The 57,671-nt window shown below is 34.7% G+C and carries 56 protein-coding genes and 2 tRNA genes (2 of these 58 cut by a window edge); 15 read left to right on the top strand and 43 right to left on the bottom strand.

Annotation, left to right across the window (positions count from 1 at the left end; translation table 11 throughout):
• Positions 1–136 carry the 3' end of a ribosome recycling factor gene (gene frr, locus DNC80_RS04710; RefSeq protein WP_144894208.1) on the top strand. 428 nt of this gene lie to the left of the window's left edge, so only the last 136 of its 564 coding nucleotides appear in the window; its start codon lies off the left edge, out of view; it ends in the stop codon at positions 134–136.
• A gap of 122 nt (positions 137–258) precedes the next feature.
• Here the strand turns inward: frr and DNC80_RS04715 are convergent, their stop codons facing one another.
• From DNC80_RS04715 to DNC80_RS04750, 8 genes are all read right to left on the bottom strand, one after another.
• Entirely contained in the window at positions 259–564 is a 306-nt protein-coding gene (locus DNC80_RS04715; RefSeq protein ID WP_182649642.1) for a YbjQ family protein, read from the bottom strand.
• A gap of 213 nt (positions 565–777) precedes the next feature.
• Positions 778–1,134 (bottom strand): hypothetical protein, encoded by a 357-nt coding sequence (locus DNC80_RS04720; RefSeq protein ID WP_182649644.1) that lies wholly within the window; start codon positions 1,132–1,134, stop codon positions 778–780.
• Between the two features lie 141 nt (positions 1,135–1,275).
• Positions 1,276–2,547 carry an MFS transporter gene (locus DNC80_RS04725; protein WP_182649646.1) on the bottom strand — a complete coding sequence of 424 codons (1,272 nt, stop codon included), beginning with the start codon at positions 2,545–2,547 and terminating at the stop codon, positions 1,276–1,278.
• A 5-nt stretch (positions 2,548–2,552) separates the two neighbouring features.
• Positions 2,553–4,259, bottom strand: coding sequence for a single-stranded-DNA-specific exonuclease RecJ (recJ, locus tag DNC80_RS04730; RefSeq protein ID WP_182649648.1), 1,707 nt, complete (start codon positions 4,257–4,259; stop codon positions 2,553–2,555).
• A gap of 66 nt (positions 4,260–4,325) precedes the next feature.
• Entirely contained in the window at positions 4,326–4,670 is a 345-nt protein-coding gene (locus tag DNC80_RS04735) for a HopJ type III effector protein (RefSeq protein WP_182649650.1), read from the bottom strand.
• A gap of 11 nt (positions 4,671–4,681) precedes the next feature.
• Complete coding sequence (locus DNC80_RS04740) at positions 4,682–5,734, bottom strand: NAD(P)/FAD-dependent oxidoreductase (RefSeq protein WP_182649652.1); 1,053 nt, start codon at positions 5,732–5,734, stop codon at positions 4,682–4,684.
• Entirely contained in the window at positions 5,727–6,449 is a 723-nt protein-coding gene (rsmI, locus tag DNC80_RS04745; protein WP_182649654.1) for a 16S rRNA (cytidine(1402)-2'-O)-methyltransferase, read from the bottom strand. The genes DNC80_RS04740 and rsmI overlap by 8 nt, the downstream gene beginning before the upstream one ends.
• 69 nt (positions 6,450–6,518) lie before the next feature.
• Positions 6,519–7,556 carry a hypothetical protein gene (locus DNC80_RS04750; protein ID WP_182649656.1) on the bottom strand — a complete coding sequence of 346 codons (1,038 nt, stop codon included), beginning with the start codon at positions 7,554–7,556 and terminating at the stop codon, positions 6,519–6,521.
• A 252-nt stretch (positions 7,557–7,808) separates the two neighbouring features.
• Between DNC80_RS04750 and DNC80_RS04755 the strand changes: the two genes are divergently transcribed.
• Positions 7,809–8,402: a thymidine kinase gene (locus DNC80_RS04755; protein WP_182649658.1), complete on the top strand. Its 594-nt coding sequence runs from the start codon at positions 7,809–7,811 to the stop codon at positions 8,400–8,402.
• 102 nt (positions 8,403–8,504) lie between these two features.
• On the opposite strand, the gene DNC80_RS04760 is transcribed toward DNC80_RS04755, so the two are convergent.
• The 3 genes from DNC80_RS04760 to asnS form a co-directional block, all read right to left on the bottom strand.
• Entirely contained in the window at positions 8,505–9,092 is a 588-nt protein-coding gene (locus DNC80_RS04760; protein WP_182649660.1) for a Uma2 family endonuclease, read from the bottom strand.
• Positions 9,093–9,211: 119 nt separating this feature from the next.
• Entirely contained in the window at positions 9,212–10,678 is a 1,467-nt protein-coding gene (rpoN, locus tag DNC80_RS04765; protein WP_182649662.1) for an RNA polymerase factor sigma-54, read from the bottom strand.
• A 120-nt stretch (positions 10,679–10,798) separates the two neighbouring features.
• Entirely contained in the window at positions 10,799–12,244 is a 1,446-nt protein-coding gene (gene asnS / locus DNC80_RS04770) for an asparagine--tRNA ligase (RefSeq protein WP_182649663.1), read from the bottom strand.
• Positions 12,245–12,526: 282 nt separating this feature from the next.
• Between asnS and DNC80_RS04775 the strand changes: the two genes are divergently transcribed.
• Complete coding sequence (locus tag DNC80_RS04775; protein WP_182649665.1) at positions 12,527–12,985, top strand: RNA methyltransferase; 459 nt, start codon at positions 12,527–12,529, stop codon at positions 12,983–12,985.
• A gap of 32 nt (positions 12,986–13,017) precedes the next feature.
• On the opposite strand, the gene DNC80_RS04780 is transcribed toward DNC80_RS04775, so the two are convergent.
• Complete coding sequence (locus tag DNC80_RS04780) at positions 13,018–15,435, bottom strand: RND family transporter (protein ID WP_182649667.1); 2,418 nt, start codon at positions 15,433–15,435, stop codon at positions 13,018–13,020.
• Between the two features lie 196 nt (positions 15,436–15,631).
• Between DNC80_RS04780 and DNC80_RS04785 the strand changes: the two genes are divergently transcribed.
• Together DNC80_RS04785 and DNC80_RS04790 are read left to right on the top strand one after the other, a co-directional pair.
• Positions 15,632–17,899 (top strand): cation:proton antiporter, encoded by a 2,268-nt coding sequence (locus DNC80_RS04785; protein ID WP_182649669.1) that lies wholly within the window; start codon positions 15,632–15,634, stop codon positions 17,897–17,899.
• Between the two features lie 2 nt (positions 17,900–17,901).
• Positions 17,902–18,231, top strand: a complete 330-nt coding sequence (locus tag DNC80_RS04790) for a multidrug efflux SMR transporter (protein WP_182649671.1) — start codon at positions 17,902–17,904, stop codon at positions 18,229–18,231.
• Between the two features lie 39 nt (positions 18,232–18,270).
• On the opposite strand, the gene DNC80_RS04795 is transcribed toward DNC80_RS04790, so the two are convergent.
• Positions 18,271–19,029 (bottom strand): UDP-2,3-diacylglucosamine diphosphatase, encoded by a 759-nt coding sequence (locus tag DNC80_RS04795; RefSeq protein ID WP_182649673.1) that lies wholly within the window; start codon positions 19,027–19,029, stop codon positions 18,271–18,273.
• A gap of 4 nt (positions 19,030–19,033) precedes the next feature.
• Positions 19,034–19,498, bottom strand: coding sequence for a 6-carboxytetrahydropterin synthase (locus DNC80_RS04800; protein WP_182649675.1), 465 nt, complete (start codon positions 19,496–19,498; stop codon positions 19,034–19,036).
• 310 nt (positions 19,499–19,808) lie between these two features.
• On the opposite strand from DNC80_RS04800, the gene DNC80_RS04805 reads away from it, so the two are divergent.
• The gene (locus tag DNC80_RS04805; protein ID WP_182649677.1) at positions 19,809–23,675 is read left to right on the top strand and encodes a YDG domain-containing protein; all 3,867 of its coding nucleotides are present in this window, start codon (positions 19,809–19,811) and stop codon (positions 23,673–23,675) included.
• A 51-nt stretch (positions 23,676–23,726) separates the two neighbouring features.
• Positions 23,727–23,915, top strand: coding sequence for a hypothetical protein (locus DNC80_RS04810; RefSeq protein WP_182649679.1), 189 nt, complete (start codon positions 23,727–23,729; stop codon positions 23,913–23,915).
• 151 nt (positions 23,916–24,066) lie between these two features.
• Here DNC80_RS04810 and DNC80_RS04815 read toward each other — a convergent pair whose 3' ends face one another.
• Entirely contained in the window at positions 24,067–24,834 is a 768-nt protein-coding gene (locus DNC80_RS04815) for an enoyl-CoA hydratase/isomerase family protein (protein ID WP_182649756.1), read from the bottom strand.
• 118 nt (positions 24,835–24,952) lie between these two features.
• On the opposite strand from DNC80_RS04815, the gene DNC80_RS04820 reads away from it, so the two are divergent.
• A tRNA-Ala gene (locus DNC80_RS04820) sits at positions 24,953–25,029 on the top strand.
• A 151-nt stretch (positions 25,030–25,180) separates the two neighbouring features.
• Here the strand turns inward: DNC80_RS04820 and mtgA are convergent.
• Together mtgA and DNC80_RS04830 are read right to left on the bottom strand one after the other, a co-directional pair.
• Entirely contained in the window at positions 25,181–25,927 is a 747-nt protein-coding gene (gene mtgA / locus DNC80_RS04825; protein WP_182649681.1) for a monofunctional biosynthetic peptidoglycan transglycosylase, read from the bottom strand.
• Positions 25,927–27,039: an FAD-binding oxidoreductase gene (locus DNC80_RS04830; protein ID WP_182649682.1), complete on the bottom strand. Its 1,113-nt coding sequence runs from the start codon at positions 27,037–27,039 to the stop codon at positions 25,927–25,929. The genes mtgA and DNC80_RS04830 overlap by 1 nt, the downstream gene beginning before the upstream one ends.
• 210 nt (positions 27,040–27,249) lie before the next feature.
• Between DNC80_RS04830 and DNC80_RS04835 the strand changes: the two genes are divergently transcribed.
• Both DNC80_RS04835 and DNC80_RS04840 read left to right on the top strand, forming a co-directional pair.
• Entirely contained in the window at positions 27,250–29,151 is a 1,902-nt protein-coding gene (locus tag DNC80_RS04835; protein WP_182649684.1) for a S9 family peptidase, read from the top strand.
• A gap of 111 nt (positions 29,152–29,262) precedes the next feature.
• Positions 29,263–31,698, top strand: a complete 2,436-nt coding sequence (locus DNC80_RS04840; RefSeq protein WP_182649686.1) for an ATP-binding protein — start codon at positions 29,263–29,265, stop codon at positions 31,696–31,698.
• On the opposite strand, the gene DNC80_RS04845 is transcribed toward DNC80_RS04840, so the two are convergent.
• The 9 genes from DNC80_RS04845 to pdxA all read right to left on the bottom strand — a co-directional run bounded on the left by DNC80_RS04845 (position 31,695) and on the right by pdxA (position 39,295).
• Positions 31,695–33,041, bottom strand: a complete 1,347-nt coding sequence (locus tag DNC80_RS04845; protein ID WP_182649688.1) for a sigma-54 dependent transcriptional regulator — start codon at positions 33,039–33,041, stop codon at positions 31,695–31,697. The two genes, DNC80_RS04840 and DNC80_RS04845, sit on opposite strands and share 4 nt — an antisense overlap.
• A gap of 204 nt (positions 33,042–33,245) precedes the next feature.
• Positions 33,246–33,542, bottom strand: a complete 297-nt coding sequence (locus DNC80_RS04850) for a hypothetical protein (RefSeq protein ID WP_182649690.1) — start codon at positions 33,540–33,542, stop codon at positions 33,246–33,248.
• A gap of 40 nt (positions 33,543–33,582) precedes the next feature.
• On the bottom strand, positions 33,583–33,879 hold the full coding sequence (locus DNC80_RS04855; protein ID WP_182649692.1) for a hypothetical protein: 297 nt from the start codon (positions 33,877–33,879) through the stop codon (positions 33,583–33,585).
• Positions 33,880–34,296: 417 nt separating this feature from the next.
• Positions 34,297–35,643, bottom strand: coding sequence for an acetyl-CoA carboxylase biotin carboxylase subunit (gene accC / locus DNC80_RS04860; RefSeq protein WP_182649694.1), 1,347 nt, complete (start codon positions 35,641–35,643; stop codon positions 34,297–34,299).
• Between the two features lie 94 nt (positions 35,644–35,737).
• Positions 35,738–36,217 carry an acetyl-CoA carboxylase biotin carboxyl carrier protein gene (accB, locus tag DNC80_RS04865; RefSeq protein WP_182649696.1) on the bottom strand — a complete coding sequence of 160 codons (480 nt, stop codon included), beginning with the start codon at positions 36,215–36,217 and terminating at the stop codon, positions 35,738–35,740.
• 23 nt (positions 36,218–36,240) lie between these two features.
• Entirely contained in the window at positions 36,241–37,239 is a 999-nt protein-coding gene (locus DNC80_RS04870) for a beta-ketoacyl-ACP synthase III (protein ID WP_182649698.1), read from the bottom strand.
• 174 nt (positions 37,240–37,413) lie between these two features.
• Entirely contained in the window at positions 37,414–37,608 is a 195-nt protein-coding gene (gene rpmF / locus DNC80_RS04875) for a 50S ribosomal protein L32 (RefSeq protein ID WP_007137315.1), read from the bottom strand.
• A 9-nt stretch (positions 37,609–37,617) separates the two neighbouring features.
• Positions 37,618–38,160, bottom strand: a complete 543-nt coding sequence (locus DNC80_RS04880; RefSeq protein WP_182649700.1) for a DUF177 domain-containing protein — start codon at positions 38,158–38,160, stop codon at positions 37,618–37,620.
• 85 nt (positions 38,161–38,245) lie between these two features.
• Positions 38,246–39,295 carry a 4-hydroxythreonine-4-phosphate dehydrogenase PdxA gene (gene pdxA, locus DNC80_RS04885; protein ID WP_182649702.1) on the bottom strand — a complete coding sequence of 350 codons (1,050 nt, stop codon included), beginning with the start codon at positions 39,293–39,295 and terminating at the stop codon, positions 38,246–38,248.
• A 57-nt stretch (positions 39,296–39,352) separates the two neighbouring features.
• On the opposite strand from pdxA, the gene DNC80_RS04890 reads away from it, so the two are divergent.
• Positions 39,353–39,940, top strand: a complete 588-nt coding sequence (locus tag DNC80_RS04890) for a riboflavin synthase (protein WP_182649704.1) — start codon at positions 39,353–39,355, stop codon at positions 39,938–39,940.
• Between the two features lie 18 nt (positions 39,941–39,958).
• Here the strand turns inward: DNC80_RS04890 and DNC80_RS04895 are convergent, their stop codons facing one another.
• The 3 genes from DNC80_RS04895 to mce all read right to left on the bottom strand — a co-directional run bounded on the left by DNC80_RS04895 (position 39,959) and on the right by mce (position 41,118).
• Positions 39,959–40,171, bottom strand: coding sequence for a hypothetical protein (locus DNC80_RS04895; RefSeq protein ID WP_182649706.1), 213 nt, complete (start codon positions 40,169–40,171; stop codon positions 39,959–39,961).
• 330 nt (positions 40,172–40,501) lie between these two features.
• Positions 40,502–40,575 (bottom strand) — tRNA-Ile (locus tag DNC80_RS04900).
• 141 nt (positions 40,576–40,716) lie between these two features.
• A complete protein-coding gene (gene mce, locus DNC80_RS04905; RefSeq protein WP_182649708.1) occupies positions 40,717–41,118 on the bottom strand; it encodes a methylmalonyl-CoA epimerase in 402 nt (133 codons plus the stop codon).
• 190 nt (positions 41,119–41,308) lie between these two features.
• Between mce and DNC80_RS04910 the strand changes: the two genes are divergently transcribed.
• On the top strand, positions 41,309–42,961 hold the full coding sequence (locus DNC80_RS04910; RefSeq protein ID WP_182649710.1) for an Ig-like domain-containing protein: 1,653 nt from the start codon (positions 41,309–41,311) through the stop codon (positions 42,959–42,961).
• Positions 42,962–42,963: 2 nt separating this feature from the next.
• On the opposite strand, the gene DNC80_RS04915 is transcribed toward DNC80_RS04910, so the two are convergent.
• Positions 42,964–43,734, bottom strand: coding sequence for a nitrilase family protein (locus tag DNC80_RS04915; protein WP_182649712.1), 771 nt, complete (start codon positions 43,732–43,734; stop codon positions 42,964–42,966).
• A 76-nt stretch (positions 43,735–43,810) separates the two neighbouring features.
• Between DNC80_RS04915 and DNC80_RS04920 the strand changes: the two genes are divergently transcribed.
• The gene (locus tag DNC80_RS04920; RefSeq protein ID WP_182649714.1) at positions 43,811–44,374 is read left to right on the top strand and encodes a hypothetical protein; all 564 of its coding nucleotides are present in this window, start codon (positions 43,811–43,813) and stop codon (positions 44,372–44,374) included.
• Between the two features lie 117 nt (positions 44,375–44,491).
• Here DNC80_RS04920 and DNC80_RS04925 read toward each other — a convergent pair whose 3' ends face one another.
• From DNC80_RS04925 to DNC80_RS04935, 3 genes are all read right to left on the bottom strand, one after another.
• A complete protein-coding gene (locus DNC80_RS04925; RefSeq protein ID WP_182649716.1) occupies positions 44,492–45,238 on the bottom strand; it encodes a succinate dehydrogenase/fumarate reductase iron-sulfur subunit in 747 nt (248 codons plus the stop codon).
• Positions 45,239–45,307: 69 nt separating this feature from the next.
• Positions 45,308–47,308, bottom strand: a complete 2,001-nt coding sequence (locus DNC80_RS04930; RefSeq protein WP_144890490.1) for a fumarate reductase/succinate dehydrogenase flavoprotein subunit — start codon at positions 47,306–47,308, stop codon at positions 45,308–45,310.
• Between the two features lie 13 nt (positions 47,309–47,321).
• Positions 47,322–47,987 carry a succinate dehydrogenase cytochrome b subunit gene (locus DNC80_RS04935; RefSeq protein ID WP_182649719.1) on the bottom strand — a complete coding sequence of 222 codons (666 nt, stop codon included), beginning with the start codon at positions 47,985–47,987 and terminating at the stop codon, positions 47,322–47,324.
• Between the two features lie 369 nt (positions 47,988–48,356).
• Between DNC80_RS04935 and DNC80_RS04940 the strand changes: the two genes are divergently transcribed.
• Positions 48,357–49,718, top strand: a complete 1,362-nt coding sequence (locus tag DNC80_RS04940) for a hydroxymethylglutaryl-CoA synthase family protein (RefSeq protein WP_182649720.1) — start codon at positions 48,357–48,359, stop codon at positions 49,716–49,718.
• A 111-nt stretch (positions 49,719–49,829) separates the two neighbouring features.
• On the opposite strand, the gene DNC80_RS04945 is transcribed toward DNC80_RS04940, so the two are convergent.
• The 10 genes from DNC80_RS04945 to DNC80_RS04990 all read right to left on the bottom strand — a co-directional run bounded on the left by DNC80_RS04945 (position 49,830) and on the right by DNC80_RS04990 (position 57,446).
• Positions 49,830–50,267, bottom strand: coding sequence for a hypothetical protein (locus DNC80_RS04945; protein WP_182649723.1), 438 nt, complete (start codon positions 50,265–50,267; stop codon positions 49,830–49,832).
• A 183-nt stretch (positions 50,268–50,450) separates the two neighbouring features.
• Positions 50,451–50,927 carry a hypothetical protein gene (locus tag DNC80_RS04950; protein ID WP_182649724.1) on the bottom strand — a complete coding sequence of 159 codons (477 nt, stop codon included), beginning with the start codon at positions 50,925–50,927 and terminating at the stop codon, positions 50,451–50,453.
• A 183-nt stretch (positions 50,928–51,110) separates the two neighbouring features.
• Entirely contained in the window at positions 51,111–51,578 is a 468-nt protein-coding gene (locus DNC80_RS04955) for a hypothetical protein (RefSeq protein WP_182649727.1), read from the bottom strand.
• A gap of 196 nt (positions 51,579–51,774) precedes the next feature.
• The gene (locus tag DNC80_RS04960) at positions 51,775–52,239 is read right to left on the bottom strand and encodes a hypothetical protein (RefSeq protein WP_182649729.1); all 465 of its coding nucleotides are present in this window, start codon (positions 52,237–52,239) and stop codon (positions 51,775–51,777) included.
• 183 nt (positions 52,240–52,422) lie between these two features.
• On the bottom strand, positions 52,423–52,878 hold the full coding sequence (locus DNC80_RS04965) for a hypothetical protein (RefSeq protein WP_182649730.1): 456 nt from the start codon (positions 52,876–52,878) through the stop codon (positions 52,423–52,425).
• A gap of 183 nt (positions 52,879–53,061) precedes the next feature.
• Positions 53,062–53,517 (bottom strand): hypothetical protein, encoded by a 456-nt coding sequence (locus tag DNC80_RS04970; protein WP_182649733.1) that lies wholly within the window; start codon positions 53,515–53,517, stop codon positions 53,062–53,064.
• Positions 53,518–53,698: 181 nt separating this feature from the next.
• Positions 53,699–54,148, bottom strand: a complete 450-nt coding sequence (locus DNC80_RS04975; protein WP_182649735.1) for a hypothetical protein — start codon at positions 54,146–54,148, stop codon at positions 53,699–53,701.
• 4 nt (positions 54,149–54,152) lie between these two features.
• Entirely contained in the window at positions 54,153–55,268 is a 1,116-nt protein-coding gene (locus tag DNC80_RS04980; protein WP_182649737.1) for a hypothetical protein, read from the bottom strand.
• A 3-nt stretch (positions 55,269–55,271) separates the two neighbouring features.
• Positions 55,272–55,805: a hypothetical protein gene (locus DNC80_RS04985; protein ID WP_182649739.1), complete on the bottom strand. Its 534-nt coding sequence runs from the start codon at positions 55,803–55,805 to the stop codon at positions 55,272–55,274.
• 159 nt (positions 55,806–55,964) lie between these two features.
• On the bottom strand, positions 55,965–57,446 hold the full coding sequence (locus tag DNC80_RS04990; RefSeq protein ID WP_182649740.1) for a helix-turn-helix domain-containing protein: 1,482 nt from the start codon (positions 57,444–57,446) through the stop codon (positions 55,965–55,967).
• A gap of 141 nt (positions 57,447–57,587) precedes the next feature.
• Between DNC80_RS04990 and aceB the strand changes: the two genes are divergently transcribed.
• A protein-coding gene (aceB, locus tag DNC80_RS04995; protein WP_370628693.1) for a malate synthase A crosses the window boundary here: on the top strand, positions 57,588–57,671 show its beginning. The gene runs 1,536 nt beyond the window's last position; the window shows 84 of its 1,620 coding nt (coding positions 1–84); its start codon is at positions 57,588–57,590; its stop codon lies beyond the right edge, outside the window.

Consider the following 57,671-nt stretch of genomic DNA (forward strand, 5'->3'; position numbering starts at 1 on the left):
AAAACTGGAAAAAGACGGTACCTCAGAAGACATTTGTAAAAGCGCCGAGGAAGAAGTTCAAAACTTAACCAATACGTACATCAAGAAAATTGATGAACTATTAGTAGTTAAAGAAGCCGAAATCATGAAAGTGTAAACCTTACATACTAATATTTTAAAAACCGCCTTGTTTATTGATAAGGCGGTCTTTTTGTAGTTTATACTAACCAGTCGTTCGATATATTTCATGCTAAACTAGTTTAGAAAAAAAGCAATAACCTAGCGTTTCACAACACTTACTGCAGTTCCCGTTATCATTACAGTGATTAATCCTTCGCCGCTTTTGAGCTCCACATCTACTTGAATTCCTACTACTGCATTAGCGTTCATTTTTTCGGCATTTATTTTTAGGTTGGTAAATGCCTTCTCTCTTACTTCTGCTATACTTTCACTAATTCCGTCATAATATTTTTGCATGCTAAAAGTTAAACCCATTTTTTGCATGTTGATGGCTGTACCTGACACTATGCCGTTATACTCCAATATTTTGTAATCTTCTACAGAATTAGTTGTTGTTAAAATCATAATTATAAAGTTTAAATTGGTTTCCTTATTAGACTACAATTTCATACTCATGTTACGCAATACCATCTGATAAAGTTCTAATTTATACTGGTAAACTAAATATACAATAGTGACTGAGATATTATATCAGTTACAATTGTAAAAGGAGTGCTTCATTGCAATAGAACTACTTCAGTTTTGTTTAAAAGTAGTATTGAAATTAATTAACAAACTTCAATTCATTCCTTCTCCAAAAAGATAATATTCTAACTTTATTTTAAACAAAGTTCCTTCTACTAAATCTTTTACAGCATTTAATTCCTCCATAGAAACGGCCAAATCAATTTGAGAACAAGGCGTTTTTAATAAAAATTTGTAACACTTATTTTTTAGTTCACAAGAGGCGCAACAGTTATTTTGGAGATAACTCTCGTCAATACAGCACTTAAATAGATGCAATTCTTGTGGGGTAAAATAAAATCCCGTTTCTCTAAAAATCAGTTGAACTTTATCCCATAGAACTGCATTGTCTTTTTTCCAGTAAAAAGCGCTGCCTAAATTATTACGATAGATCTGTTTTATTTCTTGCATCTGTATTCTGTTTGACACAAAAATACATATTATTTATATTTATTCTAAATAATAAAACATAAAAAAGACATAAAATAGTCTTTAAGTGATTCTACGAACGTTGTGTCAAGGAGTGACTAGGAGGTACTAAATCCTAAAAAATTATTCTTCGCTTTTTTCATGATCTTCAACATCTTGTTGCAGGTCTAATTTTCTAAAAGTTGGCGATACAATGCCTGTGAAAAGAACAGTAATTAAAGTCATGCTTCCGCCAAAGACCACTGCACTCACAGTTCCCATCAGTTTCGCAGTTAAGCCGCTTTCAAAAGCCCCTAATTCGTTTGAAGAGCCTACAAAAATTGAATTTACAGCCGCTACACGACCGCGCATGTGATCAGGAGTTTTCAGTTGGAGAATGGTTTGGCGTATTACCACCGAGAATCCATCAAAAACACCACTTAAAAATAAAGCGGCAACGGACAACCAAAAAATAGAGGAAAGTCCAAAAACGATGATGCAAATTCCAAATGAAAAAATGGCTATCAATAATTTCATTCCAGCATTTTTTGTAAAAGGAATGTATGCTGAGATAATCAACATTAAAAAAGCGCCAACAGCGGGTGCGGCTCTCAAAACACCAAAGCCCTGCGGTCCTACTTTTAAAATATCTTGCGCAAAAATTGGTAAAAGAGCTACAGCACCACCAAAAAGAACAGCAATCATATCCAGCGACAAAGCTCCTAAAATAGTCTTGTTATTGAACACAAATTTGACACCTTCTTTTAAACTTTCCATAACAGGCTCACCAATTTTTGGATTCAAAATAGGCTTGATACCAATTTGAGTCAAAGCCAGTAACGCAAAAAGCGAACAGCCTAAAACAATACACATAGACCAATGAACGCCAATCCAATTGATAGAGAAACCCGCTACTGCAGGCCCTAAAACCGAACTGATTTGCCAAACGGAACTGCTCCATGTAGCAGCATTTGGGTACACTTTTTTAGGAACAATCAAGGCCAAAAGAGAGAATATGGTTGGTCCCAGAAAAGCTCGGACTAATCCACCTAAAAACACACAAAAGTAGATAGAATATAAAATGGTTTGGGTTGCAAAATCTTTTATAAAAGGAGGCCACGTCAATAAAAATAACCCCAAACTGATGATTGCAAAACCCAATATACATTTAAACAGCAAACCTTTTTTCTCCTTTTGATCTACAATATGACCCGCAAATAAGGCCATTCCTACTGCTGGAATAACCTCCATTAAACCTATTATACCCAATGATAAGGGACTTTTAGTCAAACTATAAACTTCCCATTCTATGACGATAAACTGCATAGACCAGCCAAAAACCATCGCAAAACGGAGTAATAAAAAAATATTAAATTCTCTATAGCGTAATGCGGAGTACGGATCATTTTGTTTCATCGATTCTAATTTTGTGCTTTAATGTCTCTTAGACGCAATTGTAAACTTACTTTGCCGTTCCACTCATTTTCATCAATACAATACACGGCTTGAAAAGGTTTTTGATTCGCAGTCAATTCAATTTTGTTTCCTAAATTAAACCCAATAGCTGCCAAACCTTCGGTGCCGAGGCTTCGGGATTGTTTTACAAAAAGTTTTAAATGATCGTCTTCTTGTCCCATTGTTTTTCCATAGCCCGTATCTTTGATGTTTTGAGTTAGGAAAATAGGAGTCATATTTTGTGGCCCAAAAGGTTCAAATTGTTTGAGTATTCGAATAAGTTTTGGCGTAATATCCGTAAAATTAATTTCGGCATCAACAGCAATTTCTGGAATTAACAAATCAGGATGAATCGTATTTTTAACTTCTTTTTCAAAAGCATCTTTAAATTCCTGATATTTTTCTGGAAGTAATGTCATGCCTGCTGCATACATGTGACCTCCAAATTGTTCCAAATGTTCAGCACAAGATTCAAGTGCATTGTATACATCAAATCCTTTTACAGACCGAGCCGAAGCAGCATACTTATCGCCACTTTTAGTAAAAACAAGTGTCGGACGATAATAGGTTTCTATCAAGCGAGAAGCAACGATTCCAATCACACCTTTATGCCAATCTTCTTGAAAAACAACCGACGTAAAACGTTCTTGCTCCCCTTTATTCTCAATTTGTTGTAACGCTTCCTTAGTGATTAGTTTGTCTAAATCCTTACGTTCCACATTGTAGGCTTCAATTTCAGATGCAAATTGTTGTGCTTGTTCAAAATCACATTCGGTTAACAATTCCACAGCGTGGTTGCCGTGTTTGATGCGACCTGCAGCATTAATTCTTGGTGCAATAATAAAAACTACATCGGTAATGTCTAATGTTTGTTTTTTTATTTGATGAATAATTGCTTTAATTCCTGGTCTGGGATCACTGTTGATAACCTGTAAGCCAAAATGTGCTAAAACTCTATTTTCACCAGTCATAGGAACAATATCGGCCGCAATAGCTGCTGCTACTAGATCCAAGTACGGAATTAAATCAGAAATACTTTGCTCTCGGTTACTGCCTAACGCTTGAATAAGTTTAAAACCTATTCCGCAACCACACAACTCGTCATAGGGATAGGTACAATCGTCTCGCTTTGGATCCAAAATTGCAACTGCTTCAGGCAAAGAATCACCTGGTCTGTGGTGATCACAAATAATAAAATCAATATTTTTTGCCTTAGCATAGTTGACATGATCTATGGATTTAATACCACAATCTAATGCAATAATTAAGGTAAATTCATTGTCATCAGCAAAATCAATACCTTTAAAAGATACCCCATAACCCTCATCATAACGATCAGGAATATAGGTAGCCACATTGGGATAATACGTCTTTAAATATGAGGATACTAGCGAAACAGCAGTAGTGCCATCTACATCATAATCACCAAAAACCAGAATGTTTTCACCATTTTCAATCGCTGTTTCAATTCGAGACACTGCTTTATCCATGTCTTTCATCAAAAATGGATCGTGTAAATTGTCTAAACTTGGACGAAAAAAAGATCTAGCTTCCTCAAAAGTGGTGATGCCACGTTGCACTAATAAAGTCGCCACAAAGTCTTCTACATTTAAGGCTTTCGCCAAATGTTTCACAGTCTCCTCAGGTGGATTTGGTTTAAGAGTCCAACGCATATTGATGTTAAATTATAAATTTGAAATTTCGATATGAAGTAGTATCGAAAGGGGAGTTTAGCTGTTTTATTTCAACGTTAAAGCACTGCCGTAAAAAGCGATTCCGTCCCAGCCCGTTTTCATAAAATTACGAATGTTTTGATGATCAGTCCCGTCAGGATTTCCTAAAACATCTTCAAAATAGTAAGCGCCAAAGCAAGCTAAAGTTGCTTCTGGAGTTAGTTCCTGCATTTCTGCAAAAGCAAATATTTTACAAGAACCTGAGTTTTCACCAGCAGCATTGTGTTGAGTCCCATTCTCAAACGCAGTGGGTTCAAAATCATAATACTGCTCAATAACTGCAATGGTATCTGCAAATGCAATTGATTCTGGCGTTGTATTTAATTTTTCTAAAAAAGTGTTGATTGTCATAATCAAAAATATTAAAATTGAGATGAAATAGTTTTTGCGGCAGCTACCGCGCCATCCATATAACCCGGATGTTGCAATGCAGTTTCTGAACCAGATAGATACAGTTTTCCGTTCAAAAGTGGTTTTTGAAAAACCATGTGGCCGTTGTTTTGATGTGCTAAAACAAGTTGATCGTAAGGATGAAATGTTAGAGATTCTTCTCTCCATACCTTTTCATGATAGGAAACATAATGAGCTGCTTCGGGACCAAAAAAAGTCGTCAATTGGGTGATTACTTTATCTTGGCGCTCTTCTCTAGAAAGTACAGACGTTCCCGCATTTAAAAATCCTTTCAAAGCAAAACCGGAATGATCAAAGGAAGTGTGGTCATACATTTCCTGAATAATACTTGCTTGGCTGAATAGCGTTCCTGAGTAATTTTGCTCCCTCCAAAAAGGAGTTGTATAAGCTACCGCAAATTTAATACTTTCGCCCATCCACGTATGCGTTTTCTGGGCTACTTGAACTAAATTATCGGGTAAATTGGGTTCAAAAGTTATGGTGTTAATGCCCAAATTAGGCGGAACAGTACTAATAACTTTATCAGCAGAGTAGTTATTCCCATTGGTATCTGTCACAACCAATTGATTGTCTTGCTCTTTTATTGAAGCAACTTTAGTTTGTGTTTTTATATTCTCGATGCCAACTTTACTGATGAGTTGCTCTATCAATATTTTGGTTCCGCCTTCTATTCGGAACGAAGGTTCTTCAGCCTCTGAGATTTCGAATTTTTGTGGTGGTACAAAGGACATCGTTTCAAATAAGGAAATACCTTGAGTATGCTGTCTGAAATAGGGAATATTGAATTCGTGAACTAATGCTAAGAGATTTCGGTGTTGGTTCCCAAACCAAGTCGCACCCATTTCGACAGTAACTCCAGTTGAGGCAGTAACGGTTTTTATGCGTCCCCCTATTCGATCATTCGCTTCCAAAACTAGAACTTCAAATCCTTTTTGCTGTAGTAAAAAAGCAGTATACAAGCCACACAAACCAGCACCAATGATGATTACTTTATCCTTACTCATGTAACTCCTCTCCTGAAAATTTACTTTTCTTAGGTTCTTTTGTCACAGGCTTACCCGCAACAACAACCACGATTTCTCCTCTTGGTGCTGTTTTATCAAAATGTGCTGCAACCTCTTTTACAGTACCTCGCACATTTTCTTCATGTAATTTTGATAATTCTCTGGAAACACAAATTTGACGGTCTTCGCCAAAATAAGTACCAAACTCTACTAAAGTTTTTACCAACTTATGTGGTGAGACATATAAAATCATCGTTCGGGTTTCTTCGGCTAATGCCAAAAAACGGGTTTGACGCCCTTTTTTATCAGGCATAAAACCTTCAAAAATAAATTTATCATTAGGCAAGCCACTGTTTACTAAAGCGGGCACAAAAGCCGTAGCTCCTGGTAAACATTCTACTTCAACACCGTTTTCAATGCAAGCACGCGTTAAAAGAAAACCAGGATCAGAGATGGCTGGCGTTCCCGCATCCGAAATCAAAGCGATGTTTTCACCCGCTTTTAATCTTGAAATAAGGTTTTCAACCGTTTTGTGTTCGTTGTGCATGTGATGGCTGTACATGTGGGTGCCAATTTCAAAATGCTTCAACAATTTTCCGCTCGTACGCGTATCTTCGGCAAGAATCAAGTCGACTTCTTTCAGTATTCGAATGGCTCGAAAAGTCATGTCTTCGAGATTGCCAATGGGTGTAGGAACGATATATAATTTTGACATGGTCATAGAGGTTGCATACAAGCAATTGCTTGTAATTGTTCAAATTGATTGCTCAAGAAGGAGCTGGATTTACAAGAATTTCTTTTCAATGATATCCATAAAACGGTCTTCGTAATCTTGTTTTCCAACCCAATTGTTATAATCTGGTTTCACCATTTCAAGAACAAAGTCGCGAGTTTCATAAAAAGTATTGAAAGAGTTCAACTGACTTAAAACTCTGTTGTAATCTTCGCTACTGTTCCCAAAAAGATGCTTGATAAATGCCAAACGATCATTTAAATCGATGTTTATTCCTTTGGCCAATTTATCGTTTAATGAAACCGCTTTTACAGCTGGTATTTCATTTGTGCTTTCTGCAACAGGCTCTGGCGTTGTGTCAGGTTCAACAGCAACTTCCTCCTCGATTTCAAGGTGCTCTATTGCTGGAGTATTTTCAACTGCTTGTTTTTTTACAAAAAGCGTATCATGGTAATCACCTCCTAATAAATCCTGAAAAGAAATCTGAATAGGTTCTTGATTTGCTTTTTTAGGAGTTTCTTCAACCGTTTCTATCTCATGTGAAAGTTCAAATGCTGGCTTAAACTCTGCTTCAATTACTGGCTGCTCTACTTCTATTTCTAAATCGGTTGAGGCCTCTGGTTCTGGAATTTCTTCGAAAATTTCTTCCTCGGCATCTGCATTCGTTTCTTCGGGAGCTACTTCTATAAATTGTTCCTCAACTGCCTGCTCTTGTTCTGGTTCTTCTAGTACTGGTGTTGTTTCTTCTAGCGGTGTCACTTCTTCTAGAACCTCTTGATTTACTTCTGGCTCAGGAACTAGATCATCTGTAGGTTCAACAATAATTGTATTTTCGTTATCAACTGCAACAGTTTCAATATCAATTGGTGTATCTAGTTTTTCAAAAACTTCAACTACTTGGTCTGTCATTGCAGCAAGTCCAATAGTAGGTTTTACATCCCCAAAATTCTCCTCCACAAAGCGTAAAACAGTAAGTTTTTCATACAGTTTTTGGGTCTCAAAATACAATTGATTGATGTCGGATTTATTTTTTAGCTGTAATATTCGGTGTGCAATGCTGATCAAATCGGCTTCCAATTTCTTTTTCATAACTGTTGACATTATAGCGTTTTAGGTGATTTTTATTGTTTTGTAATTTGTTTTGGGCGCTTTGTTTTATTGTTTCAAAACCCGTTTCTAGAAATCTGATACTTTTATTTTTTTGAAATAAGTGTTCCCGAATCCCGGATTTGATATAAATTGTATACTTTTGAAACGACGTAAAAGTATAAAATTTTTAAGTCTAAAATTCTATTACAAAGTAATAAAAACTATTCATTTTTTAAGTCAGAAAAAAACAAAATGTTTCTCGAAAATACAGTAAATCACAAAGAACAATTTGGTTGGATCGAAGTCATTTGTGGCTCCATGTTTTCGGGTAAAACCGAAGAGTTAATCCGTCGTTTGAAAAGAGCGCAATTTGCCAAGCAAAAAGTAGAAATTTTCAAACCATCAATAGACACGCGCTATGACGAGGAAATGGTGGTTTCGCATGATTCCAATGAAATTCGCTCTACACCGGTTCCTGCTGCTGCAAATATCGCTATACTGGCACAAGGTTGTGATGTGGTGGGCATTGACGAAGCACAGTTTTTTGATGATGAAATTGTAAAGATTTGTAATGATCTTGCTAATCAAGGAGTCCGAGTGATTGTTGCAGGATTGGACATGGATTTTAAAGGAAATCCCTTTGGACCTATGCCTGCCTTAATGGCAACTGCTGAGTATGTAACGAAAGTGCATGCGGTGTGCACTAGAACTGGAAATCTTGCCAACTACAGTTTTCGTAAAACCGATAATGACAAACTGGTGATGTTAGGTGAAACCGAAGAATACGAACCATTGAGCCGAGCTGCTTATTATCATGCGATGCGAAAAGATCAAGAGAAAAAATAAAACTCCTTTCCCTTCCCGACGTTTCGGGACTCTCCGAAGGAGAGGGAGCTGGTACCAAGTTAAAAAAACAAACCCTTTAAAAATTTTGAAAGGGTTTGTTTTTTAGTTAAAAATAGATTCTAATTTAAAATCCAATTCGGGAAATAATTTACTCTTAATCGTATCTTCTTCAATTAACGGATGCATTCCTATGAATTCATTATCTTTTAATACATAAATAAAAACTGTTTTGTCCGCTGGGTTTACAATCCAATATTCAAGAACTCCAGCTTCTTCATATAAATCAAATTTATATTTCATCTCTTTGTTAGAATTCCCAGGTGAAAGAATTTCTATAACCAAGTCAGGAGCACCAATAGCACCACGTTCATCTATTTTGGCATCATCACAAATAACACACAAATCAGGTTGTACAACGGTATAAATTTCTTGATCTAATTTCGATTTCTTTTTATCTATCAATCGAACATCAAATGGAGCAGCGAAAAGATTGCAAGGATGTGGTTTGAAAAAATTATAAAGCCTACCTGCTAACTCCATAGATATTCTTTGATGCGTAGTACTTGGGGCTGGACTCATCTTAAATATCTTTCCTTTTATCAATTCTAGTTTTTCTTGAAATTGCCAAGTTAAATAATCCGCATAGGAATAGGTTTTATTTAAATCTAACTGGTTTATGTCCGTTATCATGATACTTCTTTTTTTTCAAAGTTACTAAAAATCCATACTCCTTTGTAACACACCTAAAATTGAATTTGTCAAAGCAACTAAATCTAAAATCGTAAATCAACAATCTAAAATCAGCAATTTTACATTTTCTTCCTCATTCTCGCTACCGGAATATCGAGTTGCTCTCTGTATTTTGCAATCGTTCTTCTTGCAATTGGATACCCTTTTTCCTTAAGAATTTCGGCCAACTGATCATCTGGAAGTGGTTTTTTCTTGTCTTCTTCCTCAATGGTGTTCTGTAGAATTTTTTTGATTTCCAATGTCGAAACATCTTCTCCCTGATCATTCTTCATGGCTTCTGAGAAAAACTCTTTAATCAATTTGGTACCATACGGCGTTTCTACGTATTTACTATTGGCCACACGTGAAATGGTAGAAATATCAAGACCCACCATATCTGCAATGTCTTTTAGAATCATCGGTTTCAACTTGGTCTCATCGCCATCAAGGAAAAATTCTTCTTGATAGTGCATGATGGCGTTCATGGTTACAAATAAAGTTTCCTGACGTTGACGAATGGCATCAATAAACCATTTAGCCGAATCCAGTTTTTGTTTGATAAATTGCACTGCATCTTTTTGCTGCGCTGATTTATCGCGGGAATCTTTATAGGTTTGCATCATTTCCTGATAATCTTTGGAAACGTGCAGTGATGGAGCGTTACGTCCATTAAGAGTTAACTCCAGCTCGCCATCTACAATTCTAATGGCAAAATCAGGAACTACATTTTCGGTTACTTTGTTGTTTCCGGTAAACGAGCCGCCTGGCTTTGGATTCAGTTTCTCAATTTCGTGAATGGCTTTTTTAAGCTGTTCATTAGAGACACCATACTTTTGAAGTAATTTATCGTAATGTTTTTTAGTGAAGGCATCAAACTGGTTTTCGATGATATCAGTAGCTAATTCCACATACTCTGTTGGAGTTTTGTGCTTGAGTTGCAACAAGAGGCATTCTTGCAAATCTTGCGCACCTACGCCTGATGGTTCTAGTTCATGAATAACATGCATCATTTTTTGGACCATTTTTTCATCGGTGTAAATACCCTGAGTAAATGCCATATCATCAACCATATCCGCTATACTGCGGCGGATATATCCCATATCATCAATACTTCCAACCAAAAATTCAGCAATTTCGCGCTCCTCATCATTCAAGATAAAAGTATTCAACTGATTGATTAAATCTTGATGAAAACTTACTGGCGCTGCAAAAGGTGTTTCTCGCTCGTCATCATCGTCACTATAATTATTTGCCTGAGTTTTGTAATCAGGTGTTTCATCGTTACTTAAATATTCGTCTATATTGATATCTTCAGCATCAATTCGTTCTGATTCGGCATCATCATAATCATCATAATCTTCGTTTTCAAACTCGTCCTTCTCGTAATCATCTTCTTCTTTTCCGGATTCGAGTGCCGGATTCTCGTTCATTTCTTCGAGTAAACGTTGTTCAAAAGCTTGCGTAGGCAATTGAATTAACTTCATCAGCTGGATTTGCTGTGGAGATAATTTTTGTGATAATTTTAAATTTAAGAATTGCTTTAGCATAAAAAAAGGGACTGAGTTACTGAGTAACAAAGTTACGAAGTAACGTATTTTGATGAATTATAATTATTTTTTGTATTTCTGTTTTAAAACTTTGAACCTTTGTGACTTTGAATCTTTTAATTAAAATTCTGCATTCATTGGTGTTCTTGGGAAAGGAATTACGTCACGAATGTTAGTCATTCCTGTTACAAATAACACCAATCTTTCAAACCCAAGTCCAAAACCAGAGTGAACTGCTGATCCAAATCTTCGTGTATCTAAGTACCACCACAATTCTTCTTCATCAATTCCTAAGGCTTTCATTTTTTCTACCAAAACATCAAAACGCTCCTCACGCTGAGATCCACCTACTATTTCTCCAATTCCAGGGAAAAGGATATCCATAGCGCGAACGGTTTCTTTTCCTGGTTCTGTATTGTCATTCAAACGCATGTAAAACGCTTTAATATTGGCGGGATAATCAAACAAAATTACCGGACATTTAAAGTGTTTTTCTACCAAGTAACGCTCGTGCTCACTTTGTAAATCAGCACCCCATTCGTTAATGATATAGTTGAATTTTTTCTTTTTGTTTGGTGTAGAATCTCTTAAAATATCAATAGCTTCCGTGTAAGAAACGCGTTTGAAATTGTTCTCTAAAACAAAATTCAATTTGTCTAGCAAAGCCATTTCACTGCGTTCTGCTTGTGGTTTTGATTTTTCTTCTTCTAACAAACGACCTTCTAAAAATTTCAAATCCTCCGGACATTTGTCTAAAGCATATTTTATCACATATTGAATAAAATCTTCAGCTAAGTCCATGTTGTCATTCAAATCATTGAAGGCAACTTCTGGCTCAATCATCCAAAACTCCGCAAGGTGTCGCGAAGTATTTGAGTTTTCGGCTCTAAATGTTGGTCCAAAAGTATAAATCTGACCCAAAGCCATTGCAAAAGTTTCTCCTTCTAGTTGTCCAGAAACTGTCAAGTTGGTTTCTTTCCCAAAGAAATCTTCTTTGTAATTTACTTTTCCGTCCTCGGTTCTTGGTGTTCCGTCAAATGGCAAAGCAGTAACTTTAAACATTTCACCAGCACCCTCAGCATCAGATCCTGTGATAATAGGCGTATTGACATATACAAAACCTTTCTCTTGAAAATAGCTGTGAACTGCAAATGATAATACTGAGCGTACTCTCATAATAGCTCCAAAAGCATTAGTACGCACGCGTAAATGAGCGTTTTCACGCAAAAACTCTAGCGAGTGTTTTTTTGGCTGCATTGGGAATTTCTCAGCATCAGAGTCTCCTAAAATCTCCAATTTTGCAACTTGAATTTCAAATTTTTGACCAGCTCCTTTGCTTTCTACCAAAGTTCCTGTTACAGACACCGCTGCACCAGTCGTGATTCTTCTTAAAGTTTCGTCTGGCGTATTTTCAAAATCCACCACGCATTGAATATTATTGATAGTTGAACCATCATTCAAAGCGATAAATTGATTGTTTCTAAAAGTTCTCACCCATCCTTTTGCATTTACTTCATGAAGCGTCGTTGTACTGTTTAGTAAGTCTTTAACTTTTGTATGTCTCATTTTATGTGAATTGTTGATATTAAAAATTGTCTCGTGAATGAACTGCAAATATAAATGATTTGTTTGAAAAGTCCTTGTAACAATTTGGGTAATCAGGAGCTATTTCCCGCTATTCATTACAATCTTATTGTTTTTTGCAAGCAACAACAATAAGGATTTCCATTTCTATCGGGGCTAGGGAGCTAGTTTTAGGACATATTTTAGATTAATAATTCGAAGTATCTTCTTTTTGAAGCCGTTTAAAAACTTGGCTATCCGCACAACACTTTGTATTTTTGCCCCATGAACGACAATTTTGTAACAGAGTATTTCGGCATTGGCATCCAAAACGGTAAAACACCCGAAAATCTTGGTGTATTGTGGCGCACCGCCCAAAACCTGGGTGCAAGTTATATTTTCACCATAGGAAATCGATATGCCAAGCAGGCTTGCGATACGCACAATGCTGTAAAATCTTTACCGTATTTTCATTATGAAAATTTTGATGATTTCTACAACAACTTACCCAAAGGTGCTCGCTTAGTAGGCGTGGAACTTGATGAACGCGCTACCGATTTAGAAACATTTGAACACCCTAGACGCTGTGTCTATTTATTAGGAGCTGAGGATAACGGACTCTCTAAGGCGGCTATGGCCAAATGCCATCATTTGGTCAAATTTAAATCAGAGAAAAGTTTAAACGTATCTGTTGCAGGCAGTATTGTACTTTACGATCGTGGCCTTGCAAAACCAAGATCGTAAAGCATGAAGTGAAATTCAAATACTGATTTAATTTATTTTTTTTGTTCTAATTCGTCAATTTCAGCATCACTAGGTTCAATGATGTCAATTTTAGGTTCAATAAAATCTTGTTCGTTTGCCAATGTTTTATTTAAGGTGAGCACCAATGCAGGTAGTAACATTAAATTAGATAGCATTCCGAACAATAATGTTAAGGAAATCAATCCTCCAAGGGCAATAGTACCTCCAAAACTAGATAACATAAACACTGAAAACCCAAAGAACAAAACAATAGAGGTATAAAACATACTCAAGCCGGCATCCGTAAAAGTGGCGTACACTGATTTGCGAATCTTCCAGTTATTTTTCTTTAATTCCTCTCGATATTGCGATAAGAATCGGACGGTGTCATCTACTGAAAGTCCAAACGCAATTCCAAAAACCAATATCGTTGATGGTTTTAATGGAATATCTAGAAAACCCATCAGTCCAGCGGTAAGCATCAACGGAAGTAAATTTGGAATAATAGAAACCAAAACCATCTTGAACGAACGGAACATAAATGCAATTAAAAGTGCCGTTAACAAAAAAGCAAATGCTAGCGAAGAAAGTAAATTATCTAGCAAGTAACCCGTTCCTTTTTGGAAAACCAAAGCTTTTCCTGTAATGGTTACTTTATATTGATTGGCCGGGAAAATCTTGTCTGCCTTCTTGCGAATTTCAGCTTCTATTTTAGCAATCTTATCGCCACTTTCATCACGCATGAAAGTAGTAATTCGAGCATATTGACCGGTTGCATCCACATAGCTTTTCATCACATTATCTTTTGAATTTTTAGTCGAATTTTTAGCATACGATAAAATAAAAGATTGTTCCTGTGAGCTAGGCAATTCATAGTAATCTGGATTTCCGTTGTAATACGCTTGCTTTGAGTATTTCACAAGATTGACAATTGAAATGGGCTTAGACAATTCTGGAACCTCATCAATAGCTTCCTCAAGTTCCTCCATTCGCTTCAGGGTAGACAATTTCATAACCCCTTTTTTGCGCTTGGTATCAATCATAATTTCAAGCGGCATCACTCCATCAAACTCTTTTTCAAAAAAAACAATATCCTCAAAAAAGGCTTCTTTCTTAGGCATGTCCTCTATTAAACTTCCCGAAATTCGCATTTCATAAATCCCTATAATGCTCACGACTAATAACGTTACAGCCACTACATAAATAGAAAATCGATTGTATTTTACATTTCTTAAAATCCAATCCATGAAAACTTTAACGTAGTTGCGATCCAAGTGCTCAATGTGACGCTCTTTTGGTGCTGGAATAAAACTATGAAAAATAGGGATTACTATAATGCACAAAAAGAAAAGTGCCATAATATTGATAGATGTTACCACTCCAAACTCTAATAACAATTGATTGTTTGAAGCAATAAAGGTTGCAAAGCCTATGGCTGTTGTAAGATTAGTCATTAAAGTTGCCATTCCTACCTTTGTAGTAACACGTTGTAATGCTTTAGCCTTATTATGGTGAATTTTATATTCTTGATGATACTTATTGGTCAAGAAAATACAATTCGGGATTCCAATTACGATGATTAAAGAGGGAACTAAGGCCGTTAAAACCGTAATTTCATAATTCAACAATCCTAAAAACCCAAAAGACCACATCACACCAATTATTACAATAATCATAGATATTAAAGTGGCTCTAAAACTTCTAAAAAAGAAAAAGAAAAGCAATGAAGTAACCAGTAAAGAAGCTCCTATAAAAATGCTAATTTCATCCGTAATGGTTTTTGCATTCAAGGTCCTGATGTATGGCATGCCCGAAACTCGCAAATCAATTCCGGTTTCTTTTTCAAAAACTTCGACTGCAGGGACTAGTTTTTCTAAAATAAAATCTTTTCTGGCAGCTGTGTTTACAATTTTCTTGTCCATGTACACCGCAGAACGAATACTTCCTGATCTTTTATTAAACAGCAAACCCTCATAGAAAGGCATATCATTGATAAGTTCCTTCTTTATGGTTTGCAAATAGGCAGGATCCAATGTTTTATTTTGATCAATAAAAGGAACCAGTTCAAAGGTTTCTAGGGAATCATTTTTTTGAAGTTTTTTTAAATCATTAAGAGATACCACAAGATCTACAGCGGCATCCTTTTTTAAAGAATTCATCATTCTAGACCAAGAAGCGAATGCCTTTGGGGTGAATATAGCATCATCTTTGACACCTATAATGACAAGATTCCCTTCTTCTCCAAATTTATTTAAAAAAGCATCGTACTCAACGTTTACAATATTGTCATTAGGCAATAAATTTGCTTCAGTAAAAGTAAAATGAATATTTTTCCATTGTAATGCTAAAAGCGCCGTAATTACAGCAATAATAGACAGCATTAAAATTCTATTCCTAAGGACTATACGAGCAATTAACTCCCAAAATCCCAAACTAAACCACTTGATCATATTTCCTATTTATTGGGCGCAAAGGTAATTAAATCGACTACAAATCATGAGTTATACACAAAAGTTTTTTGCGTGTTTACAGTATTTTAAGTGCTGTTTTTTATATTTACAATTAATTAATTTTCAGATGTAAAAATTATACATTTGATTTCATCATCTTTGTTACTTTTAAAAAAATATTTTGTATCCTAAGCCTATGAAAAAGCATAAAAACTCCATTTTTTATTTGATGGTAACCAGTGTGTTTTTCTTTTTGATGTATCTCATTATCAATAAAGGAAAAACGCTCGAAGCTAATGAAACAATTGTATCCCCAATGAGTGATAAGGGATCTTGGGGAGATTTCATAGCCTCTATGCTTCATAATTTTCAGGATCCATTGGCCATATTACTGGCGCAAATCATAACTATTATACTGGTAGCACGCATATTTGGATGGGTTTTTAAAAAAATAGGCCAACCATCAGTAATAGGAGAAATTATTGCTGGTATTGTTCTAGGACCATCTTTACTGGGTTTGTATTTTCCTGAAGTATCTGCAGCATTATTTCCCGTTGCTTCTCTTGGAAACTTAAAATTTTTAAGCCAAATAGGACTTATCCTTTTTATGTTTGTAATAGGTATGGAGCTGGATTTAAAAGTTTTAAAAAACAAAGCCAACGAAGCTATTGTAATCAGTCACGCCAGTATTATCATTCCGTTTACGCTAGGTATAGGACTCGCCTATTTTGTGTATAATCAATTTGCTCCAGAAGGAGTGAAATTTTTGTCTTTCAGTTTGTTCATGGGTATTGCACTGAGCATTACTGCTTTTCCAGTACTGGCGCGAATTGTGCAAGAAAGAGGCATACATAAAACTAAGTTAGGAGCCATTGTTATTACCTGCGCTGCAGCTGATGACATTACTGCTTGGTGTATTTTAGCAGTAGTAATTGCAATTGTAAAAGCGGGAACCTTTGTCAGTTCACTATACATTATCATGCTTGCAGTACTTTATGTTGCTGCGATGATCTATATCGTTAAACCTTTTTTAAAGAGAATTGGTGATCTATATGGAACCAAAGACAGTATTGTAAAACCTGTTGTAGCCATCTTTTTTTTAGTGTTAATTGTATCCTCTTATGCAACGGAAGTAATTGGAATTCATGCTCTTTTTGGAGCTTTTATGGCAGGAGCCATCATGCCAGATGTACCTAAATTTAGAACCATATTTATAGAAAAAGTAGAAGATGTTGCCCTAATTTTACTCTTACCTTTATTCTTTGTTTTTACTGGATTAAAAACTGAAATAGGACTTATAAACGACCCTTATTTATGGAAAATAACGGGTTTCATAATTCTTGTAGCCGTTGTAGGTAAGTTTTTTGGAAGTGCACTAGCAGCTAAATTTGTGGGTCAAAGTTGGCGCGATAGTTTTACGATAGGCGCCTTGATGAATACCCGAGGATTGATGGAGTTGATTGTATTAAATATTGGTTTGGAGCTCAAGGTACTTACTCCTGAGATATTTACAATGATGGTAATTATGGCATTGGTCACTACTTTTATGACAGGACCTGCACTTGATTTAATCAACTATATTTTTAAAACCAAAGATAGCGGTGAGCATGTAGAATCTTCAGATGACACAAAGTTCCGTATACTGATTTCTTTTGGGAACAATGAAAAAGGAAAATCGTTACTTCGAATTGCAAATAGCTTGGTAAAAAAACAAAAAAATACCGCTGTTACCGTTATGCACCTGTCTCTGAGTGATGAAGTACATAGTTTTAATTTAGAGGACAAAGAAAAAAACAGTTTTCACCCTTTGGTTGAAGAATCTCAAATTCTAAAACAAGAAATCACGACCATCTTCAAGGCCACCACAGATATTGAAACTGAAATTGCTGATGTTGCTAATCAAGGAGATTATGATTTACTGCTGATAGGTTTAGGAAAATCTATTTTTGAAGGTACTATCCTAGGGAAAGTTATCGGGTTTACCACCAGAATCATTAACCCTGATCGTTTAATAGATAAGTTTACTGGTAAAGAAGGCTTGTTTGAAAATTCACCATTTGATGAAAGAACAAGACAAATCTTATCCAAAACAAAAATGCCAATTGGTATACTTATTGACAAAGATTTACAACAAGTAAACCAACTTTTTATTCCCATTTTTAGTTCTGAGGATTATTTTTTAATGGACTATGTTCAAAAATTAATTTACAATAATAATTGCAAAATTATACTTTTAGATGTCAATGGAAAATTAAATGCTAATTTTGTGATGAATAGCGCCATCCAATCACTAGAGCAACAATTCCCTAACAACATAAGCTTAATCACCGATAAAATCATTAAAAAAGAGTTTCTAGATCAACAAGATTTAATGCTAATTAGCCTTGAGAGCTGGAAAGTATTGGTAGATTCAAGAAGCACCTGGTTGAGTGGTGTTCCATCCGTTTTAATTGTAAAACAATAATTATGAATTGGGTCTTATTAGTAATCGGTGGTCTTTTTGAAATAGGTTTTGCAACCTGTTTGGGCAAAGCCAAAGAAAGTTCAGGTACTACAGCAACAGTATGGTTAATAGGGTTCTTAGTGTGCTTATCTATAAGCATGCTATTACTTTATAAAGCCTCACAGACATTACCCATAGGAACTGCTTATGCCGTCTGGACAGGAATTGGCGCAGTAGGAACAGTTCTTGTTGGGATTTTTGTATTCAAAGAACCCGCTGATTTCTGGAGGATATTTTTCATCACCACCTTAATAAGTTCCATCATTGGATTAAAATTGGTATCTAGTCACTAATATTTACATGACTGTTAACCCAATTAGGATGAAAAATGATTACTTATCGTACTTTTTAATTTCAAAATTCTCACCATCAAAAACGCCATAGGTAAAATACACAATCCAATCTCCTAGGTTGACATACTCGGCATTTTCGCCAACGGAAACTTTCATCGGTAAATGACGGTGACCAAAAATAAGGTAATTGTAGTGCTTGGTTTCTAGTTTTCTTTTGGAATACAGAATAAGCCATTCTTTGTCTTCGCCAAGAAAAGTCACATCTTCATCACCCGAAATCAGTTTGTTTTTGACCGATAAATATTGTGCCAATTTCACGCCAATATCCGGATGCAACCACCTGAAAAGCCATTTGAAAAAAGGATTAGTAAATACTTTTTTCATGCGTTTGTAACCCTTATCACCAGGACCTTTACCGTCTCCGTGGCCAATAAGGAATGTTTTGTCTCCAAAAATGTATTCTTGATTGTCATGAAAAACTGGAATATTCAATTCTTTTTGAAAGTAATCAGCCATCCACAAATCATGATTTCCCACGAAGAAATAAATAGGAATTCCAGAATCACGAAGTTCTGCTAGTTTTCCCAAAACACGGATGAAACCTTTTGGGACAACGGTTTTATATTCGAACCAAAAATCAAATAAATCGCCTAATAAAAAAAGAGCTTCGGCATCAGTTTTAATTTCGTCCAGCCACGCTACAAACTTTTGTTCTCGTGGATAACTCAGCTCAGGCGTAGGAGCACCAAAATGCTGATCGGATGCAAAATATATTCTTTTGTTGTTGGGTAATTGCATGAAGTTACAAAATGGATTTTACATTATCACTGGCATACCATTCTGCAAAAGAGGATTCGGTCTCTTGTAATTTTAACGAAAACAGCGCAATACCTTCTGGAAGTCTATTACTGATGCGTTGTGCAAAATCGATAACCATGTTCTCACTAGTAGGTTGATAATCCACCAAAATTACGTGATGCCCGCGGGTAATTAGTTCTTTCGCCAAATCAACATGAGGTGTTGTTCCGTTAAAAACTGTAGCGTGATCAAACTGATCTACAATTTCTTCTTTTACAATTTTCTTTAAATCCGTAAAGTCAATTACCATTCCGAATTTCACATTAGAACGGACTGTAATTGGCGTCCCAATTACGGTTACTGACAATTTATAACTATGTCCATGAACATTTTTACATTTGCCATCGTAGCCATACAAGGCATGACCGGTCTCGAAACTAAATTGTTTTGTAATTCTGATATTGCTCATCGGAGTTTAATTTTGATGCAAATTTAGTGATTTTTTGACTTGTAGTAAAAGCTTTGTTCATCAAACCACTTGAATGCTAATAAAACCAAAAGTTTAAAAAAAACCATAGAGAAGAATAACGCGTTAAATCCGACTAAAATTTACAATAAATTAACATACCGATTCCGTTGCCAATAATATTAGTAATATATTTGACCTTCAAATATTTGAACACAAATAGGATCATTTTGTCTACTCAATATTAGCACAAAACCTATTATGATTTAATTATTTGAATGAAACTAACTAACACTTATTTATTATTTTTTCTATGAAAAAAACTTTACTCTCTAAAAATGCTTTGCGTTCTTTATTTTGGTGTTTTGCTATAATGACTTTAATGTTGCCTGGAAAAGGGTTTGGGCAATTATTAACAGAAAATTTTAATTATACTTCATCTACAACATTGATTTCTAATGGGTGGACTGCTTCGAGCGGAACAGGCACAAATAATCTTACTGTAAATGGCACGGGTTTAACTTATGCAGGCTCTATCACTAATGGTATTGGAAATAGTGTAGTAATGGCTTCTAATGGAGAAGATGTTGGGCGAGCAGTAGCAAATACAACTACAACTGCATATGCCTCTTTCCTAGTTAAGGTTAATACTGCGCAAACTGGCGATTATTTTATTGGAATATTATCGGGAACAGGATTTATCTCAAGAGTATATGTTAAAACAACAACGGGAGGCTATCTTTTTGGGTGTTCAAAAGCAACTGGAGCGGTTACTTATGACACATCAGTTAGAGCTCTTGGAAGTACTTACTTAGTTGTTGTTAAATATAAGGCCAATACTGCATCCACTTCAGATGACGTTGTTGACTTATGGATTAATCCTGCACTTGGAGGAACTGAAAGCACACCTACCGCAACAGCAAATCTCGGTACAGATCCTACCTTAGCAGCAACGACAGGTGTTTTTATTAGACAAGGAGGCGCTACTACAGCATCGACACAAGAAATAGATGGAATAATTTTAGGTACTACTTGGGCGAGTGTAACTCCATCATCAGCACCTATTGTAACCGCTGCTTCCCAAACAGGAACTGTCGGAACTGCTTTTTCATATAACATAGTGGCAACTAATTCGCCAACTTCTTACGCTGTTAGTAGCGGAACTTTGCCTGCTGGTTTAAGTTTAAACACGACAAACGGTATAATATCTGGAACTCCAACAACAGCCGAAACACAATCTCTAAGCGTAACAGCTACTAATAGCAGTGGTACTAGTGCACCAGCAATTTTAAATTTTAATATAAGCGCTGCTGGCTTAGCCTCGCAAACTATCACTTTTGGCGCACTAGCAGCAGCAACTTACGGTAACGCAACATTTGGTTTAACAGCAACTGCGAGTTCAGGTTTACCAGTAACCTATGCAAGTTCCAACACGGCAGTTGCAACAATTTCAGGAGATACAGTAACAATTGTAGGTGCGGGATCGACCAACATTACAGCATCACAATCTGGAAACGGAAGTTATAATCCTGCAGCAGACGTAGTTCAAACCTTAACGGTTAACACCAAGTCTCTGACAGTGCCAGATGCTGCTGCGGTCTCTAAAACTTATACTGGAAATAACACTGCAAGCATTACCGGAACATTGTCCGGTGTTATTAATAGCGATGATGTAACGTTTACAGGAACTGGTACTTTTACTGATGTAAATGTAGCAAATGACATAACAGTTACTTCATCTAGTACTCTAGGGGGTTCAAAAGCTAGTAACTACATGCTTATACAACCAACTACTCTTTCTGCTAATATTACTCCTGCAAGCCAGACCTTAAATTTCGCTGCTACGGCTCAAAAATATACAATTAGTCCTGATTATAGTAGCGCTACCTCGGCTACTTCCGGCATCAATTCTATATCTTATACTAGTTCTAATCTTGGCGTGGCCACTATAGTTTCTGGGATGATTCACATTGTAGGTGTAGGAACCACTACCATAACTGCGTCACAAGCTGCAAGCAGAAACTATACAGCCGCAGCTGATAAATCACAACTACTTACCGTTGTTTCAGCTCCAATCGCGGGATGGGATTTCGCAGGAGTAGCCTCGACAGGAGTTAGTGCTTTTGCTGCTACAACTTTCAATAGTGATTTACTTTCAGCTACCGGAGCAAGTGATATTACGCGCGGAACGACTGCACCTTTAAGCACTGGAGCTAATAGTTTTAGAACTGTCGGATTTAAAAATGACGGTATAGCAACTACAAATACTGATTATTTTCAAGTAACTTTAAGCCCTACTGTTGGAAAAATAGTATCACTTACTACTATTGACACTGATCTAATTGGAACAAGTACTTATGCTGCAAGTCCTGGAGTAACTTCACAATTTGCTTATAGCCTAGATGGCACTAACTTTACATTGATTGGTTCTCCTCAAGTAATTATTGGAACGCCTCAAACTCTAGCTCAAATTGATCTTTCGGGAATTCCAGCATTACAAAATATTTCAAACGGGACTACGGCTACACTTCGTTATTATGCAAGTGGCCAAACTACAACAGGAGGTTGGGGCCTTGCATCAGGAACGACCACAGGGGCTTTTGGATTAGCAATTGGCGGATCAATTGTTACCACATCTACTACATGGAATGGTTCATCATGGAATAATGGAATTCCATCAGCTACTATAGATGCAATTATTGAAGGAGCTTATTCTACAAGCACAGACGGCACATTTACTGCCAAAAAATTAACTGTAAATTCAGGAAAATCTTTGACAATAAACTCTGGAACAAACCTCACTATTCAAAACGAAATCATAAATAATGGCACCGTTACATTAGAAAATAATGCCAACTTAATCCAAGTAGACAATACTTCAAACACAGGTGAAATCACTATTAATAGAAACGGAGCTTCACTGATGCTTTTGGATTATAGTTTATGGTCTTCACCAGTACGCGGTCAAAAATTAAAAGCTTTTTCACCTAATACTTTAGACGACCGTTTTTACACCTACAATCCAATTACAAACATCTACGTTCCCTTAGCTGCTCCAGCTACTACTGATTTCGCATTAGGAAATGGGTACTTAATTCGTGTTCCAAATGATCACCCTACTACTCCTACTATCTGGAATGGTGTGTTTAAAGGAGTTCCAAATAATGGAGACGTCACCATCACTGGTTTAACTTCGGATATGTTTAATGCAGTAGGAAATCCGTATCCATCTACTATAAGCGCTGATGCTTTTATCACAGCAAACAGCATTACAGAGCCATTGTATTTTTGGAGAAAAACAAATGCTGCAGCAGGAACTGCTTACGCCACTTATACAATGGCAGGAGCAGTTGGAACACCAGGTAATGGCGGAATCACGCCTAACGGAACTATTCAAGTAGGACAAGGATTTATTGTAAAAACAACTTCAAATTCAGTTGCATTTGCTAATACAATGCGTACTGCCAATACTGCAAACCAAATACTAAAAACTACTACAACTGAGAAAAACAGAATCTGGCTGAATCTATCTAAAGGTACTGAACCTGTGAACCAAATGATGGTTGCTTACATGGATGGTGCCACTAGCGAAATTGACAATACATTAGACGGAAGATACATCAATGATAATGAAACTGCTCTAACCAGCTCTTTAAAAGGTGAAGAATTTGTTATTCAAGCCAAAGGATTACCATTTGATTCTAGTGACATTGTTCCATTAAGTTTTAAAACAGAACTTGCAGGTAGTTTTACCATTGACATAGACCACGTAGACGGTTTGTTTTTAGGCAATCAAGAAATTGTACTTAAAGATTTAAAATCAGGAACGGAGCAAAACTTAAAAAAAGGTTCTTACACATTTAGCAGTGAAGCGGGAACTTTTAAAAATCGTTTCGAAATTGCTTTCAAAAACAACCAAACTTTAGATATCAGCACTCCTAACTTTGATGAAAATAGTGTAATTGTATTCAATCAAAATGGAGCGTTAAACGTATCTACAGGAAAAAATGCTATCAAAAACATCCGCGTTTTTGATATAAGAGGCGTTTTAATTGCAGAACAAAAAGAGGTAAATGCAAATACGGCAAGTATCAAAAACGTTACGGCAAGCAAACAAGCTGTTTTAATCCAAATTACTTCAGAGGATAATAAAACCGTAACTAAAAAAGCTATTTTTTAGGCTGTAGCCAATAAAAAACAGATACTGGAATTAAAATTTTAAAATTAAATCATGAAAAACATAGTAATACGATTTTATATCGTTGCTTTATTTATGCTGTCTAGTATTACCATGCTAGCACAAACTCCAGGCGACACTGATGGTACAGCCGACGGACTAGAAGGAGCTGATGCTCCTGCAGCACCAATAGATGATTACCTTTTGCCAATGGCACTAGGTAGCTATTTTTGCGGGATATAAATATCCTAAAAACACAGCTCAAAAAACAGTTTAAATAGAGTTGATTCTAAAACTGTAACCCAATAAAAACCCCCGAAAAATAATTTTCGGGGGTTTTGCTATTTTATATTGAGATACAAACTCATTAATTTGAATGACTCCTTATTTCATTCTATTTTTTAAACTGTGCCAAAGCATTTTTTGTAAAATCAGAAAGAACTAACTTCCCCGAAATAGCGGCACGATCTAATAAAAGCGTGTCCCAATTTTGTGTTCCTTCCCACAGTACTTTTTTCATTTCCAGTAATGCCTCGGGGTTATAACTTGACAAAGTGTTACTGAATTTACTTACCTCAAGATCCAGCTCCTCTATAGTGTCACAAACTACTGCATATAGTCCTTTTGATTTGGCCCATTCAGCCGACTTCCATTCTTGTGCCGCCAGAGTCATTTCGGACATTGCAGTCTTCCCTATTTTTCGGGTCACAGCAGGTTCAATTACAAACGGACCTATTCCTATGGCCAGTTCTGATAATTTTATAGCGGCATGCTGCGTAGCCATCACGTAATCACAAGCCGATGCAATTCCTACTCCACCTCCTACTGCTTTCCCATGCACTCTACCTATAATAAGCTTAGAACAATTGCGCATGGCATTTATCAAGTTTGCAAAACCAGAGAAAAAATGTGTACCAGCAGCCTCATCTTGTACTGCAAGCAGCTCATCAAAAGAAGCGCCTGCACAAAACGCTCCAGTACCACTACTTTGAATCACAATCACAGACACGTTTGAGTTTTGGTCTAATATGCTAAATTCAGCTGTCAAGCGATTTAATAGTTCTCTTGGAAAGGAGTTACTCGAGGGATGACTAAAAGTTACCGTTGCTACTCTATTATTGATGCTGGTCTCTAAGGAACCCATTGCGTTTTCAGAAATCATACTTTTTTTGGGTAAAGTTAAAAAAAGTAATGCGGAATTCATCAACTCCTTGTAAGAATGAATTTATCTTTAAAATTTGTTTTTTCCTAGATTTAAATACTATATTTGCGATCACCTTGGGGGATTAGCTCATTTGGCTAGAGCGCTTGCCTGGCAGGCAAGAGGTGATCGGTTCGAATCCGATATTCTCCACCAGTACAATTAAGCCTTACAGCAATGTGAGGCTTTTTTATTTTATATCACTTTAATATTAAAGTTTTTTTGATTTCAAAACACAAAAAAACCGTAATATCTACTAACCAGCTATTACGGTTTTTTTTATAAATCTAAGCAATAACCTCAAAACCTACTTATGATAATTGACTTTACCTACAGTCCTCATAATCCTAACAATTTTAGACTTACGATTGTTAATGTATGACGAGGAACTAGTTGCTGAGTACTTCCGAGGATTGGGTAATATGGCAGCTATACCCGCAGCTTGCTTCGGGGTCAAGCTTGAAGCTCCTTTTCGGTACCAGTGTTCGGCTGCAGCTTGCGCTCCGTAAACACCATTACCCATTTCTATACTATTAAGATACACCTCCATAATGCGTTCTTTACCCCATATTTGTTCAATCAAAACTGTGAAATACGCCTCTAAACCTTTTCGCAAATAACTACGGCCTTGCCATAAAAATATATTTTTTGCAGTTTGTTGGGATATGGTGCTACCCCCTTTTATACGGCGACCTCTCTCGTTACTTTTATAGGCTTTTTGCATAGCAACAAAATCAAAACCATTGTGCGTTAAGAACGTCCCATCCTCACTAGCAATAACTGCTTTTTGTAAATTCATGGAAATATTCTCAATGGGCTCCCAGTCGTGACTGAAAAAAACTTCCTTGCCAGCAACTTTATTTTCAAAAACTCTAATAACCATCAACGGCGTAAACGGTACAGGGACAAACTTGAAAAAAACCACAAAAAAAAGAGATAGCCCAAAAAACCAAAGCAACGTTTTGAGCAAAAACCTACTGATCTTAGTACCAATAGAACTTGTGTTTTTCTTGACAGGTTGTTTGGATTTTTTTGGTGTAATTCGTGTTCCCATTATAGTAAATCTGCTAATTCTGTACCTATTAAACTCCCTATTGCCACACCCATTCCTCCTAGACGCACACCGCAATATACGTTGTCTGAAAGAGCAGAAACAATGGGATTCTTACTTGTTCCTATTCCCATGATTCCGCTCCAGCTATGCGCTATTTTAAAATCATGATTTGGCAAAATTACTTCTTTTAAGAGTTGTTCCAATTTTTTTTGTACAATTTCTGTCTGACCAAATTCAGTGGTATTTTCTGTTGCAAAATCTAGATTTCTGCCACCACCTAATAAAATCCTATTGTCAATATTCCTAAAATAATAATAACCTCGGTCTAAATGAAAAGTTCCCTTAATATCTAAATCAGCAATGGGCTCTGTAATTACAACCTGAGCTCTTGCTGGTTGCACAGCATTTTGTGTTAATTTTTGAGCAAAACCATTAGTAGCAAAAAACAATTTTTTGGTACTAAAACTAAACGATCCTAAAGCTACAGCAACCTGGTTTCCAGTATCATGAAAATCGGTAACTGTTTGTGAGTTAAGGATTAAAATATTCTTTGCTATCGCCTCTTTGAGCAGGGCATGCATCATTTTTCCGGTATCAATTTGTGCCTCAAAAGGATTAAAAATCAAGTATTCGTGTATTCCTTTAAACCCAAAACGATCTATTTCTTTTGCAAAAACATCCGATTTAAACAGAGGCTTTAAAACTTCATTGATAAAAGGAAGTTTCCCCAAACAGTCCTGAAAAACATCTTGGTCTCCTTCTAGAAAAAGCTCATAACCGCCATGAGGTTTAAAATAAATGGCAGCATCCCCAAGTTTGTTTCTAAGTAATTGTAGTCCTTGCCATCTTTTCTGTATCAATTGAACAACTTCTTCCTCTGTATGTGTTCTTAAATCGTCTATAATCTCCGAAAGACTACCAAAACAAGCAAAACCAGCATTCTTAGTGCTTGCTCCCTGTGGCAAAAACCCTTTTTCAAGAACTAATATCTTGCTGTCTTGAAACTTTTCGCGCAAGCGTAAGGCCGCATGCAAGCCCACGATACCACTTCCTACAATGGTATAATCTACATTGGTAAACCAGTTTTTCAATTCCCAGTAACTCAGGTCCATTTCGAAATTTTTTTATAAAAATAATACTTTTTAGGAGCTAATCCCGCTATCCGTTACAATCTTTCTAGTCTTACACACATTTCAGAGACCTGAAATACATGTAAGACTAGAAAGGATTTCCACTGCTATCGGGGCTAAAAAGACTCCGTTTAAAGACAAAAATCAGAAAAAAAGAGCTATTTTTAACATCCTAAAAAAGCAATTTTACTCATGAAAAAAACACTTTTTATATCCTTAGTAATGATCAGTTTAAATACAATGGCACAAAATACAATGACTCCAGAATTACTCTGGAAACTAGGTCGAGTAACCCCTCTAGGAATCTCCTTAGATGGAAAAAATGTGATTTACAAAGTAAGCACGCCTTCTGTTTCAGATAATAAATCGGAATCAAAAATGTATGCGCTTCCCTTACAGGGTGGAAATCCTACTGAAATTAAAGATACAAAAGACATTCTGAAAGACAAAAATATTTCGCCAGATGGGAAATACGTGGTGTACCACGAAGAAGTAAAAGTTGAAAAAGTACTCGGGAAAGATTTTTATCCAGAACTTCAAAAATCAGACGTACAAATCTACGATGGATTGAATTACCGCCATTGGGACACTTGGAATGAAGGCAAATACAACCATGTTTTTTTTAAAGAAAATAAGGATAGTGCATTAGGAATTGACATCCAAGAAGGAGAAAATTTTGATAGTCCACAAAAACCTTTTGGTGGTGACGAAGATTATATTTGGTCGCCAGACAGCAAAAATATTTATTACGTGTGCAAGAAAAAAGCAAGTACTGAATATGCTATTTCTACCAACACCAATATCTTTGAGTACAATCTAGAAACAAAAAAAACAACAAACATAACCGAAGAAAACCAAGGTTATGATACTACTCCACAGTTTTCACCAAGCGGGAATTTGACATGGCTGCAAATGAAACGCAATGGCTATGAAGCGGACAAAAATGACATCATTGTCCTTTTTAAAGGAATAAAAATAAACCTCACCGCAAATTGGGATGGCACAGTGGATCATTATATGTGGAGTGCTGATGGAAAGAAAGTGTATTTTGTAGCCCCAGTTGATGGAACGAAACAACTTTTTGAAGTGAATTTTCCTGGCGCAACACGCATTGCCATAACCGTTCGTCAACTAACTGAAGGTGATTTTGATGTGAATGATCTTATTGGTTTAACTGGTGAAAACATTCTCGTGACACGCACCGATATGAATCATGCTTCAGAAATATATTCTTATAATTTGAGTAAAAACACTTGGAAACAACTATCGAATGTTAACACCGCTACGTACTCCACTTTGGCGCTAAGCAAAACAGAGAAACGATATGTAACCACTACAGATGGTAAAAAAATGTTAGTTTGGGTGGTGCTTCCACCTAATTTTGACGCTTCAAAAAAATACCCGACACTCTTGTATTGCCAAGGCGGACCACAATCTGCATTGACTCAATTTTATTCCTACAGATGGAATTTACAATTAATGGCGGCTAATGGATATATTGTGGTAGCTCCTAATCGTCGTGGAATGCCTGGTCATGGAGTAGCTTGGAATGAGGAAATCAGTAAGGACTGGGGCGGACAGGTTATGGATGATTACCTATCAGCCATTGATGCTGTGGCCAAAGAAAATTACGTAGACAAAACTAGATTAGGATGTGTGGGAGCGAGCTATGGTGGGTATTCTGTTTTTTATTTGGCAGGAATTCACAACAACCGTTTCAAAACATTTATCGCCCACGATGGGGTCTACAATACTCAAAGCATGTTTGGGACAACCGAAGAAGTTTTCTTTAGCAATTGGGATTTTGGTGGAGCTTATTGGGAGAAAAACAATGCCACTGCTCAAAAAACATACACCACATTCAACCCGATGAATTTAGTAGAAAAATGGAACAAACCTATTTTAATCATTCAAGGTGGAAAAGACTTTCGTGTACCAATAGGACAAGGACAAGAAGCTTTCCAGGCGGCTCAACTACGCGGTTTAAAAAGTAGATTTCTATACTTCCCCGAAGAAAACCATTGGGTATTAAAACCACAAAATGCTTTAGTTTGGCAAACTGAATTTTTCAAATGGCTTAAAGAAACTCTATAAATAATAGTACAAGTAAAAACCTCACCTCCCAGTGAGGTTTTTTTTGAGTTACGATTTTGAATATTTTGATTATCTTAACTATAATGTATCTTGCAATTTTTAACTTTGAAAATGGATCAAAAAAAAAGCTACATCCCTGTAAAAGTTTTTCTAGGCTACCTTCTGTTAGTACTCCTCTTTGGTAGTGTTGGGTGGTTTTTATACTCCGAAAACAAAAGTTTCACTCGACCTGAAAAAAGTATTTCTGATAAAAATGATGCTGTATTAAAAGTTAGTACTGTATTATCTGACTTATACAAAACAGAAAGTTTGGCTCGAATAGCCATTCAGTCTGATTCAGAAACTGATTTTAAGCAGTACGTAGCTAAAACCAGATCCTTGACTATTGCAATTGACTCCTTGAAAACTGCTGTGTCTACGCCAGACCAAGTACAATTGCTGAATAGTGTTCAGATTTTGTTGTCTAAAAAAACCAAAAACATTCTACAGTTAAAAGCCATAAAAAATAAAACCGAAGATGAAACCGCTGTTAGCAGTGCCATAACCGACTTGACAAAAATGGAGTCTTCCATGCGGAAGCTACAATTAGAAGATTTTGTAAAAAATCCAGCGGAAATGGCCGATTATCAGCGCAATGTTTTAAAAAAATATGTTGCTTATTTAAACCAAAATATCCCTGATGATAGTAGCAACACTTTAAGCAAAAAAGAATCAGACTCTATTATTAGTACTTCAAAAATGCTTTTAAATCAAGTAAAAACGGAGACCGCAAATAAAAAAAATTTACTGATCCTAGAGGAAAATAAACTACTTCAAAACGGACTTTCTATTTCTGAACAATTGCGTAAAGTACTTGAAACAATTGAAAGAGAAATTATTGCGAACACAGCGAAAAACTTTACTGAAAGAGAAAAATCATTACAAAAAACCAATCAAATAGTCACGAGTGCAGCTATTATTGGGCTGGTATTGACGCTCTTATTTTTAATTCTTATTTTAAATGATTTTTCAAAAACACAGTCCTATAAAAAACAATTAGAAACTGCTAATCTCAAGGCAAAAAAACTACTAACCAGCAGAGAACAACTGATTTCTACGGTGAGTCATGATTTAAAAACACCGTTGAGTACGATTGTAGGTTACACAGAGTTATTAGGAAACTCAGACTTAAGCTCGAAACAATTGCATTTTACGCAGAACATCAAGGGTTCAGCTGACTATATTTCTAAACTAGTTCAAGACTTGCTGGATTTCACTCAAATTGAAGCTGGAAAAATTACTATCGAGAAAATCCCTTTTTCACTGCCTGAAAGTATAAAAGAATTCAGCACCAGCATACAAGCCGTTTACGCTCATAAAACAATAGAATTGCTACTGGATATTGATTCGGATTTAGAACAAAGAATAATTGGAGACCCTTTTAGATTGCGACAAATAATATCAAACATCGTTGGGAATGCGTTCAAGTTTACTGAAAAAGGTTTTATTAAAATTACCGCAAAAGCGAACAAAAAGTCCAAAATAATTACAATCCTAATTGAAGATTCAGGAATAGGAATAGCGACAAAAAATCAAGAATTAATTTTTGAAGAATTTACACAAGCAGACGATCAAATTGAAAAAAAATATGGCGGAACCGGCCTTGGCCTAACCATCTCTAAAAAAATGGCTAGTATTTTAGGTGGTGATTTAAACTTAAAAAGTGAATTAGGTAAAGGAAGTATCTTCGAAATTCAAATTCCGTTGCGATATGACACGACAACGCTAGATCATTTATCTGCTCCAGCAAACGAATTGCAAAGCAAGCGAATTGCAGTTCTTATTGACGACGATCAGAACCTATTGCAATTAACTACCGAAGTATTGCAACAACATAACTTTGACGTACATCCTTTTGGCAAAGCAACTGAGGCACTGAACTGGATTGAAAACCAGGCATTTGACCTAATTATAACCGACATTCAAATGCCTGTTATGGATGGATTTTTATTTATCAAAGAACTACAAAATGCCCAAAAAACCAATTATGACAAGCAACCTATTATTGCCGTTACTGGTAGAAATGATTTGATTCTAGAGGAATATACAGAAGCTGGATTTATTACAGTGGTAAGAAAACCGTATTCGCCAAAAATATTGCTTAATACCATACATGCAATTTATAATAACAGCGAAATACCGAATCAAAAAGTAAAAAATAAAAAGACCAAAACTCCTGAGAAACTATATTCATTAAAAGAACTCAAAGCTTTTTTACCCGATGATAATCAAGGTCTTAATGATATTTTGCAATCTTTCATGTCTGGAACACTTGAAGCTATGACCTTATTAGAACAAGCAGTACAGAAAAACAACCGTATTGAGATTAACGAACTTGCTCATAAAATGAATCCAATGTTTAAGCAAATCAAAGCAGTACACATTAGTACTATTTTAGACCACTTGGAAAACAAAGACACTACTAGTGAAGAATTTCATGCTTTGGTACTGGATTTAAAAGATAAAATACCGGTACTTTTTGCACTTTTAAACAAGGAACTGCATTAACTGATATCGTATAGCTTTAGTTTATTATATAATGTTTTTCTATTGATCTTAAGCAATTTAGCCGCTTCTGTTTTATTGTTATTTGTCCTAGATAAGGCTTCTAGAATAGCTTCCTTTTCGTTTTCTGATAACGAAAAATCATCACTTAGCTTGTCTGTACTTTGAAAAAATTCTGCTGGTAATGCTTCTTTCTCTACAAAATCTCCCGCTGTTAAAAGCGTAGCGCGCTTAATACAATTTTGTAATTCTCTTAGATTTCCTGGCCATCTGTAATTTTGAAAAATACTCATGACCTCTGGGGAAAATCCAATGACATTTTTTTGTAGTTCTTGATTTGCTTTTTCAAGAAAAAAATCAGCAAACAGCATTAAATCTTCATTTCGTTCTACTAAAGAAGGAGAATGAATAGAAAACTCATTGATTCTATGGTACAAATCTTCTCGGAAATCTCCTTTCTTAACCGCTTCCCTCAAGTCTTCATTGGTAGCTGTAATAATTCGGATATCCACAGCAATTTCTTTATTGCTTCCTACAGGTTTTATTTTTCTTTCCTGTAAGGCTCGTAAAAGCTGTATTTGATTTTCATAGGAAAGATTTCCTATTTCGTCTAAAAAAATGGTTCCATTATTTGCTGCTTCAAAAAAACCAATTTTATCTTGAATAGCTCCTGTGAAAGAACCTTTTACATGACCAAAAAATTCACTAGCTGCTAACTCTTTGGGGATTGATCCACAATCAACAGCAATGAAATTGGTATTTTTGCGGGCGCTATTTTCATGAATACTTTTAGCAATCACCTCTTTTCCTGTTCCGCTTTCGCCAATGACCAATACAGACATTGTAGTGGGACTTACCAATTGTATGTACTCTGCAAGCTTTAATGAAGCTTTTGAAATGCCTTTTACAAAAGTATTACTAGATTTCTCTACAGGTTGTTTTACTTTTTTAGGACTCTTTTCGGTTGTAGTGGGTATTGTATTTTCATCCTGTCGCAATGCATTTGCAATTACCAACAGAACTTCCTCCGGATTAAAAGGTTTTGAAATATAATCTGCTGCGCCATTTTTTATTGCTTTAACTGCCGTACTCACATCGGCATATCCAGTCATTAGTAATACGGGAACGTCAGGAAAGATTGCTTTTATTTCAGACATAAGTAAAACTCCATCAAAATCTGGTAGTCGTACATCTGTGATTACGAGGTCAAATTCATTAGTTTTCAATATAATCCTCGCTTCAGCAGCTGAAAATGCAGTAACTACTTCAAAAGATTTTTTAACTAGAAATTTTTCTACTAACTTACAAAAAGGCACATCATCCTCTATCAACAAAATTTTAGCCATTGTGTTTTAAACTTTACTGCTAAATTAAAGTTATTTAAATAGTATTTTGCTAATTATTTCAAAAAAAGAGAGACTGTTAAAAACAATCTCTCTTTTTTAAAAATAAAAAATTACCTAATTATTTATTGATCCAGTTGCCATTAGCATCTGCATGTACAGTAGCCTTCTGGTCTCCAACTGTAATTTTTACTACATTACAAAAGACTACTTTTGAATCCATTTCCCGTTTGCATCGGCAAATAAATTCCCTTTTTTATCTCCTTGCGTAACGTCTAATTTGTACTCTTTATTAGCATTTACATAGGCCTTATCTAAAACTGCGTCAGGATATGCTTTTTTTAATGCTTCTGTTATGGCTGCAGGAACTTCTTCTAGTTTAATTTCTGTGTATTCCTCTTGCATATTTACTGTTTGCAATACTTTTTTAGCTTTTAGAACTGGTGTTGCAAAAGTTGAAAAACTGCCCAAAACAATTGCTGCTGATACTATTAACTTTTTCATGGTATTTGTTTTTAAATGTTGTTGTATTTACTTCTTTATCTTATTTCTTAATCCAGTTTCCTAATTCGTCTGCAAAAAGACTTCCTTTTTTGTCCCCAATAGTAATGTCTAGTTTATACTCTTTTTTAGGATTAACATAAGCCTTATCTAAAACTGCTTCAGGATATGCTTTTTTTAATGCTTCTTTTATAGCAGCAGGAACTTCTTCTAATTTAACTTCTGTGTATTCCTCTTGCACATTTACTGTTTGCAATTCTTTATTTGCGCTTTGTACTGGTGTTGCAAAAGTTGATAAACTTCCTAAAACAATAGCTGCTGATACGATTAACTTTTTCATGTGATGTAATATTTAAGATTATATAATTAGTTTTAATACTAATGATAATAGAATAATCATACCAATTTTAAAACACAACTATCCATTATCATAATTGACTATTTTTAAACTAGTTACAAATTTAACACTTATGGCTGTACTGTGTAAAACGAGAAAAAACAATGTAAAACTGTGTAATAAATACACAGTTGGTTAAATTTATTTGAATCCATAACCAAAAAGAACCTTACACTGATGCAAGGTTCTTTTTAAAAAATTATGAGAGTAGCCGAACTAAATAATTTGTATGGTATAAAAAATGCATTCCACTTCTTTAGTTCCTTTTATAAGTCTAAATAGTATAATAACAGTAGTATCAAAAAAATCCCGTCAAAAAAATATTTGACGGGATTTTTATATTGTTCAACAAACAAGTGTTTATTCTGGATCGTTCATTTTAAAAGTATCCATAAAAGCAGTAGTATAATCTCCCGCAATGTATCGTGGATCATCCATCAATTGTCTGTGGAATGGAATGGTAGTTTTTATACCTTCAATTACGAATTCATCTAATGCTCTTCTCATTTTACTAATAGCTTCTTCACGAGATTGAGCAGTAGTAATCAGTTTTGCAATCATTGAATCGTAATTTGGAGGAATTGTATAACCAGAATACACGTGTGTATCTAAGCGTACACCATGTCCGCCTGGCATGTGCAACGTAGTAATTTTTCCTGGTGAAGGACGAAAATCATTATAAGGATCTTCTGCATTAATACGGCACTCAATTGCGTGTAATTGTGGCAAATAATTTTTACCTGAGATAGACACACCGGCAGCCACTAATATTTGCTCACGTATCAAATCATAATCAATTACTTGTTCAGTAATAGGATGCTCAACTTGAATACGCGTATTCATTTCCATAAAGTAGAAGTTACGGTGCTTATCTACTAAGAATTCTACTGTTCCGGCACCCTCATACTTAATAAACTCAGCTGCTTTTACTGCTGCTGCACCCATAGCTTGACGCAATTCGTCAGTCATGAAAGGCGAAGGCGTTTCTTCGGTAAGTTTTTGATGACGTCTTTGAACAGAACAATCTCTTTCAGATAAGTGACATGCTTTACCGTAAGCATCACCTACAACTTGAATTTCGATATGACGTGGTTCTTCGATTAATTTTTCAAGATACATTCCATCATTACCAAATGCTGCAGCCGACTCTTGACGAGCACTTTCCCATGCTTTCAATAAATCCTCTTCTTTCCAAACGGCACGCATTCCTTTTCCTCCACCTCCAGCAGTAGCTTTTAACATAACTGGAAATCCGAACTCTCTTGCTAATTGTAACGCTTGTTCGTACGATTCTAAAATCCCTACAGAACCTGGAACACATGGAACACCTGCTTCAATCATAGTCGATTTAGCAGAAGCTTTGTCTCCCATTCTATCAATCATTTCAGGAGAAGCCCCAATGAATTTTATACCGTGTTCTTGGCATATCTTTGAAAATTTTGAATTTTCAGATAAAAAACCATACCCTGGATGAATTGCATCTGCGTTTGTAATTTCGGCAGCTGCAATAATATTTGACATTTTTAAGTAAGATAAATTACTTGGAGGTGGCCCTATACAAACCGCTTCGTCAGCAAATTTCACATGCAAACTATCAGCATCAGCAGTAGAGTATACTGCAACTGTTTTTATGCCCATTTCTTTACACGTTCTAATAACGCGCAATGCAATCTCACCTCTATTTGCAATTAATATTTTTTTAAACATCTTATTTGAAATTTTAAATGTAAATTTTAAATCTAAGTTTTATTGATTTTCGAAATATTCGATATCAAAAATAATTTTTTAGTTTAAAATTTCTTTATGATGGATCAACTAAAAATAACGGTTGATCAAACTCAACTGGCGACATATCGTCTACCAATATTTTAACGATCTTACCTGAAACTTCAGACTCTATTTCGTTAAATAATTTCATGGCTTCAATTACACATAAAACATCTCCTTTTGCAATTGATTTACCTACTTCAACAAACATAGGTTTGTCTGGTGATGGTTTTCTATAAAAAGTTCCAATAATTGGTGACTTTATAGTAATATAATGTGCATTTTCTACAACTGGAGCTTCTGGAGTTACAGCAACTGGAGCAATTTGCTGTGGTACAACTGCTTGCTGAATTGCTGCTTGAGCTGGCATCTGCTGTACATAAGTAGTCTCAGTTACATTTCCTTCTAAAGTGGTTCTAATGGTAATTTTTACATCATCCATTTCTAATTTAACTTCTGCAACACCTGAATTTGCTACAAACTTGATTAGATTTTGAATTTCTTTTAAATCCATGATTATTTGTTTTTAGTTTAAATTTATTTTTTATCGTATGCCCATTTTAAATAGATAGATCCCCAAGTGAATCCACCACCAAATGCTGCTAATATTATGTTATCACCCTTTTTTAATAAGTGCTCAAAGTCATATAAAACTAAGGGTAAAGTAGCTGACGTGGTATTGCCATATTTCTCAATATTTACAAGTACTTTAGAGTCTTCAAGTTCCATTCTGCTTGCTGTAGCGTCAATAATACGTTTATTTGCTTGATGAGGAACCAACCAATCAACATCAGTATTGGTCAAATTATTTCTTTTTAATATCAATTCACTAGCATCGGCCATGTTAGTAACTGCGTATTTAAAAACAGTTTTACCATCCTGCACAATACTGTGCTTATTGTCTCTTACGGTTTCAAATGATGTAGGGTTAAGTGATCCTCCTGCATCTATCTTTAAAAAATCTCTACCTACTCCATCGCTACGCAAATATTCGTCTTGCAAACCTAATCCTTCATAGTTAGGCTCAAACAATACGGCTCCTGCACCATCACCAAAAATGATACAAGTAGCTCTATCTGTATAATCTACAATTGAGGACATTTTATCAGCACCTATTAACAGTACTTTTTTATATTTTCCTGAGGCTATGTAAGCTGATGCGGTTGACATACCATATAAAAAACTAGAACATGCAGCTTGCAAGTCATATGCAAATGCATTTGTAGCACCTATTTGTGTGGCTACAAAAACTCCAGTTGAAGCTACAGGCATATCTGGTGTAGCTGAGGCCAATATCACCATATCAATTTCAAGAGGATCAATATTAGCTTTTGCTATCAAATCTTGAGCAGCTTTTATAGCTAAAAAAGAGGTTCCTTTATCTGTATCCTTAAGTATTCTTCTCTCTTTAATTCCTGTACGTGAAGTAATCCATTCGTCATTGGTATCAACCATTGTTTCTAATACTTTGTTCGAAAGTACAAAATCAGGTACGTAGGCACCAACAGCGGTTATTGCGGCTGTGATTGTATTCATTGTTGCATTTATTTCAAGTCAAATGTTTCCATTTGAAAATTTTTTAAAAGACGTGAAAATTACAAAAAAATTTTCATTTTTTTCAGAATGTGTTGTTTTATAATTAGCTCTAATTATAATCAACAAAAAAAACTCTCACGATGTGAGAGTTCGAATATCATTTACCGTAATGTATTAAGCAACAGCTACAGATTTATCTATAACAACTTGCCCTCTGTAATACATTTTACCTTCGTGCCAGTATGCTCTGTGGTATAAGTGTGCTTCTCCTGTGATAGGACAAGTTGCAATTTGTGCTACAGTAGCTTTATAATGTGTTCTTCTCTTATCTCTTCTTGTTTTGGAGATTTTTCTCTTAGGATGTGCCATTTTACTATATTATTTATCCGTTAATAGTTGCTTTAATTTGTCCCATCGCGGGTCAATATTTTCTTCTTCTTTAATTTCTTCTTTCTCTTCGCTTACAGCAAGTTTACTTAGTTTTTGCAAAGCTTCTGTTTGCAAAGTACCGTCTTTTACGCCAGGATGAACCCGTCTTAAAGGAACTGACAACACAATCATTTCATAAATATATTGCGCTATATCTATCTCAAACTCTCCGTGAGGAAGTATTAATAACTCCTCATTATCATTGTTAAATTCTTCACCAAAACGAACTATAAGTTTCATTTTTCCTTTTACAGCCAAGTTAAAATCTTCACTGGTCAAGTCACAAGGAACATTTACATATCCTTTGTGTTTAAAACTTAATTCTAGAAATGTACTTTTTTTATCCAAAACTACATTTACTTTGATATTTGAATCTTGATATTCATTGTAATCAAAGATTTCAAAGAACTTATTATCAATTTGATATTCAAAATTATGTTTCCCTAGCTTCAAACCTATAAAAGGTATCAAATATTCTTTCGTGTTCTTCATTTTAACCACAATTTGACCCTAAACTTCGGGAGTGCAAAGATATAAATTTATTGCAAATCTAATAATCTTATTCACTTTTTTTTGTTCACAACTGTTTTTCTTTTATTCTAAGCGGTTTTTTACTGATTTCGGCATATTGATTTCTAGAATGAAACACATCAATAGCTAAATAAACCGCCTCTTTAAATGAATTGAAATCAGCAATACCTTTACCCGCGATTTCATAAGCCGTCCCGTGATCTGGCGAAGTTCTAATTTTATGCAAACCTGCTGTATAATTTACTCCTTTGCCAAAAGACAATGTTTTAAAAGGTATCAATCCTTGATCATGATAGGTTGCTATTATAGCGTCGTATTTTTCGTATTGATTACTTCCAAAAAAACCATCTGCTGAAAAAGGCCCAAAAACAAGTGTTCCTTTATCAAATATTTTTTTTAAAACCGGTTTCAAAACTAAATTTTCCTCATTCCCTATCACTCCACCATCGCCACAGTGAGGATTTAGTCCCAACACAGCAATTTTCGGCTTATTAATACTAAAATCTTGAATTAAAGATTGCTTGATTGTTTCTATCTTTCTAACAATTAACTCCTCAGTGAGATGCGATGCAACTTCACTTAAAGGAATATGATCTGTAAGCAAACCTACTCTCAAATTATCTTGAACCATCAACATCAATGCATTTCCCTCTAATTCTTGATCCAAGTAATCTGTATGTCCCGGAAATACAAAATCTTCCGATTGTATATTAGATTTGTTAATAGGAGCAGTTACTAACACATCAATTCCACCTTCCTTTAGCGCTGTTGTGGCTGCTACAAAAGACTTAATTGCATACTCTCCTGCTTTAACATCAGATTTGCCAAGATTTAACTCTACTCCTTCCTTCCAAACATTTAAAACATTAACTTTACCATGAACAAGTTGGTCTAACTTGTCTATTCCGTGCAACAATGATGTAGATTGAAATGTTTTTTTAATAAAAGTTAACATTTTTACATTTGCAAAAATAACTGGAGTACACATTTCTAACATTCGAGAATCCTCAAATGTTTTCAAAACTACCTCGCTTCCAATACCGTTTAAATCTCCTATAGAAATCCCTACAATTATATTTTCTGCATTTTTCACCATGACTACCGTTATTTATTGCTAATTTTGAACTGCAAATTTAGTAAAATAAAACAAGAAATGTTTACAGGAATTATAGAAACACTTGGTACTATCCAAGAAATACAAAAAGAGAATTCTAATGTGCATATTACCATCAGTTCCTCTATAACAAACGAACTTAAAATAGACCAAAGCGTAGCACATAACGGCGTATGCCTGACAGTAGTAGCCATACAAGATGACCGCTACACAGTGACTGCCATAGATGAAACTTTACAAAAAACCAACCTATCTCACTGGAGTGCAAATGATATTGTAAACCTGGAACGCGCTATGAAGCTTGGTGATAGGCTTGACGGACATATTGTACAAGGACATGTTGACCAAGTAGGAACTTGCATTCAAGCCGATGAAACGAACGGGAGCTGGAAATACACGTTTGAATACGACAGTAATTTGAATAATATAACAATCGAAAAAGGATCTATTACTGTAAACGGAGTAAGTTTAACCGTAGTAGATTCACAAAAAGATAGATTTAGCGTCGCTATTATCCCATATACTTATGAGCATACCAACTTCAACACTTTTACAGTTGGCACTAAAGTAAATTTAGAATTTGATGTTATTGGTAAATACGTATCCCGGCTTCACAGCACAAAATAACACCCACAAAAAAAACCTTTAGCTTCCTAAAGGTTTTTTTGTGTTATAAATAATGAGATAAATCCCTAAAAAAACAGCTAATATCATAACCACATAAACACAGTCATCAATTGGAAATACAGGTGGCGGCGCACCTGGCGGAGGTGGTGGTGGCGGTTGTGCTTTTGCAAAAATTACAAAAGCAAAAGTCAACACAAACGAAAGGTGGTATTTATTTGATAGTTGTTTCATGTCGACACAAAAATAAATAAAATTAACGACACAAAAAAGAAATTTAACCGGATTAACTTGTTTTTTATCAATAACATGCCTAGTTATTACTATTATAACAAAATCTTACTAAAACAAGAATTACGCTAAATCTAAATCTATAACTTTTGCAGCTAGACAATCTCTTTTAAAAGTCTACAACAAGTAACAACTATACAAACAAACATTTTATATACTACTTTAACTTCAGGATTTAAAATGAAACAGACATCACCATAAATCTCTAACACATCTTGGAAATAAAAAAGCCTTACAAACAGAATGTTTATAAGGCTTTTTAAACTTAAAGAGTGGTCCCACCTGGGCTCGAACCAGGGACCACCTGATTATGAGTCAGGTGCTCTAACCAGCTGAGCTATAGGACCGGTTATGAGGTTGCAATATTACTACTATTTTTTAATTGCTACAAATAAATTTGACATAGTTTTTTACTCTTTTATAAAAAAAAATTCAAAGCAATCCGAATGCATTGAATACTAACGACCTACACTACATAGCATTTAAAATCATACGATCTCTTGACACAGTTCAATCAAAACTCCATTTGTGCTTTTGGGATGCAAAAACACAACTAGCTTATTATCAGCTCCTTTTTTCGGAGTTTCATTAAGGACCACAAAGCCTTCTTGCTTTAATCGAACAATTTCTGACTCAATATCTGCTACATCAAAAGCAATATGATGAATCCCTTCACCTTTTTTCTCTAAAAACTTAGCTATTGGACTATCCGGATGAGTTGCAGCTAGTAATTCAATCTTATTGGGTCCGCTCTGAAAAAAAGAAGTAGTGACACCCTCGCTCAGAACTTCTTCAAATTTATAAGCTGGTGCTCCAAACAATTTTTCAAAAACCAAGTTAGATACCTCTAAATCTTTTACAGCAATTCCTATGTGTTCTATTTTTCTCATGAATAAATTTATTTATATTTTAAAACAACCTGTTTTTTGACTAAGCAGCCAATTATGTAAAATTAGTATTTATATTCGTAGACCAAAATTATCACTAATCTATTGCAGCTACTATTGATAATAAATCCTTAAAATATTTCGAAAGCATAAATTATAGTCGTTATTTTGTAAACTGAAATCAGAATTTACCATGTTGAAAAACAATCTCAAATATACTTTTTTTCTCTTTTTAATAATCTTAGCGAGTTGTGCAAAAAGAGGCACTATTACTGGTGGTCTAAAAGATACCATTGCGCCAATTCTTAAGGTAAGTTTCCCTAAAAATTTTAGCACCAATTTCACTGGAAACAAGATTCAGTTGGTATTTGACGAGAATATTAAATTGAAAAACTTAAATAAGCAACTTATCATTTCTCCTCCCATGAAAAATGAACCGCTTATTATACCTACCACACCCACAAAAACGATAACAATTACGCTCAAAGATACTTTACAACCCAATACTACTTACAGTCTCAATTTCGGACAGAGTATTGCAGATAATAATGAAGAGAACCCACTAAACCAGTTTAAATATGTGTTCTCTACAGGAGCAACAATTGATTCTTTGCAACTAGGAGGAACCATAAAAAGTGCTCTTGATAAAGAAGTGGAGCCTTTCGTTTCGGTTATGCTGTATGAAGTAAACGAAAAATTTAATGACTCTGTAATTTACAAGGAAAATCCAAGATACATCACAAATACTCTTGATAGTTTGAAAAGTTTCAAATTAGAAAACCTTAAAGCTGGGAAATATTTACTTGTAGCGCTTAAGGACTACAATAACAATAATAAATTTGACCCTAAGAAAGACAAGATTGGGTTTGTAAAAGAATTTATATCTGTACCAAACGATACGCTTTATGAACTCGAAATCTTCAAAGAAAAGCTACCATTTAAGGCTATTAGACCAGTACAAGCTGCCGGCAACAAACTCATAATGGGTTATGAGGGAACAATGGACAACCCTAAAGATTTACCTAAATTAACATTAAAAGATAATGCTACCGAAATAAATCACTTGGTTACAAAATTTCCAAAAAAGGATTCACTCCAAATATGGTATAAACCTATTAAAACAGATTCCTTGAAGTTATTTGTAAAAAAAGATAAGTATGAAACTAAATTTTCCTTTAAAATTAAGGATCAAAAAAAGGACACTTTAAATGTGACGCCACTACAAATGGGCGACTTGAAATTCAGAGAGCAGTTTACTCTTGAAGCTAGTACGCCATTAATTAATATTGTAAACGAAAAAATAACTTTATTGGATAAAAACAAAAAATCGATTCCATTTAAAACTGAGTATGATGAATACAATCAACGCTTGTATTTTGACTTTAAAAAAGAACCTTCAGAAAACTACGTGATGACGGTTTTACCAGAAGCTTTTACTGATTTTTTTGAAAAAAAGAATGACACCTTAACCTTTAAATTCAGTACTAGAAACACCTCTGATTATGGAAATCTAAGCGTAAACCTTCAAAAAGTTAAAAGTTATCCTGTACTTATTGAGTTAACAAATGCAAAAGGTGATGTACTAGCCTCTGAATATACTACAGAAAACAGCACTATCAATTTCAATTTAATAGAACCCGCACAATATACGCTTAGAGCCACTTATGACTCCAATAAAAACGGCAAGTGGGATCCAGGAGACTACCTTAATAAACTCCAAGCCGAAGAAGTAATATACTTTTCTAAAGAAATAGATGTTCGTGCCAATTGGGATGTAAATCAACTCTTTGATTTAGGTATTCCGTACACCCCCGAAATTAAAAAGAAAGAAACAAACAAAAAATAACCTTAGTTATCTATTATTTCAAATACGTCTCGATCATTAAGAAAACCTAGTTTTTGTCTTGTTTCAACTAACTTTTCCTTATTTAATGTTACGACAAAAGAACCTTCAATTTGGGTAGGCTCTTGTAAATAATGACCTAAAAAATCTACGGCTTGGGAATGCCCTACGTATTCATACCCATTTCCATCAGTTCCTAATCTGTTAACTCCTATAACATAACACATATTCTCAACAGCTCGCGCCTGAAGTAAAATATCCCAAGCATTTACCCTTGTTTTTGGCCAGCTGGCAACATAAACTAATAAGTCATAATCCTCTGTATTTCTAGAAAAAACTGGGAAACGCAAATCATAACAAATTAAAGGACAAATTTTCCAACCTAGATATTCAATAATACACTTTTCTTTACCTGAAATATAAGCAATGTTTTCACCAGACAATGTAAACAAATGTTTCTTATCATAATATTCGACCTTTCCAGAAGGCGCAACAAAAACGAACCTGTTAAAAAACTGATCTCCCTCTGTGATCACGAGACTACCCATAAAAGCACAATTTCTATTGGAAGCAAGTTGTTTTAACCAAGTTAAGGTTTCACCCTGCATGCCTTCAGCAACACGTTCAGGATTCATGGTAAAACCACTAGTAAACATCTCTGGCAAGACTATTATTTGTACATCAAGTTGTATTTCATTGATTTTGGATTCAAAATATACACGATTTTCCTTTGGATTTTCCCATAACAACGGAGCTTGAATAAAGGCTATTTTCATTTTTTTCTAATTTTCTATAAAAATAACAATTCTATACGTACCGTAACTTCCTTACATTAGCAAAAAAAACTAAAACATGAAAAAAATATTCGTTGCCATTTTGCTTTTAACTCAGTTAATACTGCAAGCACAAGAAAAAATGGGCGCGCAACAATTTTGGGAAAACCTACAAAAACATTGTGGAAAGTCGTTTGAAGGAGAAATCAAAGAAAGTGCTTCTAATGATACTTTTAGGGATAAAAAACTAGTAATGCATGTTAGAAGCTGCACCAAAAACACCATTAAAATTCCGTTTTTTGTTGGCGAAGACAAATCAAGAACTTGGGTTTTAACGTTTGAAAACGACAGAATTAAACTTAAACACGATCACAGACACGAGGATGGAACTGAAGATAAAGTGACACAGTACGGCGGGACGAGTCCAAATTCAGGCAGTGCTAGTATTCAATTTTTTCCAGCAGATCAAGAAACATTAAATTTAATTCCGAACGCCGCAACTAATGTCTGGTGGATTACAATTGATGAGACCTCGTTTACCTATAACTTAAGACGCATAGGTTCTGACAGATTGTTTACGGTAAAATTTGATTTAACAAAAGCAGTAGCAACACCCACTGCTCCATGGGGATGGAAAGACTAGAACACTTTTTAAACCTAACATTTAGACCAAAAAAAACGCATTCAACTTTGAGATTGAATGCGTTTTTTATAATTATGAATTTTTTGTCCTAAGACTCTAATTTTTAAGACTAACTAATTATCCTTTTAAGCTAGCCGATAAATATTCTCTATTCATTCTGGCAATGTTTTCAAGAGAAATTCCTTTTGGGCATTCAACTTCACACGCTCCAGTATTAGTACAGTTACCAAAACCTTCAGCATCCATTTGAGCAACCATGTTCATTACACGATCAGCCGCCTCAACTTTACCTTGTGGCAATAATGCATATTGTGATACTTTTGCCGATACGAAAAGCATAGCAGATGAGTTTTTACAACTTGCTACACAAGCTCCACAACCAATACAAGTAGCAGCATCAAATGCTCTATCTGCATCGTGCTTAGGAATCAAAATTGCATTAGCATCTGTTGGTTTTCCTGAAGTATTTACAGATACAAATCCACCTGCGTGTTGAATTCTATCAAAAGCACTTCTGTCAACAACTAAATCTTTAATTACTGGAAAAGCTTTGGCTCTAAACGGCTCTATAAAAATAGTATCACCGTCTTTAAACATTCTCATGTGTAATTGACAAGTAGGTACACGTCTGTCTGGACCATGCGCTTCACCATTGATATACAAAGAACATGAACCGCAAATACCTTCGCGACAATCATGATCAAAAGATACTGGTAAATCTCCTTTGTTAATTAAGCCTTCGTTAAGCACATCAAGCATCTCTAGGAAAGACATATCTTCCTCAATGCCATCTAATGGATACTCAACGATTTTACCTTCTGCTTTGGCGTTGGCTTGACGCCATATTTTTAATGTAAGTTTCATATTTTCTTTCGTTTGAAAGTCTTAGAATCAAAAAGTGGTAATACCATCATTTTTATCTCGGACTGATTCCTATTTATAACTACGCGTTACTAGTTTAACATTGTCATAGACTAAAGGTTCCTTGTGAAGTATAGCCTCACTTGGTTTACCCATGTATTCCCATGCTGCAACATAAGCATAGTTCTCATCATCTCGTTGTGCTTCACCATCCTCAGATTGGTATTCTTCACGGAAGTGACCTCCACAAGATTCATTACGGTGCAATGCATCTTTAGCAAACAACTCTCCTAATTCTAAGAAATCAGCAACACGACCAGCTTTGTCAAGCTCTTGATTGAAACTGTATGCATCTCCAGGAACTTTTACATCTCTGTAAAATTCTTCTCTTAATGCTGCAATTTCTTCAATTGCCTCTGTTAATCCTTTCGCATTACGAGCCATACCCACTTTGTTCCACATGATTTTTCCAAGTTTCTTATGGAAATAATCAACAGAATGCGTACCGTTGTTATTGATAAACTGATCAATACGTGCTTTTACATTTTTCTCAGCTTCAACAAATTCAGGTAAATCAGTAGAAATTTTTCCTGTTTTAATGTCTGGTGCTAAGTAATCACCAATTGTGTATGGCAATACAAAATACCCATCAGCTAGACCTTGCATTAAAGCAGAAGCTCCAAGACGGTTCGCTCCGTGATCAGAGAAGTTAGCTTCTCCAATACTGAAACAACCTGGAATTGTAGTTTGTAAGTTATAATCAACCCAAATACCACCCATAGTATAGTGTACTGCTGGATAAATCATCATTGGAGTTGTGTATGGATCCTCATCAACGATTTTCTCATACATTTGGAATAAGTTTCCGTATTTATTAGCTACAATAGCAGCTCCTAATTTTGTTACTAACGCTTTGTCATTGGCATCAAAACCTTTAACATAAGCTTGTTCTTTACCATAACGCTCAATTGCTGCAGCAAAATCTAAGTAAACTGCTTCACCAGTTTTGTTCACACCAAAACCAGCATCACATCTTTCTTTAGCAGCACGCGAAGCGATATCTCTAGGTACCAAGTTACCAAAAGCTGGGTAACGACGCTCTAAATAATAATCTCTGTCAGCTTCAGCGATTTGTGTCGGTTTCAATTTACCTTCACGAATAGCTTGTGCATCTTCTAATTTTGCAGGAACCCAAATACGTCCATCATTACGTAATGATTCAGACATCAAAGTTAATTTAGACTGGTGATCTCCAGAAACTGGGATACAAGTTGGGTGAATTTGTGTGTAACATGGATTAGCAAAGTAAGCTCCTTTTTTGTGTACTTTCCAAGCTGCAGTAGCATTACTACCCATGGCATAAGTTGACAAGAAAAATACGTTACCATATCCTCCCGAAGCAATTACAACTGCGTGTGCAGAGTGACGCTCTAGCTCACCTGTTACCAAGTTACGAGCAATAATTCCTCTTGCTTTACCATCAACAAGAACTAAATCTTGCATTTCATGACGTGTGTATGATTTTATCTTACCACGACCAATTTGACGGTTCATAGCAGAGTAAGCTCCTAATAATAATTGCTGTCCTGTTTGTCCTTTTGCGTAAAAAGTTCTAGCTACTAATGTTCCACCAAAAGAACGGTTGTCTAACAATCCTCCATATTCACGTGCCAATGGAACACCTTGCATAACACACTGGTCAATAATATTTACAGAAACCTCAGCAAGTCTGTGAACGTTTGCTTCTCTTGAGCGGTAATCTCCTCCTTTTACCGTATCGTAAAACAAACGGAAAGTAGAGTCACCATCACCTTGATAGTTTTTTGCTGCGTTGATACCACCTTGTGCAGCAATAGAGTGCGCACGACGAGGTGAATCTTGAAAACAAAAAGTTTTAACGTTATATCCTAATTCAGCTAAAGTTGCAGCGGCAGAACCACCGGCAAGACCAGTACCTACAACAATAATATCAATATTACGTTTGTTAGCTGGGTTAACTAAATTGATGTGATTTTTATAATTTGTCCATTTGTCCGCTATTGGACCATTTGGTATTTTTGAATCTAAAGCCATTTATAATTTAATATTAATGATTAAAATGATGAAATAATGCAATGAAAATAAAGCCTACAGGAACTACAATTGCAAAAGCATATCCCAATTTGTGTAATGATCTAGAGTATTTATTGTTGAACCCTACAGATTGAAACGAAGAGTTGAAACCGTGCCACAAGTGTAATGCTAACAATACAAATGAAAAACAATAAATAGCAGTACGAATAGGATCAACAAATTTGTGTTGCAACTCACCAAAATAACGAGTCTCATCAAGTGGATTTACCTCTACATACTTGTAAACCATTTCTGGAATCCAAAAATCATAAAAGTGTAAAAGCATGAAAGCTAATACAACAGCTCCAGAAATAATCATGTTACGTGATGCCCATGATGAGCTAGCTGCACCATTATTTTTTACATATTTAATAGGTCTTGCACTTTTATTCTGAAGATCTAAAACGATACCCATAATAAAGTGAAAAATAACACCTATAATAAGAATAGGTTGAATAACAAACTGCACCAACGGGTTATTTCCCATAAAATGAGAAATAGAGTTAAAAGTATCAGGACTAAAAACCGAGGTACTGTTTATAAAAAAATGTTGTGCTAAAAATAAAATTAAGAAAAGTCCAGAAAGCGCCATAGCTACTTTTTTTGCAATCGATGACTTTAATAATGAAGATTTTGCCATAAGAATTTAGTTGTATTAATTTAAAAAATCATACAAAAATAGGGCAATTAGAAATGAACTACAACCTTTTCGCTATAATTTATAATCATTTTAAAGTGTTACATCACAAAACCAAATAAACCTATATAAATCAAGACCTAGAACACTACAAAAGAAGAATTTCGTTAGACAAAACTAAAGAATTTAAAAATCTTTACGAATCAAACAAAAACATAATTCTTAAAAATAACAATGTTTTTTATGACATCAATAATTTGCCTAAATCAAAAATTTAAATTTACTAAAAATAGACCGAAGGCAGTTTTAAAAACACAAAATAAAAAAAGATTAGCGAGCTTATTTCTAATTTTATAGTCAAAATAATTTAAAATGAAAATCGGAATCGATGCCATCACTTTTGATGTTGCAAAAATACATTTATCCATTGGCGCATTGGCAAAAGCCAGAAATATTGACCCTGAAAAACTGCAAAAAGGACTTGGATTAGAAAAAATGACTCTTCCGGATGTACACCAAGATGTAGTAGTTTTTGGAGCCAATGCCTTGACCAAGTTAATCCTTGACCACAACATAAATCTAAATGAAATAGCCAGAATTTACGTTGGTAGCGAGAGTAGTATTGACAACTCAAAACCTATTAGTTCATTCTTAATTTCATTGATGGAACAAAAATTTGGAGAAAACACTTTGTCAGAATGCGATGTGGTTGATTTTACTTTTGCCTGTATTGGCGGTGTAGATGCGATGCAAAATTGTATGGATTTTATTCGACTCAACCCAACTAAAAAGGCCATTGTTGTAACGACTGATTTTGCCAAATACGATTTGAACTCTACCGGAGAATACACTCAAGGTGCGGGAGCTATTGCCTTATTAATAACCTCAAACCCCAGAATTATCGCTTTTGGAGAGGCTTGGGCAACAAGTACCAAAGGTGTTTTTGACTTTTTTAAACCTTACAGAACATTAGCAAAAACTGCTATAACTAGAAACGAAGCAAACGAAGCTTGGTTTGATAATTTAGAAAGCGAAATAGAAATCCACAAGGATCAACCTGTTTTTGACGGTCAGTATTCCAATCAATGTTACATGGATAGAACCCGAGATGCTTATTTTTCGTTCAAGAAATTAAAAAAAACGTCTCAAACGGTTTATAACACCTGGACCAGCATTGTCATGCACTTACCTTACGCATATCAAGGCCGCAGAATGCTTAGTGAAATTTATGCTTTGGATGCCTCCAATAATACTTTATCAGGAACAGAAGAAACTACAGTTTACCAAAACAAACTGAAAGAAATCAGCAAAAGTGAAGCCTACATAGAATTTGTTTCTAAAAAATTAAAGCCTGCCGAACTAGCTTCGTCATTGATAGGAAATCTTTATACAGGCTCTATTTTTATGGGCTTATTGTCAACATTAGCTCATTTTTACGATTCTAAAAAAGAAATTTCTGGAAGTGTATTTGGTTTTCTAGCCTATGGAAGTGGCTCGAAATCAAAAGTATTTGAAGGAACCATTCAAGCCGAATGGAAAGAAGCACTAGAGCGTGTATCCTTATTTGAAACCCTCGAAAAAAGCTTTGAAATTGACTTTAAAACTTACGAAAAACTCCATAAAAAAGAACAACACCAAAGCGTTTGTAGCCCAAAAAACGAATGGATTTTAGATCGTATTGAAAGCGAAAATCCCAACTTACTTGGGGCTCGTTATTATAAATGGGTGGAGTAATAAAATTTTTAACATATTGAATTTTCAATACAAGTTTATTACAAAAGAAAAGGCTGTCTCCAATTTTTGATGACAGTCTTTTTTACAACCTAAATCTCATTTTTTATATTTTTAATTACAATTCCCGCCACAATCTTGTGCGTTTTGATAATCCTCTGGAGTAAAAGTAAATGTCACAGTGGTACCGCTTTTACAAAATGGGCTGTTAAATAATGGGTTTTGGTCACATATTTTACCATCATAAAAATCGTATTTTTGAAATTTAAGATTTTCATAATTTACAACAATTAAATCTCCATTAAAAAAAACTGCAAAATCATACCCTGATGGAGGTAAATTATCTTGAAATGTTTTAGTTAAACTTTGTCCATTATTTAAAACCATAACAATTGGGATGTCTCTTTTTGGATAAGTACTTCTGTATGAACTAATCTTAATATTTTTCCCACTTTTATTTTCAATAGTATATTTGTAAAATTTACCGCTTCCTTGATCTGTGCAGCTTAAAAGCAGCAACGACACTAAATAAATATAGAGTAATTTTTTCATAATCTTAATCTTGCCAGTTGTTAAACAATTCATTTAAGGAAATTTCAGTTGGGTTATTGTATCTGTTTTTGATATTGTCGCGCCATTGCCACCAAGATTTTGCACCAACTAAAGAAACTTATTCTTTTCTTAAATTAAAACAACCCTTTCATAATTAGTTACTCTGAAAGGGTTTGAGTGTTATTAATTACAATTCCCACCGCAATCTTGTGCATTTTGATAATCCTCGGGGGTTATGGTATACACTTCTGTTTCCTCGTCATTAAACTTTGAATTAAATGGATTTCGATTATTTTCTGCATATTTAATATTAATACCAATATTTGAAATAGACGGACAAGTTGTACATTGCTCAGAATAGATACTGAAAATATTGATTTTTGCACTATCGTACACGAAAGCTATATAATCAGATTTAAGTAGATTACCCATTGAATAACCCGCACCGCCGGGGGGAGTGTATCTGTATTTTTTATTTATTTTAGCACCTTGATTAAGTATAATAGCATTTTTCAAATCTTTCTCTCCATTTAAAAAAGGAATTAAAATTACTGTTTTTCCTGAATCATTTACAATCGTATAATCATAATCTATTACACTCCCTGGCTCACAACCGGAAATAATTATAATTGCAGAAATTAACATGAGTAGTTTTTTCATAATTTTAGTCTTGCCAGTTATTAAATAATTCGTCTAAGTGAATTTCAGTTGGGTTATTGTATCTGTTTTTGATATTGTCACGCCATTGACTCCAGTAACCAGCACCAATTAAAGCAACTTATTCTTTTTTTAAATTAAAACAACCCTTTCAGAATTAGTTACTCTGAAAGGGTTTGAGTGTTATTAATTACAATTCCCGCTACAATCTTGTGCATTTTGATAATCCTCCGGGGTTATGGTATACACTTCGGTTTCCTCATCATTAAACTCAGACCTAAAAATATTTCTAGATTCTGTGCATCCTTCAACTCCAGTTGAAGTAAACTTACAGTTGGAATAAAGTGTTTTTTTACTTAGATTAAAAATAAATTCAATTTTAGTTAAAGAAATATTTCTATCTCTAGTTATTACCTCTGCCATATCCAAAAAATGAGGTGCTGGATAATAAACAAATCTTTTTAGACTGATTTTTTCATTATTTGAAAGAACAACTTTTTTTGACAAATCTCGCATGCCGTCAGTACCATAAGGCACAATCACCACTGTAACACCCGAATTATTAAAAATTGAATAATCATAGTTTTTACTATCTTCACTTACACAACACCAAAAACAAAATGGTATCAGTATCCAAATAATTAATTTTTTCATGATCTTGTTTTGTTAAATTAGTCTTGCCAGTTATTAAATAATTCGTCTAAGTGAATTTCAGTTGGGTTATCGTATTTGTTTTTGATATTGTCACGCCATTCAATCCAAGAACTGGAACCAATTAAAACAACTTATTCTTTTCTTAAATTAAAACAACCCTTTCAGAATTAGTTACTCTAAAAGGGTTTGAGTGTTATTAATTACAATTCCCACCGCAATCTTGTGCATTTTGAAAATCCTCGGGGGTTATGGTATACACTTCTGTTTGCTCTGCACTAAAAACTGGATTAAAAATGTTTCTAGCTTGATTAAAACATTGATTTGTTGCTGTACATTCTTGATAAACCACCTTTTTTTTGTTATCAAAAACAACCTCAATATGCGTTAAATTATTTTGAATTTTAGAGCTTGTAAAAGCAATATATTCCATTCTAGGCCCACCGCCATAAGGCGGCGTATCCGTGAATTGATATTTAATATCAGCCAGATTCTTTACAATTACCTTGTTACTTATATCCTTTACTCCATTGTAAAAAGGTATCATTTCTATAACAACTCCAGAATTATTACTAATGCGATAATTATAATTTCTATCTCCTCCTTGATCTGTACAACTTGTTGCCAATAAAACAACAATGATTATTGATACAATTTTTTTCATAATCTTAATCTTGCCAGTTATTAAATAATTCGTCTAAGTGAATTTCAGTTGGGTTATCGTATCTGTTTTTAATATTGTCACGCCATTCAATCCAAGAACTGGAACCAATTAAAACAACTTATTCTTTTCTTAAATTAAAACAACCCTTTCAGAATTAGTTACTCTAAAAGGGTTTGAGTGTTATTAATTACAATTCCCGCCGCAATCTTGTGCATTTTGAAAATCCTCTGGAGTGATGGTATAAACTTCGGTTTGCTCTGCACTAAAAACTGGATTAAAAATGTTTCTAGCTTGATTAAAACATTGATTTGTTGCTGTACATTCTTGATAAATTACCTTTTTTATGCCATCAAAAATAATTTCAACATGAGTCAAACTACCTATTGTAGTTTTACTAAAAAGATTGCTCATATTATACCCTTTAGCACCTGGAGGATAATAAATATACTTTTTGTTAAATTTTTCGTTTTGCTGCAAAGTTATTGCGTTCTGAACCTCTTTAACTCCTCCAATGTAAGGTATTAAAACTACTTTCTTTCCTGAATCATTTACAATCGTATAATCATAATCTATTACACTCCCTGGCTCACAACCGGAAATAATTATAATTGCAGAAATTAACATGAGTAGTTTTTTCATAATTTTAGTCTTGCCAGTTATTAAATAGTTCATCTAAGGAAATTTCAGTTGGGTTATTGTATCTGTTTTTGATATTGTCACGCCATTGACTCCTGTAACCAGCACCAATTAAAACAACTTATTCTTTTCTTAAATTAAAACAACCCTTTCAGAATTAGCTACACTAAAAGGGTTTGAGTGTTATTAATTACAATTCCCACCGCAATCTTGTGCATTTTGAAAATCCTCTGGAGTGATGGTATAAACTTCTGTTTGCTCATTATTAAATTCAGGTCTAAAAATATTTCTAGGTAAAGAATTACAATTAGAAGTTACAGAACATTCTTCGTAAATTATTTTTTTTGAGTTTTTGAAAACAAATTCTAAGTGTGTAACATTCCCAATTGTATTTGACTTAAAAATACCACTCATCGATAAACCACCTGAATACGGTGCATAGTCTGTATATTTCTTATTAAAATTCCCTCCATTTTGTATAGTAACTTTATTGCTTGTTTCTTTTACTCCATTTATATATGGAATCACTTCCACAATATAACCAGAATTATTAACAACCGAATAATCATATTTTTTTTCTTCACTACTCTCAGGTCCACAACCAAGCAAACCAAGAAGAATTATTATTATTAGCTTTTTCATAAGTTATTTTACCAATTATTAAACAATTCGTCTAAATAAATTTCTGTTGGATTATCGTATTTGTTTTTGATATTGTCACGCCATCGCAAACAAGATTTTGCACCAACTAAAGCAACTTATTCATTTCTTAAATTAAAACAACCCTTTCAGAATTAGTTACTCTGCAAGGGTTTGAGTGTTATTAATTACAATTTCCACCGCAATCTTGTGCATTTTGAAAATCCTCAGGGGTTATGGTGTAAACTTCTGTTTGATCTGCACTAAAAACTGGATTAAAAATGTTTCTAGCTTGATTAAAACATTGATTTGTTGCTGTACATTCTTGATAAACCACCTTCTTTGCCGTATTGAAAATAATTTCTAAATGTGTTACGGATCCTGGTGCTTTTGTCAAATTTTGCAACAAACTTGACATATTATAACCTCCAGCACCATAAGCAGTATACTTTTTATTATAAACTTGATTGTTCTGCAATATCATTCGATCGTCCATTTTTTTTACACCATCTACATAAGGAATAAGTTCAACATTAACTCCCGAGGTATTAATAATAGAATAGTCGTACGACTTTTCAGTATCAGGCACACAGGACCATACACTGAAGAGTATTATTATTATTAACTTTTTCATAATTTTACCAATTATTAAATAATTCATCTAAGTAAATTTCTGTTGGATTGTTATATCTGTTTTTAATATTGTCACGCCATTGCAACCAAGATTTTGCACCAACTAGTGCAAACTCTAATTGGGTTAAAGTATACCCACTTACTCTATCAATAGGGAATTCTTCTGTGCCATAAATTAATCTTTGATTAAAATCATCCATCATATCAAAACCAACTGATGTGTAAAATCGATTGGCAGTAATTCGCCGATCTTGATAATTATTGAAACGTAAGTCTCTGTAAACAGTATAAGTTGGATTTATAAATCGCACATTGTACCGTTGCAAAGTCATTACAATTTCAACGGTTGTTGCCCATGTTTCAAGCAACCGTCTGTTATTATCTCCCGTTGGACCTGGATGATCACAACTCTCAGCAGATGGAGCACAAGGACTTGTATAAGCATCCCAAACTACGTTATTATAAGAACCGAAATCTACTTCTCTATGTGCTGCATGAGCAAGTTCGTGTATTGTTGTACCATAAACTTTATCTGCAGGACTACTCCATTCTCTTAACGATATTTGTGCACCAAGCCAAATCTCTCTTACTTTTACAGTCGAAGATTTATCATTCACTTCTCTTGCAGCAATTTTCATCTGCCTTTTCCAAAAACCATTCCTAGGTGGAGAAGTTAAACCAAGCCTATTACCATAATAATAATCATGTGATGCTTGATGTATTAAAGCGTGGTACTTATCATCACTATCGCCTGAACCATTATTGATGGTATAATTCCAAGCTTCGTCCTTTTTCATGGGACCTCTTAATTCCGCTTGAAATAAAGCACCATTACGTATACTGTAATCATAACGTTCCCATTGAATAATGTACCGTGCACTTCCTCTCACAGAGCTTGTTTTAAAGTAGCCGTTTTCATCGGTAATGGCGTGCCTCACGGTAAAGCCTTGTCTTATTAAAACTTTTGCACCAACAACTGGTACGTTTCTACCTGCTACTTCATCAAAAATTGAAATAGTCCCACTAGGCCACCATCTAGTTCCAAAAATTAATCGATTAGCAGGTGTTTTGTCAGCCTTTCCTTGATACTCATTACCCGTTAATCTATAAGCCTCTTCCAATAATTAATCTAAAAACAATTGTCTCTTTTGAATAATTTTTTTATCTACTCTATTTTGTATCGTTGAACCATCATCAAAGTAAGGATCTTCTTCTGGTATATAAAGCTGTTCTAAAGTTTGGTAATACGACTCGCTTGCTAATTCAGAGTCAATCTTTATAGCACTGTAATAAACAGGGAACTCATTAGGTGCTAATTGAGGTCTAGAGTCAAGAACTTGATCTGTAAACTCATAATCTAGTGGATAGTCAAATACAATTAAAGAACTATCTTGTTTTATTTCCGCTTCCTGAGCTGCTGATGTAGGAGCTATCTCTACGTAAAGATAATTGGGATCTATTACAAAATCAGCAAAAGAGTCAACAGATTCTCTATTAGTAGCTGATTTTGATTTTTCTTTTAAGCTAATTAAAGCCTTTCTCATGTTCTTTACAGCATAAGGATTTTCTAATTTCTTACCATACTTGATATACTCTTTACGATTAATAGATGTGGCAGCATCTGAGATTTCTGTATTATCTGAACAGGAAACAATCAAAAATGAGCAAAATGCCAGCAAAATAAAATTGAAACGAATTGTTATTTTCATTAAATTGAGGGTCACATGGTTAATTATCACGAAGATACTAAAATCATAATACAGAATAACCTTGCTAAATTATTTAACAATAATATAATACTAGGGCAAACAAATAAATTAACTAAACTTAGTTATGTATTTCTGGACAATAGCTTCGGTGTTTTCATTCCTAATTTTTTGTTCCAATTGAATAGGAGGCGAAGCACGTTCTAAACAATCTTTTACGGCACACGTTTCACAAGTAACACCTACAATTTGTTTTTTGAGCGACTCATTTTCGATGAACTTAAATTTTTTCTTCATTCCTGCGGTCATCAATATTCCAACAGAAATACTTCGGATACAATCTGTTTTAAAAGGATCTGGCGTAGCAGATGAAAAAACGAGATACTCATTTTTACTGTTTTCGTAACTAGAGATTTGGGCGTCAAAAAAGTGATTTTTACCCTGCTTTAAAGATTCTTCGATCGTTCGTATAGAAACCCATCTGCGACAGTAATGCTCATTCATTTCATTAGCATGCGGTTCCTGCTGATTGGTGATGTGTAACTCTTTCTTTATTTGATAAGTATCTGTTCCTTTTTGGTGCGAAAGTCGTAAGAAAAACAAATTTTTGAGATTAAAATCCTTCGGTAAAATATTAGTCAAACGCTGGTAAAAAGACTCAGGAGACACATTAAACTGGTTCATCAACTGAACCATTTGTTGCGGTTTAGGATTTTCTAGAGCTAAGAATACATTTAGCTCATCTATAAGATGTTGACGCGGCAATAATAAAGCTCCAGCAAAATAAGAAGCGTAAAAATTATTCAACACTTGGTCAAAATTATCAAATTTTATCCAACTAAAAGTATACAATCGCTCCTTGATTTCCATGTAGTTGTATGCAATTTCTTTAGCCAAAATAAACGCTTTTTGTCCTTCATCAATATCATTTGATAACAACAAAGTTTTACTAGAGGGTACAAAAATAGAACGTAAATCACCCAAAGCTTCGTGCTCTGTAAAAACCAACTCTTGTATGGTATATCCATATTCTTCAACAAGAATAGCCTTAAGCTCTGTGATCGAAATATTAGTGGTTAAGTCTACATGAAACGCTTTACAAAACAAAAGAACTTTCTCCTCTAAATCTTCAAAATAATTATTGTGCGCCTCTTGATAGGAACGAAGTGCTGCCAAGAAAAAACTTTCTCTGGTAAGATTATAGTGTTGCGCAATTTCAATAATGGTACTTACAAAAGCATTGACCTTAGCAGGTGCATTGGCAATAATATCAATTAAATCTGCCTCTTGAATTCCAAACAGCTCCAGCGGAATCTCTTTTAAAATTCCTGATTTTAATATTTCGCCAATAGGCGCTAAATTATTATCCAGTTTCAACGAAACCATGTGATCATAAGTAAGATCTAATTTCTCCGCTAATAAAATAATCTTATCGGTTTTAGGATATTTCTTTCCTTTCTCAATTTCGTTCAAATACGATTTTGAGAGCGCTGTGATTTTGGCTAAACCAAATAAAGACAAATTTTTAGCCGTACGTGCTTGCTTGAGTTTAAGTCCAAAAATAAGCTTGATATAATCTTTCTCTATGTTCATATCTCAAAGATAAGATAAAAAATATTTTCGCCAAAAAAAATATTTTTACATTTTAGCGTACGTTCGCTTTTTTTATTAAAAACTTTTTGTATCATTGCAGTGTTAAAAAATAACATTGACAACAAAAAAAGATATTTAGTTATGGAAACAGGTCAAAAAGCAGAAATTAAAGAAATATATTCAACCAATATGTTAAATTTTTCAATAGAGACTACAGAGCGTTAT

This window comes from Flavobacterium sp. SOK18b (genome assembly GCF_014156605.1).
GTDB lineage: Bacteria > Bacteroidota > Bacteroidia > Flavobacteriales > Flavobacteriaceae > Flavobacterium > Flavobacterium tiangeerense.

Excerpts from the sequence above, each read along its gene's own strand:
- DNC80_RS04715 (WP_182649642.1), bottom strand. The coding sequence starts at position 564 with ATGATTTTAACAACAACTAATTCTGTAGAAGATTACAAAATATTGGAG.
- DNC80_RS04720 (WP_182649644.1), bottom strand. The coding sequence starts at position 1,134 with ATGCAAGAAATAAAACAGATCTATCGTAATAATTTAGGCAGCGCTTTT.
- DNC80_RS04725 (WP_182649646.1), bottom strand. The coding sequence starts at position 2,547 with ATGAAACAAAATGATCCGTACTCCGCATTACGCTATAGAGAATTTAAT.
- recJ (WP_182649648.1), bottom strand. The coding sequence starts at position 4,259 with ATGCGTTGGACTCTTAAACCAAATCCACCTGAGGAGACTGTGAAACAT.
- DNC80_RS04735 (WP_182649650.1), bottom strand. The coding sequence starts at position 4,670 with ATGACAATCAACACTTTTTTAGAAAAATTAAATACAACGCCAGAATCA.
- DNC80_RS04740 (WP_182649652.1), bottom strand. The coding sequence starts at position 5,734 with ATGAGTAAGGATAAAGTAATCATCATTGGTGCTGGTTTGTGTGGCTTG.
- rsmI (WP_182649654.1), bottom strand. The coding sequence starts at position 6,449 with ATGTCAAAATTATATATCGTTCCTACACCCATTGGCAATCTCGAAGAC.
- DNC80_RS04750 (WP_182649656.1), bottom strand. The coding sequence starts at position 7,556 with ATGAAAAAGAAATTGGAAGCCGATTTGATCAGCATTGCACACCGAATA.
- DNC80_RS04755 (WP_182649658.1), top strand. The coding sequence starts at position 7,809 with ATGTTTCTCGAAAATACAGTAAATCACAAAGAACAATTTGGTTGGATC.
- DNC80_RS04760 (WP_182649660.1), bottom strand. The coding sequence starts at position 9,092 with ATGATAACGGACATAAACCAGTTAGATTTAAATAAAACCTATTCCTAT.
- rpoN (WP_182649662.1), bottom strand. The coding sequence starts at position 10,678 with ATGCTAAAGCAATTCTTAAATTTAAAATTATCACAAAAATTATCTCCA.
- asnS (WP_182649663.1), bottom strand. The coding sequence starts at position 12,244 with ATGAGACATACAAAAGTTAAAGACTTACTAAACAGTACAACGACGCTT.
- DNC80_RS04775 (WP_182649665.1), top strand. The coding sequence starts at position 12,527 with ATGAACGACAATTTTGTAACAGAGTATTTCGGCATTGGCATCCAAAAC.
- DNC80_RS04780 (WP_182649667.1), bottom strand. The coding sequence starts at position 15,435 with ATGATCAAGTGGTTTAGTTTGGGATTTTGGGAGTTAATTGCTCGTATA.
- DNC80_RS04785 (WP_182649669.1), top strand. The coding sequence starts at position 15,632 with ATGAAAAAGCATAAAAACTCCATTTTTTATTTGATGGTAACCAGTGTG.
- DNC80_RS04790 (WP_182649671.1), top strand. The coding sequence starts at position 17,902 with ATGAATTGGGTCTTATTAGTAATCGGTGGTCTTTTTGAAATAGGTTTT.
- DNC80_RS04795 (WP_182649673.1), bottom strand. The coding sequence starts at position 19,029 with ATGCAATTACCCAACAACAAAAGAATATATTTTGCATCCGATCAGCAT.
- DNC80_RS04800 (WP_182649675.1), bottom strand. The coding sequence starts at position 19,498 with ATGAGCAATATCAGAATTACAAAACAATTTAGTTTCGAGACCGGTCAT.
- DNC80_RS04805 (WP_182649677.1), top strand. The coding sequence starts at position 19,809 with ATGAAAAAAACTTTACTCTCTAAAAATGCTTTGCGTTCTTTATTTTGG.
- DNC80_RS04810 (WP_182649679.1), top strand. The coding sequence starts at position 23,727 with ATGAAAAACATAGTAATACGATTTTATATCGTTGCTTTATTTATGCTG.
- DNC80_RS04815 (WP_182649756.1), bottom strand. The coding sequence starts at position 24,834 with ATGATTTCTGAAAACGCAATGGGTTCCTTAGAGACCAGCATCAATAAT.
- mtgA (WP_182649681.1), bottom strand. The coding sequence starts at position 25,927 with ATGGGAACACGAATTACACCAAAAAAATCCAAACAACCTGTCAAGAAA.
- DNC80_RS04830 (WP_182649682.1), bottom strand. The coding sequence starts at position 27,039 with ATGGACCTGAGTTACTGGGAATTGAAAAACTGGTTTACCAATGTAGAT.
- DNC80_RS04835 (WP_182649684.1), top strand. The coding sequence starts at position 27,250 with ATGAAAAAAACACTTTTTATATCCTTAGTAATGATCAGTTTAAATACA.
- DNC80_RS04840 (WP_182649686.1), top strand. The coding sequence starts at position 29,263 with ATGGATCAAAAAAAAAGCTACATCCCTGTAAAAGTTTTTCTAGGCTAC.
- DNC80_RS04845 (WP_182649688.1), bottom strand. The coding sequence starts at position 33,041 with ATGGCTAAAATTTTGTTGATAGAGGATGATGTGCCTTTTTGTAAGTTA.
- DNC80_RS04850 (WP_182649690.1), bottom strand. The coding sequence starts at position 33,542 with ATGAAAAAGTTAATAGTATCAGCAGCAATTGTTTTGGGCAGTTTTTCA.
- DNC80_RS04855 (WP_182649692.1), bottom strand. The coding sequence starts at position 33,879 with ATGAAAAAGTTAATCGTATCAGCAGCTATTGTTTTAGGAAGTTTATCA.
- accC (WP_182649694.1), bottom strand. The coding sequence starts at position 35,643 with ATGTTTAAAAAAATATTAATTGCAAATAGAGGTGAGATTGCATTGCGC.
- accB (WP_182649696.1), bottom strand. The coding sequence starts at position 36,217 with ATGGATTTAAAAGAAATTCAAAATCTAATCAAGTTTGTAGCAAATTCA.
- DNC80_RS04870 (WP_182649698.1), bottom strand. The coding sequence starts at position 37,239 with ATGAATACAATCACAGCCGCAATAACCGCTGTTGGTGCCTACGTACCT.
- rpmF (WP_007137315.1), bottom strand. The coding sequence starts at position 37,608 with ATGGCACATCCTAAGAGAAAAATCTCCAAAACAAGAAGAGATAAGAGA.
- DNC80_RS04880 (WP_182649700.1), bottom strand. The coding sequence starts at position 38,160 with ATGAAGAACACGAAAGAATATTTGATACCTTTTATAGGTTTGAAGCTA.
- pdxA (WP_182649702.1), bottom strand. The coding sequence starts at position 39,295 with ATGGTGAAAAATGCAGAAAATATAATTGTAGGGATTTCTATAGGAGAT.
- DNC80_RS04890 (WP_182649704.1), top strand. The coding sequence starts at position 39,353 with ATGTTTACAGGAATTATAGAAACACTTGGTACTATCCAAGAAATACAA.
- DNC80_RS04895 (WP_182649706.1), bottom strand. The coding sequence starts at position 40,171 with ATGAAACAACTATCAAATAAATACCACCTTTCGTTTGTGTTGACTTTT.
- mce (WP_182649708.1), bottom strand. The coding sequence starts at position 41,118 with ATGAGAAAAATAGAACACATAGGAATTGCTGTAAAAGATTTAGAGGTA.
- DNC80_RS04910 (WP_182649710.1), top strand. The coding sequence starts at position 41,309 with ATGTTGAAAAACAATCTCAAATATACTTTTTTTCTCTTTTTAATAATC.
- DNC80_RS04915 (WP_182649712.1), bottom strand. The coding sequence starts at position 43,734 with ATGAAAATAGCCTTTATTCAAGCTCCGTTGTTATGGGAAAATCCAAAG.
- DNC80_RS04920 (WP_182649714.1), top strand. The coding sequence starts at position 43,811 with ATGAAAAAAATATTCGTTGCCATTTTGCTTTTAACTCAGTTAATACTG.
- DNC80_RS04925 (WP_182649716.1), bottom strand. The coding sequence starts at position 45,238 with ATGAAACTTACATTAAAAATATGGCGTCAAGCCAACGCCAAAGCAGAA.
- DNC80_RS04930 (WP_144890490.1), bottom strand. The coding sequence starts at position 47,308 with ATGGCTTTAGATTCAAAAATACCAAATGGTCCAATAGCGGACAAATGG.
- DNC80_RS04935 (WP_182649719.1), bottom strand. The coding sequence starts at position 47,987 with ATGGCAAAATCTTCATTATTAAAGTCATCGATTGCAAAAAAAGTAGCT.
- DNC80_RS04940 (WP_182649720.1), top strand. The coding sequence starts at position 48,357 with ATGAAAATCGGAATCGATGCCATCACTTTTGATGTTGCAAAAATACAT.
- DNC80_RS04945 (WP_182649723.1), bottom strand. The coding sequence starts at position 50,267 with ATGAAAAAATTACTCTATATTTATTTAGTGTCGTTGCTGCTTTTAAGC.
- DNC80_RS04950 (WP_182649724.1), bottom strand. The coding sequence starts at position 50,927 with ATGAAAAAACTACTCATGTTAATTTCTGCAATTATAATTATTTCCGGT.
- DNC80_RS04955 (WP_182649727.1), bottom strand. The coding sequence starts at position 51,578 with ATGAAAAAATTAATTATTTGGATACTGATACCATTTTGTTTTTGGTGT.
- DNC80_RS04960 (WP_182649729.1), bottom strand. The coding sequence starts at position 52,239 with ATGAAAAAAATTGTATCAATAATCATTGTTGTTTTATTGGCAACAAGT.
- DNC80_RS04965 (WP_182649730.1), bottom strand. The coding sequence starts at position 52,878 with ATGAAAAAACTACTCATGTTAATTTCTGCAATTATAATTATTTCCGGT.
- DNC80_RS04970 (WP_182649733.1), bottom strand. The coding sequence starts at position 53,517 with ATGAAAAAGCTAATAATAATAATTCTTCTTGGTTTGCTTGGTTGTGGA.
- DNC80_RS04975 (WP_182649735.1), bottom strand. The coding sequence starts at position 54,148 with ATGAAAAAGTTAATAATAATAATACTCTTCAGTGTATGGTCCTGTGTG.
- DNC80_RS04990 (WP_182649740.1), bottom strand. The coding sequence starts at position 57,446 with ATGAACATAGAGAAAGATTATATCAAGCTTATTTTTGGACTTAAACTC.